Origin of the sequence: Mesorhizobium sp. M7A.F.Ca.US.008.03.1.1, from assembly GCF_003997495.1 — a bacterium.
GTDB lineage: Bacteria > Pseudomonadota > Alphaproteobacteria > Rhizobiales > Rhizobiaceae > Mesorhizobium.
In genome coordinates this window covers 1-54,163 of the sequence record NZ_RZRU01000011.1, presented here as the reverse complement: position 1 = coordinate 54,163, position 54,163 = coordinate 1, and the positions used below count along the sequence as shown (strand labels likewise).

General features: G+C 61.3%; 64 protein-coding genes (1 of these 64 cut by a window edge). 23 read left to right on the top strand and 41 right to left on the bottom strand.

The annotated features are described in order from the left end of the window. Nucleotides 1–102 carry the start of a DUF2934 domain-containing protein gene (locus EOA16_RS33220; protein WP_245455952.1) on the bottom strand. The gene continues 297 nt to the left of window position 1, outside the view, so the window shows 102 of its 399 coding nt (coding positions 1–102); its start codon is at nt 100–102; its stop codon lies off the left edge, out of view. 95 nt (nt 103–197) lie between these two features. Between EOA16_RS33220 and EOA16_RS16800 the strand changes: the two genes are divergently transcribed. Continuing rightward, nucleotides 198–455 carry a hypothetical protein gene (locus tag EOA16_RS16800; protein ID WP_013531550.1) on the top strand — a complete coding sequence of 86 codons (258 nt, stop codon included), beginning with the start codon at nt 198–200 and terminating at the stop codon, nt 453–455. 10 nt (nt 456–465) lie between these two features. Here EOA16_RS16800 and EOA16_RS16795 read toward each other — a convergent pair whose 3' ends face one another. After that, complete coding sequence (locus tag EOA16_RS16795; RefSeq protein WP_127259266.1) at nt 466–702, bottom strand: hypothetical protein; 237 nt, start codon at nt 700–702, stop codon at nt 466–468. Nucleotides 703–798: 96 nt separating this feature from the next. Beyond that, nucleotides 799–1,230: a hypothetical protein gene (locus EOA16_RS16790; protein ID WP_245455951.1), complete on the bottom strand. Its 432-nt coding sequence runs from the start codon at nt 1,228–1,230 to the stop codon at nt 799–801. A 215-nt stretch (nt 1,231–1,445) separates the two neighbouring features. Here EOA16_RS16790 and EOA16_RS16785 point away from each other — a divergent pair, with 215 nt between their 5' ends. Further along, the gene (locus EOA16_RS16785; protein WP_127259264.1) at nt 1,446–2,282 is read left to right on the top strand and encodes a DUF1236 domain-containing protein; all 837 of its coding nucleotides are present in this window, start codon (nt 1,446–1,448) and stop codon (nt 2,280–2,282) included. Nucleotides 2,283–2,409: 127 nt separating this feature from the next. On the opposite strand, the gene EOA16_RS16780 is transcribed toward EOA16_RS16785, so the two are convergent. Beyond that, nucleotides 2,410–2,574: a DUF3309 family protein gene (locus EOA16_RS16780; protein ID WP_013531546.1), complete on the bottom strand. Its 165-nt coding sequence runs from the start codon at nt 2,572–2,574 to the stop codon at nt 2,410–2,412. Between the two features lie 150 nt (nt 2,575–2,724). Next, nucleotides 2,725–3,342: an NAD(P)H-dependent oxidoreductase gene (locus EOA16_RS16775; RefSeq protein WP_127259425.1), complete on the bottom strand. Its 618-nt coding sequence runs from the start codon at nt 3,340–3,342 to the stop codon at nt 2,725–2,727. Nucleotides 3,343–3,649: 307 nt separating this feature from the next. Here EOA16_RS16775 and EOA16_RS16770 point away from each other — a divergent pair, with 307 nt between their 5' ends. Continuing rightward, on the top strand, nt 3,650–4,489 hold the full coding sequence (locus tag EOA16_RS16770; protein WP_127259263.1) for an alpha/beta hydrolase: 840 nt from the start codon (nt 3,650–3,652) through the stop codon (nt 4,487–4,489). 24 nt (nt 4,490–4,513) lie between these two features. Here EOA16_RS16770 and EOA16_RS16765 read toward each other — a convergent pair whose 3' ends face one another. The 3 genes from EOA16_RS16765 to EOA16_RS16755 all read right to left on the bottom strand — a co-directional run bounded on the left by EOA16_RS16765 (nt 4,514) and on the right by EOA16_RS16755 (nt 7,034). Continuing rightward, complete coding sequence (locus tag EOA16_RS16765) at nt 4,514–5,854, bottom strand: sorbosone dehydrogenase family protein (RefSeq protein WP_127259424.1); 1,341 nt, start codon at nt 5,852–5,854, stop codon at nt 4,514–4,516. Further along, nucleotides 5,851–6,291, bottom strand: a complete 441-nt coding sequence (locus EOA16_RS16760; protein ID WP_127259262.1) for a DUF2231 domain-containing protein — start codon at nt 6,289–6,291, stop codon at nt 5,851–5,853. The genes EOA16_RS16765 and EOA16_RS16760 overlap by 4 nt, the downstream gene beginning before the upstream one ends. A gap of 131 nt (nt 6,292–6,422) precedes the next feature. Continuing rightward, nucleotides 6,423–7,034 (bottom strand): alpha-ketoglutarate-dependent dioxygenase AlkB, encoded by a 612-nt coding sequence (locus EOA16_RS16755; RefSeq protein ID WP_127259261.1) that lies wholly within the window; start codon nt 7,032–7,034, stop codon nt 6,423–6,425. Between the two features lie 237 nt (nt 7,035–7,271). Between EOA16_RS16755 and EOA16_RS16750 the strand changes: the two genes are divergently transcribed. The 4 genes from EOA16_RS16750 (at nt 7,272) to EOA16_RS16735 (ending at nt 8,685) form a co-directional block, all read left to right on the top strand. After that, on the top strand, nt 7,272–7,571 hold the full coding sequence (locus tag EOA16_RS16750; RefSeq protein ID WP_013531539.1) for a PRC-barrel domain-containing protein: 300 nt from the start codon (nt 7,272–7,274) through the stop codon (nt 7,569–7,571). 80 nt (nt 7,572–7,651) lie between these two features. Beyond that, nucleotides 7,652–8,086, top strand: coding sequence for a GFA family protein (locus EOA16_RS16745; RefSeq protein ID WP_127259260.1), 435 nt, complete (start codon nt 7,652–7,654; stop codon nt 8,084–8,086). 80 nt (nt 8,087–8,166) lie between these two features. Beyond that, nucleotides 8,167–8,367, top strand: coding sequence for a KTSC domain-containing protein (locus EOA16_RS16740; protein ID WP_127259259.1), 201 nt, complete (start codon nt 8,167–8,169; stop codon nt 8,365–8,367). Between the two features lie 150 nt (nt 8,368–8,517). Then, nucleotides 8,518–8,685, top strand: coding sequence for a hypothetical protein (locus EOA16_RS16735; protein ID WP_127259258.1), 168 nt, complete (start codon nt 8,518–8,520; stop codon nt 8,683–8,685). Nucleotides 8,686–8,737: 52 nt separating this feature from the next. On the opposite strand, the gene EOA16_RS16730 is transcribed toward EOA16_RS16735, so the two are convergent. From EOA16_RS16730 to EOA16_RS16715, 4 genes are all read right to left on the bottom strand, one after another. Beyond that, nucleotides 8,738–8,992, bottom strand: a complete 255-nt coding sequence (locus tag EOA16_RS16730; protein ID WP_127259257.1) for a hypothetical protein — start codon at nt 8,990–8,992, stop codon at nt 8,738–8,740. A gap of 44 nt (nt 8,993–9,036) precedes the next feature. Further along, a complete protein-coding gene (locus tag EOA16_RS16725) occupies nt 9,037–9,273 on the bottom strand; it encodes a hypothetical protein (RefSeq protein WP_127259256.1) in 237 nt (78 codons plus the stop codon). Between the two features lie 210 nt (nt 9,274–9,483). Then, a complete protein-coding gene (locus EOA16_RS16720) occupies nt 9,484–10,662 on the bottom strand; it encodes an acetate/propionate family kinase (protein WP_127259255.1) in 1,179 nt (392 codons plus the stop codon). Then, nucleotides 10,659–13,070 carry a phosphoketolase family protein gene (locus EOA16_RS16715; RefSeq protein WP_127259254.1) on the bottom strand — a complete coding sequence of 804 codons (2,412 nt, stop codon included), beginning with the start codon at nt 13,068–13,070 and terminating at the stop codon, nt 10,659–10,661. The genes EOA16_RS16720 and EOA16_RS16715 overlap by 4 nt, the downstream gene beginning before the upstream one ends. Nucleotides 13,071–13,332: 262 nt before the next feature. Between EOA16_RS16715 and EOA16_RS16710 the strand changes: the two genes are divergently transcribed. From EOA16_RS16710 to EOA16_RS16695, 4 genes are all read left to right on the top strand, one after another. Then, the gene (locus EOA16_RS16710; RefSeq protein ID WP_127259253.1) at nt 13,333–15,324 is read left to right on the top strand and encodes a protein-L-isoaspartate(D-aspartate) O-methyltransferase; all 1,992 of its coding nucleotides are present in this window, start codon (nt 13,333–13,335) and stop codon (nt 15,322–15,324) included. Nucleotides 15,325–15,420: 96 nt separating this feature from the next. After that, on the top strand, nt 15,421–15,627 hold the full coding sequence (locus tag EOA16_RS16705) for a hypothetical protein (protein ID WP_013531530.1): 207 nt from the start codon (nt 15,421–15,423) through the stop codon (nt 15,625–15,627). A 48-nt stretch (nt 15,628–15,675) separates the two neighbouring features. Then, a complete protein-coding gene (locus EOA16_RS16700) occupies nt 15,676–16,146 on the top strand; it encodes a YbhB/YbcL family Raf kinase inhibitor-like protein (protein ID WP_127259252.1) in 471 nt (156 codons plus the stop codon). A gap of 83 nt (nt 16,147–16,229) precedes the next feature. Further along, nucleotides 16,230–16,388: a hypothetical protein gene (locus tag EOA16_RS16695; protein ID WP_127259251.1), complete on the top strand. Its 159-nt coding sequence runs from the start codon at nt 16,230–16,232 to the stop codon at nt 16,386–16,388. A gap of 109 nt (nt 16,389–16,497) precedes the next feature. Here EOA16_RS16695 and EOA16_RS16690 read toward each other — a convergent pair whose 3' ends face one another. The 3 genes from EOA16_RS16690 to EOA16_RS16680 form a co-directional block, all read right to left on the bottom strand. Further along, the gene (locus EOA16_RS16690) at nt 16,498–16,926 is read right to left on the bottom strand and encodes a hypothetical protein (RefSeq protein ID WP_127259250.1); all 429 of its coding nucleotides are present in this window, start codon (nt 16,924–16,926) and stop codon (nt 16,498–16,500) included. Nucleotides 16,927–17,350: 424 nt separating this feature from the next. Next, a complete protein-coding gene (locus tag EOA16_RS32700; RefSeq protein ID WP_164754285.1) occupies nt 17,351–17,623 on the bottom strand; it encodes a hypothetical protein in 273 nt (90 codons plus the stop codon). A gap of 17 nt (nt 17,624–17,640) precedes the next feature. After that, nucleotides 17,641–17,868, bottom strand: coding sequence for a hypothetical protein (locus tag EOA16_RS16680; RefSeq protein ID WP_127259249.1), 228 nt, complete (start codon nt 17,866–17,868; stop codon nt 17,641–17,643). A 250-nt stretch (nt 17,869–18,118) separates the two neighbouring features. Here EOA16_RS16680 and EOA16_RS16675 point away from each other — a divergent pair, with 250 nt between their 5' ends. Beyond that, complete coding sequence (locus EOA16_RS16675) at nt 18,119–18,514, top strand: hypothetical protein (RefSeq protein ID WP_127259248.1); 396 nt, start codon at nt 18,119–18,121, stop codon at nt 18,512–18,514. A 534-nt stretch (nt 18,515–19,048) separates the two neighbouring features. Next, entirely contained in the window at nt 19,049–19,234 is a 186-nt protein-coding gene (locus tag EOA16_RS16665) for a hypothetical protein (RefSeq protein WP_127259246.1), read from the top strand. 39 nt (nt 19,235–19,273) lie between these two features. Here the strand turns inward: EOA16_RS16665 and EOA16_RS16660 are convergent, their stop codons facing one another. After that, the gene (locus tag EOA16_RS16660; RefSeq protein ID WP_127259245.1) at nt 19,274–20,023 is read right to left on the bottom strand and encodes a metallophosphoesterase; all 750 of its coding nucleotides are present in this window, start codon (nt 20,021–20,023) and stop codon (nt 19,274–19,276) included. After that, nucleotides 20,016–20,825 (bottom strand): hypothetical protein, encoded by an 810-nt coding sequence (locus tag EOA16_RS16655; protein ID WP_127259244.1) that lies wholly within the window; start codon nt 20,823–20,825, stop codon nt 20,016–20,018. Before EOA16_RS16655 ends, EOA16_RS16660 begins: the two co-directional genes overlap by 8 nt. 376 nt (nt 20,826–21,201) lie before the next feature. On the opposite strand from EOA16_RS16655, the gene EOA16_RS16650 reads away from it, so the two are divergent. Continuing rightward, nucleotides 21,202–22,113, top strand: a complete 912-nt coding sequence (locus tag EOA16_RS16650) for an agmatinase (protein ID WP_127259243.1) — start codon at nt 21,202–21,204, stop codon at nt 22,111–22,113. Nucleotides 22,114–22,115: 2 nt separating this feature from the next. On the opposite strand, the gene EOA16_RS16645 is transcribed toward EOA16_RS16650, so the two are convergent. The 9 genes from EOA16_RS16645 to EOA16_RS16605 form a co-directional block, all read right to left on the bottom strand. Then, entirely contained in the window at nt 22,116–22,772 is a 657-nt protein-coding gene (locus EOA16_RS16645; RefSeq protein ID WP_127259242.1) for a DUF1629 domain-containing protein, read from the bottom strand. A 64-nt stretch (nt 22,773–22,836) separates the two neighbouring features. Continuing rightward, nucleotides 22,837–23,499, bottom strand: a complete 663-nt coding sequence (locus EOA16_RS16640; protein ID WP_127259241.1) for a glutathione S-transferase family protein — start codon at nt 23,497–23,499, stop codon at nt 22,837–22,839. A gap of 40 nt (nt 23,500–23,539) precedes the next feature. Then, complete coding sequence (locus tag EOA16_RS16635; RefSeq protein WP_127259240.1) at nt 23,540–24,412, bottom strand: aldose 1-epimerase family protein; 873 nt, start codon at nt 24,410–24,412, stop codon at nt 23,540–23,542. Between the two features lie 170 nt (nt 24,413–24,582). Continuing rightward, nucleotides 24,583–25,299, bottom strand: a complete 717-nt coding sequence (locus EOA16_RS16630) for a Bax inhibitor-1/YccA family protein (RefSeq protein ID WP_127259239.1) — start codon at nt 25,297–25,299, stop codon at nt 24,583–24,585. A 23-nt stretch (nt 25,300–25,322) separates the two neighbouring features. Continuing rightward, nucleotides 25,323–26,096, bottom strand: coding sequence for an anti-sigma factor (locus EOA16_RS16625; RefSeq protein ID WP_127259238.1), 774 nt, complete (start codon nt 26,094–26,096; stop codon nt 25,323–25,325). Then, the gene (locus tag EOA16_RS16620; protein ID WP_245455950.1) at nt 26,093–26,608 is read right to left on the bottom strand and encodes a sigma-70 family RNA polymerase sigma factor; all 516 of its coding nucleotides are present in this window, start codon (nt 26,606–26,608) and stop codon (nt 26,093–26,095) included. The genes EOA16_RS16625 and EOA16_RS16620 overlap by 4 nt, the downstream gene beginning before the upstream one ends. Before the next feature lie 157 nt (nt 26,609–26,765). Next, nucleotides 26,766–27,299 (bottom strand): response regulator transcription factor, encoded by a 534-nt coding sequence (locus EOA16_RS16615; RefSeq protein WP_127259236.1) that lies wholly within the window; start codon nt 27,297–27,299, stop codon nt 26,766–26,768. Continuing rightward, entirely contained in the window at nt 27,289–28,611 is a 1,323-nt protein-coding gene (locus EOA16_RS16610; RefSeq protein ID WP_127259235.1) for an ATP-binding protein, read from the bottom strand. The genes EOA16_RS16615 and EOA16_RS16610 overlap by 11 nt, the downstream gene beginning before the upstream one ends. Next, nucleotides 28,608–29,921: an MFS transporter gene (locus EOA16_RS16605; RefSeq protein ID WP_127259234.1), complete on the bottom strand. Its 1,314-nt coding sequence runs from the start codon at nt 29,919–29,921 to the stop codon at nt 28,608–28,610. Before EOA16_RS16605 ends, EOA16_RS16610 begins: the two co-directional genes overlap by 4 nt. Before the next feature lie 166 nt (nt 29,922–30,087). Here EOA16_RS16605 and cyoA point away from each other — a divergent pair, with 166 nt between their 5' ends. From cyoA to mazG, 7 genes are all read left to right on the top strand, one after another. Beyond that, the gene (gene cyoA, locus EOA16_RS16600; RefSeq protein WP_127259233.1) at nt 30,088–31,257 is read left to right on the top strand and encodes a ubiquinol oxidase subunit II; all 1,170 of its coding nucleotides are present in this window, start codon (nt 30,088–30,090) and stop codon (nt 31,255–31,257) included. Nucleotides 31,258–31,272: 15 nt separating this feature from the next. Then, nucleotides 31,273–33,285 (top strand): cytochrome o ubiquinol oxidase subunit I, encoded by a 2,013-nt coding sequence (gene cyoB, locus EOA16_RS16595; protein ID WP_127259232.1) that lies wholly within the window; start codon nt 31,273–31,275, stop codon nt 33,283–33,285. Between the two features lie 5 nt (nt 33,286–33,290). Next, nucleotides 33,291–33,917: a cytochrome o ubiquinol oxidase subunit III gene (gene cyoC, locus EOA16_RS16590; RefSeq protein ID WP_013531504.1), complete on the top strand. Its 627-nt coding sequence runs from the start codon at nt 33,291–33,293 to the stop codon at nt 33,915–33,917. Continuing rightward, a complete protein-coding gene (cyoD, locus tag EOA16_RS16585; protein WP_127259231.1) occupies nt 33,914–34,294 on the top strand; it encodes a cytochrome o ubiquinol oxidase subunit IV in 381 nt (126 codons plus the stop codon). The genes cyoC and cyoD overlap by 4 nt, the downstream gene beginning before the upstream one ends. Nucleotides 34,295–34,389: 95 nt before the next feature. Beyond that, nucleotides 34,390–35,091 carry an SURF1 family protein gene (locus EOA16_RS16580; protein WP_127259230.1) on the top strand — a complete coding sequence of 234 codons (702 nt, stop codon included), beginning with the start codon at nt 34,390–34,392 and terminating at the stop codon, nt 35,089–35,091. Nucleotides 35,092–35,348: 257 nt separating this feature from the next. Continuing rightward, nucleotides 35,349–36,533: an amino acid aminotransferase gene (locus EOA16_RS16575; protein WP_127259229.1), complete on the top strand. Its 1,185-nt coding sequence runs from the start codon at nt 35,349–35,351 to the stop codon at nt 36,531–36,533. A 139-nt stretch (nt 36,534–36,672) separates the two neighbouring features. Next, nucleotides 36,673–37,497 (top strand): nucleoside triphosphate pyrophosphohydrolase, encoded by an 825-nt coding sequence (gene mazG, locus EOA16_RS16570; RefSeq protein WP_127259228.1) that lies wholly within the window; start codon nt 36,673–36,675, stop codon nt 37,495–37,497. 6 nt (nt 37,498–37,503) lie between these two features. Here the strand turns inward: mazG and hflX are convergent, their stop codons facing one another. From hflX to dusB, 8 genes are all read right to left on the bottom strand, one after another. Next, complete coding sequence (gene hflX / locus EOA16_RS16565) at nt 37,504–38,895, bottom strand: GTPase HflX (RefSeq protein ID WP_127259227.1); 1,392 nt, start codon at nt 38,893–38,895, stop codon at nt 37,504–37,506. Beyond that, the gene (hfq, locus tag EOA16_RS16560; RefSeq protein ID WP_006202172.1) at nt 38,896–39,141 is read right to left on the bottom strand and encodes an RNA chaperone Hfq; all 246 of its coding nucleotides are present in this window, start codon (nt 39,139–39,141) and stop codon (nt 38,896–38,898) included. 145 nt (nt 39,142–39,286) lie between these two features. Further along, the gene (locus EOA16_RS16555; RefSeq protein WP_127259226.1) at nt 39,287–40,150 is read right to left on the bottom strand and encodes a D-amino-acid transaminase; all 864 of its coding nucleotides are present in this window, start codon (nt 40,148–40,150) and stop codon (nt 39,287–39,289) included. Between the two features lie 96 nt (nt 40,151–40,246). Next, nucleotides 40,247–41,608, bottom strand: coding sequence for a sigma-54 dependent transcriptional regulator (locus tag EOA16_RS16550; protein WP_127259225.1), 1,362 nt, complete (start codon nt 41,606–41,608; stop codon nt 40,247–40,249). Then, nucleotides 41,598–43,883 (bottom strand): PAS domain-containing sensor histidine kinase, encoded by a 2,286-nt coding sequence (locus EOA16_RS16545; RefSeq protein WP_164754287.1) that lies wholly within the window; start codon nt 43,881–43,883, stop codon nt 41,598–41,600. Before EOA16_RS16545 ends, EOA16_RS16550 begins: the two co-directional genes overlap by 11 nt. Nucleotides 43,884–44,011: 128 nt before the next feature. Next, nucleotides 44,012–45,472 carry a nitrogen regulation protein NR(I) gene (gene ntrC, locus EOA16_RS16540; protein WP_127259223.1) on the bottom strand — a complete coding sequence of 487 codons (1,461 nt, stop codon included), beginning with the start codon at nt 45,470–45,472 and terminating at the stop codon, nt 44,012–44,014. Next, complete coding sequence (locus tag EOA16_RS16535) at nt 45,469–46,611, bottom strand: nitrogen regulation protein NR(II) (RefSeq protein ID WP_127259222.1); 1,143 nt, start codon at nt 46,609–46,611, stop codon at nt 45,469–45,471. Before EOA16_RS16535 ends, ntrC begins: the two co-directional genes overlap by 4 nt. Next, complete coding sequence (gene dusB, locus EOA16_RS16530) at nt 46,608–47,636, bottom strand: tRNA dihydrouridine synthase DusB (RefSeq protein ID WP_127259221.1); 1,029 nt, start codon at nt 47,634–47,636, stop codon at nt 46,608–46,610. The genes EOA16_RS16535 and dusB overlap by 4 nt, the downstream gene beginning before the upstream one ends. Before the next feature lie 243 nt (nt 47,637–47,879). Here dusB and EOA16_RS16525 point away from each other — a divergent pair, with 243 nt between their 5' ends. Beyond that, complete coding sequence (locus tag EOA16_RS16525; RefSeq protein ID WP_127259220.1) at nt 47,880–49,109, top strand: bifunctional 2-C-methyl-D-erythritol 4-phosphate cytidylyltransferase/2-C-methyl-D-erythritol 2,4-cyclodiphosphate synthase; 1,230 nt, start codon at nt 47,880–47,882, stop codon at nt 49,107–49,109. Then, the gene (locus tag EOA16_RS16520; RefSeq protein ID WP_127259219.1) at nt 49,106–49,615 is read left to right on the top strand and encodes a CinA family protein; all 510 of its coding nucleotides are present in this window, start codon (nt 49,106–49,108) and stop codon (nt 49,613–49,615) included. The genes EOA16_RS16525 and EOA16_RS16520 overlap by 4 nt, the downstream gene beginning before the upstream one ends. Here EOA16_RS16520 and EOA16_RS16515 read toward each other — a convergent pair. The 7 genes from EOA16_RS16515 to EOA16_RS16485 form a co-directional block, all read right to left on the bottom strand. Then, entirely contained in the window at nt 49,591–50,049 is a 459-nt protein-coding gene (locus tag EOA16_RS16515) for a type II toxin-antitoxin system RatA family toxin (protein ID WP_127259218.1), read from the bottom strand. The genes EOA16_RS16520 and EOA16_RS16515 overlap by 25 nt on opposite strands. Nucleotides 50,050–50,061: 12 nt before the next feature. After that, a complete protein-coding gene (gene lipA / locus EOA16_RS16510) occupies nt 50,062–51,027 on the bottom strand; it encodes a lipoyl synthase (protein WP_127259217.1) in 966 nt (321 codons plus the stop codon). A 138-nt stretch (nt 51,028–51,165) separates the two neighbouring features. After that, nucleotides 51,166–51,423 carry a GlsB/YeaQ/YmgE family stress response membrane protein gene (locus EOA16_RS16505; RefSeq protein ID WP_023812036.1) on the bottom strand — a complete coding sequence of 86 codons (258 nt, stop codon included), beginning with the start codon at nt 51,421–51,423 and terminating at the stop codon, nt 51,166–51,168. A gap of 89 nt (nt 51,424–51,512) precedes the next feature. Continuing rightward, the gene (lpdA, locus tag EOA16_RS16500; RefSeq protein ID WP_127259216.1) at nt 51,513–52,958 is read right to left on the bottom strand and encodes a dihydrolipoyl dehydrogenase; all 1,446 of its coding nucleotides are present in this window, start codon (nt 52,956–52,958) and stop codon (nt 51,513–51,515) included. A gap of 16 nt (nt 52,959–52,974) precedes the next feature. Further along, complete coding sequence (locus EOA16_RS16495; protein ID WP_127259215.1) at nt 52,975–53,610, bottom strand: SGNH/GDSL hydrolase family protein; 636 nt, start codon at nt 53,608–53,610, stop codon at nt 52,975–52,977. Further along, on the bottom strand, nt 53,607–54,023 hold the full coding sequence (locus EOA16_RS16490; RefSeq protein WP_127259214.1) for a hypothetical protein: 417 nt from the start codon (nt 54,021–54,023) through the stop codon (nt 53,607–53,609). Before EOA16_RS16490 ends, EOA16_RS16495 begins: the two co-directional genes overlap by 4 nt. Nucleotides 54,024–54,037: 14 nt before the next feature. Then, a partial coding sequence (locus tag EOA16_RS16485; RefSeq protein WP_155765471.1) for a 2-oxo acid dehydrogenase subunit E2 occupies nt 54,038–54,163 on the bottom strand: 126 nt, incomplete at its 5' end.

The window sequence follows — 54,163 nt, the reverse complement described above, 5'->3', positions numbered from 1 at the left end:
GTGGATTGCGTGGATGAGCCGCTTGGTAATTTCCGTACCGATATTTTTTCGTGACACACCGATGCCCGCAGTTTTATGAATCAGGCCATCGGCCAGCGCCAAGCAGGTCCTTCTCCGATCCCATTGCCCGGCGCTCAATGCCTGATCGCCCGTCGCGCCGATATAGCGGGCTGTTGCTTCGATTGGAGGTAACGCCCATGCGGGAATTGCCGAAAGACATCGACGCCGATGTGGTCATCGAAATCAGCAAGCTGCTGGACGACAGCCCGCTTTTCGTCCCGGTGCGGGTTCATGAACTTGCGGCCAGGGTGAGGCAGAGGGTGAAGACCGGTCTGCCGGATCTTTCGATCGAAGAACTGATCGTGGAGATGGCCTCCGTACGCCAGTTGGCCATGGCCTTTGATCTGCCTGGATCGGAGAATGTCGTGCAAATCCCGGTGCGGTATCGCCGCTAGCACTGCGGCATCACACGCTCCATCCGGAGGTCAGGACAAGCGACGCCTCAAACATCTGCGCACCGATCTCATCGCGCACTTTGACGGTTACCTTGACGAAATCGCGATCTGGCATTTCGTCTTGGGCGACATCCTGCAAAATACGAATCGCTTCCGCTCTGGCTTGTTCCCGGGATTCGAACAGCTGCCCGTCATCGTCGGGTACGGTGCCGTCACCATTTTGAAGATCGAAATAGTACCGCTTCATTTTCGGGTCACGCTGGAAACATCTTGCGTATCAATGATTTCGCTTAATTGGTGGTTCCTGCTCGCTCGGCGGCCGTGCTGGTGAGGACGTGGTCGTTCAACGCACGGCAGCGCGAAGCGCCGATATGAAAAGAACCAGCAACGCCAAGGCATTGAGGCCCGCGGCGATGGCATGCGAATACTCCCATTGGCGCCGCAACAGCTCCCAGTTTTCAGGGAGGACAGTCCAGTTCCGGGTCGCCTGATTGATTGGATAGGTCAGCGTCCAGAAGGCAAATTGCGTGGCGCCGATGCTGAGAAAGGCGACAACAACCAAGCCGAAAGATGCACTCGCTCGGTAGAGCAGGATCGCCAGGGCGGCCGTAGAGAGCAATGCTCCCAGCACCACGATGCCGAACAGGCTCCATCCATCATAGGCGCGCTGCGCAGCCAGATAGTTCGGCCCGTCCAGCTTCATCTTGTTGAACATCGCGAAAAAATGCGCGGCGGCCGGAGCGAAAGCCAATGCAACGAAAATGAAGCTGACCATTCTCAGACTGTAAATTGCCATGTCCGGTCTCCTCTAAGGAGACAGCTAGGGCAATCGGCAAGGTTGAAAAGGTCGTTTTGACCACGGCTTCCGCCCGCCATCGTATGTCTCAAGTGAGGTCGTTTTTTTAGCCGTCACTCAACTATCTCGGAACATTTTTTTTGGGTGCTGGTTCTACGCACTGAAGGGACGAACCTTACTCAGGGAGATTTCCCATGAAACATGTTCTCATTACCAGCATGCTGGCGATCGGGCTCGGCTGTGGAACGGCAATGGCTCAGACACAACAGCCCGAAAGCCAATCTGGCGCAGACGCCAATTGCGCTTCCGGGCAGGCTGACTGCCAGAGCGGTTCCAAGATGGGCGAGCAGGCCCAGGGCAAAGCCAAGCTGAAGACCGACGAGCAGGCGCAGGGCAAAGCCGGCACCACCACCGACCAACAGGCCCAGGGCAAGGCCAAGCTGAAGACAGATGAGCAGGCTCAGGGCAAGGCGGGCACCTCTACCGCCCAACAAGCCCAGGGCAAGGCCAAGATGCAGACCGACGAGCAGGCTCAGGGCAAGGCCGGCACCTCCACCGACCAGCAGGCGCAGGGCAAGGCCAAGCTGAAGACCGACGAGCAGGCTCAGGGTAAGGCCGGCACCACCACCGACCAGCAGGCGCAGGGCAAGGCCAAGATGCAGACCGACGAGCAGGCTCAGGGTAAGGCCGGCACCTCCACCGACCAGCAGGCTCGGGACAAGCAGGCTCAGGGTAAGGCCTCGACACAGGATACGACGTCGACCGGTTCCATCAACAACGTGACGGTGGAACAGAAAACCCAAGTCACTCAGATCATCCGGGAGACGAAGGTCGAGCCTGTGTCCAATGTCGATTTTGACATCACCGTCGGCGTCGAAGTGCCACGCCAGAAGGTCAGGCTGCATCGTTTGCCGGCTCGTATCGTCAAGATCGTTCCCGCTTACGAAAGCTACGAGTATTTCGTGCTTGCGGACGGCCGAATCGTCATCGTTGATCCGGATACGTTCAAGATCGTCCTGATCTTGACCTAACATGTCTGACGATTGGTCCGCCCTCTAGAGGGCGGACCGTCATTGCTGGACTGCTATCGATTCAAAGCAACCCGGGAAGGACCGCAAGCGGCAGGTAATACATTCTGCCACCCGCATCGCGGGCTCGCTAGAGACGCCCGAGCACGACCAGGATAATGACTATCAGAAGCAGCAGACCGAGGCCGCCGCCGCCATAATAGCCGGTACCGTAGAATGGCCCGCCGCCAAGCCCACTAAAACCGCCAAGCAATGCAATAATCAGAATGATGATGAGAATTGTGCCGAGACCCATGACTTTCTCTCCTGTTTGCGGTTCGCGCCGTATAGACAACGGCGCTCGCCGCTGATGAATATGAACTCGCTACAAGCCTTCCTGTTCCCGACTAGACCTCATCGACGCTGCCAGGGTCTGGCCGCTCAAAGGTGTTTAGGCGGACACAGGTCACTTCGAAACGCCCGAGTAACCTCGGTCCTTCAACAATCCAGCGAGATGGGCAGCGTTTGAGGCTGCCATTTCGATCGCACCCGAGACTTTTTCCGGTGTTGCCGGCAGGTCGACATAGTTGACCTCCTCCATGGCTTCGCCAACCCAGTAGACCCCGCCATTGGCCGGGATGGTGAAGCCAACATCGTTCAATGCCTGAAAGCATTCCGCGTGGCAGTGATGCGCACCGTCCTCATTGCCGACGACAGCCACCAGCGCCACCTTTCCTGCTGCCGGCATTCGCCCTCTGTCATCGGTCTCCTCAAGAAACGCATCCATCCGCTCCAGGACGCGCTTGGCCACACTCGAGGGCTGGCCAAGCCAGATCGGGAGCCCGAGCACGAAGATGTCGGCCGCCAGTATTTTCTTCCTGAGTTTCGGCCAATCGTCGCCCGCGCCCATTTCGGAGAGCACGCCGGGTTTGATATCGTGGCTGAGCGCACGCACGATCTCGCCCTTCACTTCGTATTGCATCAGCGCCGCCAGGACATCCGCGAGCAACCGATCGGTGGAGGATTTTTCGCTGTCGTTCGAAGCTTTGAGCGAGCAATTGAGCGCGAAGGCCGTAAGCGGCATGTGAATCTCCCTGCATTGTCCTAATTGCAAATCGCCGCCGCGATGACATTGCGACAGCTCATTCGCCCGTTGCGGGTTCGCCCGCATTTCAACGCCAGCGTTGAATGCTTGTTCCGCAGGCGGACCAACAGGCCGGTGGCGAGATGGCCCCTCCTCCCACTTGGTGACGGTCCAGCCAGCTCACAGTGGGCTGGGTTCTTGAGCACTGACCACAACAGGCAGCGGTGAGCGATGCCGGCAAAACCTGGCCGAGCAACCTATTCGTTCGCTGGTCGTTTTCTCGTGAGTTCCTGAGAATGGATAGACGATGCTTGTCCGGACCCTCGAAGCAGGCAATATGCGGCTGGCGGTATCCACGGCCGGCGATCCGGGTCGACCGGCCTTGATCCTTCTGCACGGTTGGCCCCATTCCCGGAAAATCTATGATGGTGTGATCGATGAGCTCGGCACGCGGTACTTTACGTTGGCTTTCGATCTTCCGGAGATCGGGGAATCGCGTGGCACTCCGCCGTCGGCGGAAAAGAAGGTTCTTGCCGATATCGTGATTTCAGCCGCCGGGGCGCTTGGGGCCAAATCCATCGTCGTTGCCGGCTTTGATGTGGGCGGCATGATTGCCTTCGCCGCTGCTCGCCATCATGGCGATCGCATCGTTGGCGCGGTGCCGATGAATACGGTTATCCCCGGCCTTCATCCATGGACGAAGGTAGTCGCAAGCCCGGACATCTGGCATTTCGCTTTCCATACGGTGCCTGAGTTACCGGAGTTGCTGGTCACAGGCCACCAGCGCGCCTACTTCGATTTCTTCTTCGATCTGCTCGCCGGCCGTCCCGATGCTTTGACCAATGAGATGCGGGAGACGTTTACGCAGGCCTATGCGAGGCCGGAGGCACTTAAAGCCGGCTTTGATTGGTATCGCGCGTTCAAGGAGGATGCCAAGGTCAATGCAGTACCGGCGCGCATCGAAGTTCCGATCCTCTATATCCGCGGCGACGCGGATTTCGGATCGATCGACGATTACCTCGAAGGCTTGAGGCTGTCTGGCGCAAGGAACCTGCAAGGTCACAGGATCGCCAACTGCGGCGAATTCCTGCCGATCGAGGCACCGGCAGAATTCGTCAAGGCGCTGGTGGAATTCGCACCGAGATAGTGCGATCCGCGTTTGCGCAGGTGCCTACCGGCTCGCGGGAGTCACGCGCCAGACCGTGTTTCCAACATCATCAGCGATCAGCAACGCGCCCGATTTGTCGATGGCAACGCCGACGGGCCGCCCGTGTGCCTTGCTGTCGTTGTCCAGGAAACCGGTGACGACATCCTGCGGCTTGCCATCTGGATGGCCGTCCTTGAACGGCACGAACACGACCTTGTAGCCGTTGAAGCTCTTGCGGTTCCAGCTACCATGCTCGCCAACAAAGGCGCCATTGCGATATGGGTCCGGCAGGTTGGTTCCAGTGTAGAACGTCAAGCCCAGAGGTGCGACGTGGGAACTCAAGGCGTAGTCGGGAGGGATCGCCTTGGCGACGAGATCCGGCCGCTGCGGCATCACGCGCGGGTCGACATGCTGACCATAGTAGCTGTACGGCCAACCATAGAACGCGCCGTCCTTGACCGAGGTCATGTAGTCGGGAACCAGGTTAGGCCCGAGCTCGTCGCGCTCGTTGATCACAGCCCACAGCGCGCCGCTCTGCGGCTCCCAGCTCAGCCCGTTGGGATTGCGCAGGCCGCTCGCAAAAATGCGATAGCGGCCAGTGGCCCTGTCGACTTCCCATATCGCGGCCCGGTCCTTTTCTGCCTGGATGCCGTTCTCGGTGATGTTGCTGTTGGATCCGATGCCGACATAAAGCAGAGACCCGTCGGGGCTGGCCACGAGAGACTTTGTCCAGTGGTGATCGATGGGCCCGCCGGGCAACGGCGTCAGCACCGTGCCCGGGGCGGTGATCTTGATGTCACCCGACGTGTAGGGGTACCGCACGATGGCGTCGGTGTTGGCGACGTAGAGATCGCTGCCGACCAGAGCGACGCCAAAGGGCGAATTGAGATGATCGAGGAAGACTTCCTGGACATCGGGCACGCCATCGCCGTTCGTATCGCGCAGCAGGGTAATACGGTTGCTTCCTTCGGTGCCGCCGCCTGACGTCGCCATGGACTCGATCCAGCCCATGATCAGGTCTTTCGGCCGCTTGATCGCGGCACCGGGCGGCGCCACCGACTCGACCACCAGAACGTCACCATTCGGCAATGTGTAAAGCGAGCGCGGATGCCTCAAGCCCTTGGCGAAGGCCTGGATTTGCAACCCCTTGGCGACCATCGGCTTCTCGTCTTGTTTCCAACCGATGACCGACGCGACATGCATCGGCGGCACCAGATACTGAATAGGTTCAGGCAGCATCGGGTTCGCTCCGACCTGGTCGGTGGGCTTCGGTTCGTTGTCGCTGCATGCGGGCAGCGCCAAAATCGATCCGAACAGCAGACCGAGGCTCGCGATACGCCGGATATGTCTTGCGGAGACATTCATTCGACCACCTCCACTTGATTGCGGGCGGAACTCCATCCCAGCAGCCCCAGCAAGAGGATAACGATTACGGCGACGGCGGACAGGATGAGCCCCGTCGGCACGACCGAGGTCCAGGCATCCCGGCTGTGCACCAGTGCGTTGAAGAGCGATACGACGAGCACGACGAGGCTGCCGAGGAGATATGGCCATACACGCCCGGTTTCACCGGAAAGCCGGCCGGTAAACAAATCGACCAGTGCTGCAAGAACCGCGAGCACGCCCACAACCAGGCCGGCAAGGAGCAGCCAGGCGGAAAAATCGGCCCACATCATTTCAGCGCTTCGCCAATAGGCAACGTCGGTCAGCAATGTGCCGACGAAACATGCATTTGCGACTGCCATTGGCGTTTTATGGAACGGACGCCTGGCGGCCACCAACACGGATCGGGCACGGGCCATGGACATTCTCCTCCTTTGAAGCTGTACCTGTCCTCCAAACCAACTTGTGGTTGGGAGGTTCCCGGAACCGTTTGCGTTCAAGAACTCGTGATGGCGCTGGCGATGCCTCAGAACGGCTCGGCGCGCGATGCTCACGCGGAGTTGGCGCGCAATGTCCGCAAGGTGATCGAGTATCGATGCAGGTCAACTGGCGGAATGCTATGCTCCCATTCCGTGCGCGATGGTCCGGTCATGAGATACGCCGACCTTGGTTCGACGACGATGGTGCGGCGATCCCACTTGGCGCCAATCTTCCGCCGCAGCCGGAAGCTGCAAGGCGCCAGCAACGAAACACCCGCAACGTCTTCGAAATGAGGCTTGTCTCGATGCCAGCCGATACCGGCGCCGGGCCGGTATTCATTGATCAACACTTGCGCGAAGGCCTCGGCGGGCCTGCCTGCCAATGCCGCGATCTTATCGCGTAGGGCGAACAGGAAGTCAGGGATCGGCGGCGCCTCAACGACCCGACGCCTGTCATAGTCGTAACTCAGGCCGAAACGGACGACGCGCCGGTTTGCCAGATGGCCATGGAAATCGAACGCCTCGAAGGACAGGCCTTCGAGATGCCCGGCGAGTTCCGTTTCTTCTTGCGCCGCGATCAACTCGGGCTGGTAGAGGAAACCTTCCGGCAGGTTATCGGCAGCACCAAAGAGATCGTGCTGGAGCCTGGATGAGCCGAGTGTTTTCGATGTGGGTGTCGACATCCTGGCTAGATGGTGAAGGCCAGCCCGCCTGGCAATATCGGAACCTGGTCAGCAAATCTGCGCCCCACCCTGCGGACATCACCGCATCGACCGGACAAAGCTTTGCGAGTCAATTCGGGCCGAGGCTGATTTGAGGGTTCTTGCGTCCTTGCACCGTCCGGCCGTCGGCCCGAAATTGTTGGGAACGATTGCTCGGCTGAGAGGTTCAAATATTCCACGTAACAGGAGTCTCGAACGATGGATCACACCAATCACGTACGCCTCACAAGCACCGAACTGACGCCAGACATTCTCGAAGACGCCACGATTTACGACGCGGACGACAACAAGGTCGGCAGCGTTTCGCATGTCCATGGCTCTGGAGCCGCCAGTCAGGTCGTCATCGATGTCGGCGGCTTTCTCGGCATAGGCGCCAAGCCGGTGGCCGTTCCCGCGAGCCAGTTGGAATTCATGCGCGATGAAGACGGCGACGTTCACGCGGTGACGAACTGGACCAAGGATCAGCTCAAGAGCATGCCCGAGCATCACGATGCATGATTTCAAGGCCTCACCTTGAAGGGGAGCGGCCGTTCGGCCGCTCTCTGAACGTGTCTTAGGCGCAACAGGATGGACAGACGATGCGGCGCGAGACCGGAGCCTGCTTCTGCAGACGGATCGCGGCAGCCATGGACGGAGAGCCTTTCTGGATATGCTACGATCACGACGACGACTGCCGCCGGGCCATCGGAAGTCCGCTGACGATCTGGGTCGGTTACCGACCAAAGCAATTTCAGCTTCTTAGAGGAACACCAAAGGCCTTTTCCAAAACGCCAGGCGTCACCCGCACGTTCTGCCCAGACTGTGGAAGCTCGATAGGGTATAGTGACGCAGGGCTGCCGGACGAGTTCTATGTGACGGTCGGCTTCTTTGACAAACCTGAAGGTTTTCGGCCGCAAGCCCATGCCTACTGGGGGCTGAGGCTGCCGTGGATCGAGTTTGATGACAGCCTGCCGCGCATCGACCGATATTCGAGGAAGCGCGACCTGAAATTCGGCAACCCGCGCGACCGGTAGTCGCGGTGCGAGGCGCGAGGACATCGGCGGAACCTGACGATCGCTAACGGGTTATTCGGAGAGACCCGTCGGGTGCCACTATGCCATCGACCGTGATCCGAAACGCACAGTACGATCCTGCTACGAGAATCCTCTCGGTCTGGTTTGTGCCGAGCGGCAAATGTTACGACTATGAGGATGTTGCGCCGGCAACTTATGCCGCTTTCACCAAAGCCCCCTCAAAAGGTCGCTTCTTCAATGAATTCATCCGAGATCGCCATCGGTACCGCCGCGTGGCGTGACAAGTTCGGGCGTGAGCAACCGATCACGGAACCTGACCGGCATCGTCTCGTTGACGTCTCGTCGAGGCAAACCAGGCATTTGTCTGGAGATGCTCGGGTGTTCGCACCGGCAAGATCGATCGGAACACGCTTCAAGGGAGTTCAAGAGCCATGACGGCCAAGAAGCAGAAGACTGGAGAAAGCAAGGACAAGAAGGCGCTGCGCTTGGCAGAGACCACCGACGTCTCACCCAAGCAGGCCAAGGAACTCATGCGAAAGCATGGCAAGGACAGCCCCAAGGTCGAGAAAGAAGCCAGAAACTTCAAGGCGGAAGGATAGGATCCGCATTGACGCCCGGCCTGTATGATCCCTGCAAGCGATCGGCCGCCAGTTAAGGGGGTGCCCCGGCCCTTTCGGCCGCGAGCGCAAAGGGGAAGCGCAGCACCAGGTTGCGGTTCTCATCAAAAATCTCGAAGGCCAAACCGATACGCAACGGTTTGCCATGCAGCAGCTCTTCGGCGAGGATTTCCTTCGCCGACGCCATCGCGTTTTCCTCGGCGCTCGCGAGATCAGGAAATTCCTGGCCCTCGGGATCCTCCTGCAAGCTTCCGCTCTCATCTCGAAGGTCGAAAAAGTATCTGGACATGCCGACTGAACTCCTGCGCGATGGTGGCATCGGAAGCGCCAGCCTCAGATTTCAGTGCCTGTACCCGGATTGTCGAAGAGCACAGCGAGGCCATGCTCTATGGCGCAGGCCGCGATCAGATTATCGAAGGCCTTTCCCGAAAGCGGGCAACTTGGCATCACCTCTCGAATTGCGGTTCCGGCCTTGGCTGTAGAGATCACATCGTGGCGCTTCTTGCGTGTCTCGACATATTGCTCGACCAGGATTTTCAGGCGCCTCACCGCAACGTCGTCCTTAAACATGGATTCCTCAGCCAATGCCCAAAGTAAGGCTATCGGCCTGATCATCAGCCGACGATCTCGGGGTTAGCCGGGATTGCTCGCACAATATTCCCATGGGCAGTTGGTTCCCCCGACCGCTCGCTTGGTAATTTTCGTACAGGGAAAACCCCTGCCGTCGCACTTTTTATAGAGCCGAACCGACGCCGATTTTCCGATGCCTATGGCCAGCCCTTAGACTTGAATTACCTTGCGGCTGTGATGCGCAACGACACTTTCCTCATCGGTCGCAATCACGCGCACCTCCACCTTGCTCTCGGGCCGACTGATGATTTCGGCGTGGTTGTCGTTGGCGTGTTCTTCAATCACCACGCCAAGCCAGGTCAATTTTTCGCATATGGCCTTGCGGATGGACGCGGACCGTTCGCCGATGCCGGCGGTGAACACGAGGCATTCAAGACCACCCATCGTGTTTGCAAGCGCCGCGGCCTCTCTCGCGGCGCGAAAGGCGAAAAGCGCCATCGCCTCATGAGCGCGAGGATCATTGCTCGCTTCCAGCGTCCTCATGTCGCCCGAAATACCGGATACGCCGAGCAGTCCCGACTTCTCGTAAAGGATCGTCTGCAGTTCCTCAGCCGCGATGCCTCTTTCCAGCAGGAAGTACAACAGTACGCCGGGATCGATGGCGCCGCACCGCGTGCCCATGACGAGGCCATCCAGGGCCGAAAACCCCATCGTCGTATCGATGCTCTTGCCCTGCTGCAAAGCGCAAAGGCTGGCACCATTGCCGAGATGGGCGACGATGGTGCGTTTCGCCGCAAGAGTTGGCGATATCCCGCTGAGCCGCCCGCCGATGTATTCATAGGAGAGACCGTGAAACCCGTAGCGGCGCAAGCCTTGCCCTTCATACTGGCGCGGAAGGGCGAAGCGCCGCACGAGCGGATCGATCGTCTGGTGGAAAGCGGTGTCGAAACAGCCAACCTGTGGCAGGTCCGGTTGCAAGGCAGCTATCGCGCGGACCGGTGCGAGACTGCGAGGCTGATGTAGCGGAGCAAGCGGCGTCAACCTGTCGATGGCGTCGATGATGTCTGGGGTCAGACGGACAGGTTCGACGAATTCGCTCCCGCCATGCACGACCCGATGGCCGGCGCAGAGCAGGTTTCTGTCGCCAACTTCGCCCTGCACCCAATTCAGCATCTCGCCTATGGCCGCGTCACGCGGCTTGTCGGTGGCGAGCTGCCGCTCGCACTGCACCGTTCCGTCGGCCGCTTTTGCGCGGAGCGCGGGTGTGTCGCTCAGGTCCAACGTGCCGCGTGAAACGAGCTGCAGATCCTGCGACGAGGCAATATCGTAAAGCGCGAACTTTATGCTGGACGAACCGGCATTCAGCGCCAGGATCGACCGGCGGGTCATCGGCGCGCCTTTGCCGTGCTTTTGTCGGGCCAGCTCCATTTCTGGATTTCGGGCATGTCTTCGCCGTGCTCGCGGACATAGGCCGTGTGCTTCACCAACCGGTCGTGGAGTTCGCCGGCAAGCCCTTCGGCCCTTTCGGCCAATCCCGGCACGCGTTCGATGGCGGCGAGCGCGAGGTGGTAGCGATCGAGTTCATTGAGCACCACCATGTCGAACGGCGTCGTCGTGGTGCCCTCCTCGCGGAAGCCATGCACATGCAAGTTGTCGTGATTGGCGCGGCGGTAGGTCAGGCGATGAACGAGATATGGATAGCCGTGATAGGCGAAGATGACGGGCCGTGTTTTCGTGAACAACGCGTCGAAGTCTCCGTCGGCTAGGCCGTGCGGGTGCTCCGTGTTCGACTGCAGCGTCATCAGGTCGACAACATTGACGACGCGGATTTTCAGGTCGGGGATTGCAGAGCGCAGAATGTCGGTCGCAGCAAGCGTCTCTAGCGTCGGCACATCGCCGGCGCAGGCCATGACCACATCGGGCTCCTCGCGCTGAGCAACCGTACCGGCCCACTCCCAGATGCCCGCCCCCGCCTTGCAATGCGCTTCGGCTTCTTCAATGGACAGCCATTGCGGTGCCGGCTGCTTGCCGGCGGTAATGACATTGATGCGATTATAGGTTCTCAGGCAATGATCGGTGATCCACAGCAGAGTGTTGGCATCCGGCGGGAAATAGAGCCTTACCGTATCGGCCTTCTTGTTGGCGACCAGATCGGCAAAGCCCGGATCCTGATGGCTGAAACCATTGTGGTCCTGCCGCCAGACATGTGAGGTCAAAAGGTAGTTGAGCGAGGCGATCGGCTTGCGCCAGACAAGCTCGCCGGAGGTCTTCAGCCATTTGGCGTGCTGGTTGACCATCGAATCGACGATATGAATGAAGGCTTCATAGCAGGAGAACAGGCCGTGGCGGCCGGTGAGCAGATAGCCTTCAAGCCAACCTTGGCAGAGGTGCTCGCTGAGTACCTCCATGACACGTCCGTCACGGGAAAGATGGACGTCGTAGGGTTCGATGTGCTGCATCCAGATCCGATCGGTGACCTCGAACACCTCGTCAAGGCGATTGGATGACGTCTCGTCCGGCCCCATCAGGCGAAAGTTCCGCGCCTCCGTATTGAGGCGGAAGACCTCGCGAAGATAGCTTCCGCAAATCCGCGTCGCTTCAGCGATGACGCCACCTGGACGCGGCACTTCCAACCCCAGGCTTTTCCAGTCCGGAAGCACAAGATCGCGCTTCAGCAGTCCGCCATTTGCGTACGGGCTTGCGCCCATGCGCTTTGTCCCTGTTGGGGCAAGTGCCGCGAGCTCTGGCAACAGGTGTCCGCTTTCATCGAACAGCTCTTCCGGTTTGTAGCTTCGCATCCAGTTTTCGAGGATCTTGCGGTGTTGATCATTCCCTCGAGCGTTCGATACCGGCACTTGATGCGAGCGCCAGAAACCCTCGACCTTCTCGCCATCGACTTCCTTCGGCCCGGTCCAGCCTTTGGGACTGCGCAGCACGATCATCGGCCATAGCGGACGTTGACCATGCCATCCTGGAGCCCGGGCCTGCTCCTGAATGGACCGGATGCGATCGAGCACCGTGTCGAGCGTCGCGGCCATCGACTGGTGCATGGCAAGCGGCTCGTGGCCCTCGACGAAGAACGGTTCGTAGCCATAGCCGGCGAAAAGGTTTCGCAATTCCTGGTCTTCCATGCGGCCGAGGATCGTTGGGTTGGCGATCTTGTAGCCGTTGAGATGCAGGATCGGCAGGACGGCGCCGTCCGACATCGGGTTCAGGAACTTGTTGGAATGCCATGCCGCCGCGAGCGGACCGGTCTCGGCTTCGCCGTCACCAACGACGCAGGCAACCACCAGGTCCGGATTGTCGAAGGCCGCACCGAAGGCATGGACCAAGGCATATCCTAGTTCACCGCCCTCGTGGATGGAGCCGGGCGTCTCGGGCGCGGCATGGCTTGGCACGCCGCCGGGAAAGGAAAACTGCCGGAACAGTTTCCTGAGGCCGTCTTCGCCCTGCACGATATCGGGATAGATCTCGCTATAGGTGCCCTCGAGCCAGGTGTTGGCAACCATTGCGGGCCCGCCGTGGCCTGGGCCGCAGATAAACAGAACATCGAGGTCGCTTTCGCGGATAACGCGGTTCAGATGCAGGTAGAGAAAATTCAGCCCCGGCGTCGTGCCCCAATGGCCAAGCAGCCGCGGCTTGACATGTTCGGCTTTCAACGGTTCGCGCAACAGCGGATTGTCGAGCAGATAGATCTGGCCGACCGAGATGTAATTCGCGGCGCGCCAGTAACGGTCCATGAGGTCGATCCGTTCGTGGCCGATAGCCTGCGGCGTCGCGGCTGCCTTGTCGTTCATCGACATCTCCAGCTTCGGTTCGCTGGTGATAACTGGGGCATCTTTGCGTTTGAGCAACCCCTGACTGCCGCCGTCCGGGACGGCGTCGCGACCCACGCGGCCAAGAGACCGGACGCTATCCCGGCGGGCCCGCGGCTCTGTCCGCAAATAGTCGGGAACCTTGAAGTCCCCCGGCGGTTAGAAACTGGAATCGCGAAGGCAGGCTCAAGGCAGGTACCGCGAAGGATAGCCTCGAAGCGTTGCACCAAAGGGGAGCTAAAAGATGCTCGATCTTCCTCGTGCCCGTGATCGAATGGTCAATATCCATGTCGGCCGGCGCGGCATCCATGACCGTGAGATTCTGCAGGCCATGCGCGAAGTTCCACGCGAGGCCTTCGTCGAACCCGGCTTCGAGGAATTTGCCTATGAAGACACGCCGCTGCCGATCGCCGACGGCCAGACCATATCGCAACCCTACATCGTCGCGTTCATGATCGAGATGGCGGATGTCAAACCGGGTGACCATGTGCTCGAAATTGGCACCGGCTCGGGGTACGCGGCCGCGGTGATGAGCCGGATCGTCGAACAGGTCTACACCATAGAGCGTCATCCCGGTTTGGCCGAAACGGCGAAGCGGCGGTTTGAAAAACTCGGCTACCAAAACATCGAGGTTCGGACAGGCGATGGCACCAAGGGGTGGCCGCAGGCGGCGCCGTTCGATGCCATCGTGGTGACAGCCAGTGGTCCTGGCGCACCGCTCGCCCTTCAGGAGCAACTCGATGTCGGCGGCAGGCTCGTTATTCCGGTCGGCGACGACCCCGATTTGCAACGTCTGCTCAAAGTCACCCGGACAGGTGCTGCAACCTACAGCGAGGAGGATTTCGGCGGCGTGCGCTTCGTCCCTCTGATCGGCGAGCAGGGTTGGTCGGAAAACGGCACGGTCACCAAAGTCGGTCGTCCGCTTCGACATCCGCATCCGATCAGCCTGCCTGATCTGATCGCGGCCGCGGCTGAGCCGCTGCCCGATTTCGACGATCCGGCCTTCGGCGCATTGTTCGATCGGTTCGCCGACCGGCGCGTCATTCTGCTTGGCGAGGCAAGCCATGGCACGTCCGAATTCTACAGGGCGCGCGCGGCGATCACCCGCAGGCTCATCGAACGGCACGGCTTCACCATCGTCGCGGTCGAGGCGGACTGGCCCGATGCAGCGGCGATCGACCGCTATGTTCGCCATCGTCGCCCGCGGTCCGGGACTGATGCGCCATTCCAGCGATTTCCGACGTGGATGTGGCGTAACACCGATGTCGCGGCTTTCACCGACTGGATGCGCCGCCACAACGAGAAGCTTGAGCCATCGGAGCAAGCAGGGTTCTACGGTCTCGACATCTACAATATGAGCGGGTCCATCGCCGCGGTTCTGGATTATCTCGACCGCGTCGATCCCCAGGCAGCCAAAATCGCGCGCGAACGGTATGGCTGCCTGACGCCCTGGCAACACGAACCGTCTACCTACGGCCGCGCGGTGCTCACCGCCGGCTATCAAAAATGCGAGAAAGCCGTGCTGGAACAATGCCGGGACTTGCTCGCCAAACAACTCGATTATGCAAAACAGGACGGAACCGACTTTCTCGACGCCAGTCAGAATGCCCGGCTGATCGCGGCCGCCGAACACTACTACCGGATCATGTACTATGGCGGCGCGGAGTCCTGGAACCTGCGAGACACGCATATGTTCGAGACCTTGGAACATCTGCTGCATGCAGGCGGCCCCAACGCCAAGGCGGTAGTGTGGGCGCACAATTCCCATATCGGCGATGCCCGCTTTACCGAGATGGGTGTCGTCAGGGACGAACTGAACATCGGCCAGCTCTGCCGGCAGCGTTTCGGGGATGAGGCAGCGCTGATCGGTATGGGCACGCATTCCGGCACTGTAGCGGCCGCCAGCGACTGGGATGGCGAAATGGAGGTGAAGCAAGTTCGCGCGTCGCACGCCGACAGCTACGAACGGCTTTGCCACGATTCCCTTGTGTCGCGGTTTCTGCTCGACCTCGGGCACGACACGACGCTGCATGACCGGCTGCTGGAACGCAGGCTGGAGCGGTTTATCGGGGTGATCTACCGGCCGGAAACCGAGCTGCGCAGTCACTATGCGGACGCTTCCCTGCCCCGGCAATTCGATGCGTTCCTATGGTTCGACGAAACCGCGGCAGTGACGCCGCTTGGCCCGGAGCATGCAAGAACCGGCGTTCCCGACACCTACCCATTCGGGCTTTAGCCGACGCACACGCCAATGAGAGAAGAGAGCTGGAGCCGGAGCGAGTCATCCGCCTTGCGATTTTAAAACTGAAATCCCCGTCGAAGGAGTTTTCTCATGACCGGAACCAAACATCCAAAATGGAAAAAACCGAGCGATGCCGACTTGGCGAACAATCCTGGTATCGGGACTTCCAAGGGAACGATCAAGGAAGGCGAAGAGTTCGAGCTTGAAGGCGAGAACACGGTCGAGGGTGACGTCGAAAACGACACGACCGCCGCTGGCGGGATCGATCCAAGACAAAAGATGCGGACCAACAAATAGCGTGCCGGTTCGCGTCGCTGCGATCAATTTTCCCGGAAGGAATGAACCATGCCACTTGCCCTGAGCAGTGCCGCTTTTGCCGAAGGCGGACCAATTCCCGAAAGATATACACGAGATGGCAAAAACGTATCGCCGCCGCTGAAATGGTCTGGAGTGCCGGATGAGGCAAAGAGCCTCGTTCTCGTCGTCCAGGATCCTGATGCGCCGAGCGGAACGTTTGGTCATTGGGCGGTGTTCAACATCTCCGCGGACACAAGGGAACTTCCCGAGGCCGAAAGCGGCAAGCCGGATCCGGGCGCCCTCCGGCAAGCAACGAATGATTTTGGCAACGCCTATTACGACGGCCCTGAACCGCCCGTCGGACATGGCGTTCACCGCTACCATTTCCGGTTGGCAGCGCTCGACACGCCGAGCCTTGCCATTCCGGCCAGCGCGGGCGTCGAGCGCATCTGGCGGGAGGCGCAGAAGCATTCGCTCGAGCAGGCTGAACTCATCGGAACCTACGAACGCAGTCCGTAAGTTGATGACCGAGGTGGCATTGCCCTGCTGCTGCGCGGAACGGTTCTCCTCCTCGCCGGTTGTCTCGGAAAGGAGATGCCGCCATGTTTGGAGATATCATGTGGTTGGTCGTCGTTGCCGGCGGCCCATTGTTGTTGATCGTGCTGTTGGCCTATGCTGTGATCGCACGCCGCCGGCGTGGACCCGCCGAACAAAGGGAAAGCGACCGAGCGACCGACCGGCTATACCAGGACAAGCATTGATCCGCATCGGCAAGACATCCGATCGGCAAAATATCCAATCGGCAAGACATCCATCGGCAAGACAGGGGATCGTATGCCGCACCGAAGCGACGACGATCCCCAATTACGGTCAGCGCATTATCCTCTGCCGCAACCATGCAAAGAACCTGCCGCTGATGGCTGAGCGGACCCGCGTCGCAGCCCAGCGCGCTTTCATGGTTGAGCCGACGTGGCAATCGCAGACGATGTCGTGCAACTGCCAGTCGTTCAACTCGAAAAAGCGCCTTGCCTCACCATATGTGTCGTCTTTCAAGCCCGATGCGCGCAGCACTGGATCCTCGAAGGCAACCGAAATTGCCGTACCCTCGCCCCGCATCATTGAACGTGCTTCAGGGTTCAGATGTTCGGTGCCTGCAAACGCCCCAAGGCATCGCTCGGGATTACGCTCCAGCAGTTCAGCCCAGCGCTCTATGCGCTGATTTCGTGTCATTGCGGAATATGCAGCCGACGATTCAATCTTGGCGACGGCATGCAGTTGGTCGAGTGTTTGATGTTTCATGGCCAGCTCCTGTTGAGGCAGCGAAGCGCCCACGCCTTCAAGGGAATTACCGCGCCGTAATGCTTCGACAAGAGCGCTAGACTGGAGAATTCGACGCGACCGGATTGGGCCGGGATCATAAACACGCGTGCTGCGTTCATCCACGAGGGCTGCTTATGACAAGCCGCTGATCCGCGACGGGATGCATCCATGTTCATCCAGCCGATCGACTATTTCTTTGCCGTCTGGTTCCTCTTGCCGCCGCCTCGACGCTCTATGTCGGCTTCGATCAATACCGCAACAATCCCGAACCGGTGGTGCATCACACGACGAACAACAATGTCGAGGAAAAGGGCGGCGGCGGGCTGATGGTCGTCATCGACGTCGGCTAGATCTGCCAACCCCTTGTGGATTTGCCGGTCATCCGGGGGCGCGTTGTTGCGCGCTACTTCTTGATAATGGTTCCGTTGCGCAAGTCGAATGCTTCGGTACCGCGAGCCTGGCGGTAGAAATCATCCTGCAATTCGCCCCATTCGCCGAGAAAGGCGCCGCAATTGCTGCAATGAATTGGCGTCGATTCCTTGGCGTTGTCGGGAATGTCCATTTGGATAGTCCCACAAGCCTTGCAATCGAGTTTGTCGTCCAGCCGTCGTCCCATTTCCCAATGATTGCGCATTTTCAGCCATGAGCCAATTGTCGATTTCGTACCAAGTCGCATCGACCATGGCTCATCGGTCAATCGCGAGAGTCAAAAAGGACGGCCAGCCCCAGTTCCCGTGCCAGCTCGACGATCGTCTCCATCAACTCATCATCTGTATCCTGCAAATAAGGCGCATCCCTACGAGCGGCCTCTATCGCAGCTTTGACCGAAACGATGTCGCCGTATCGCGCACTTCGAAGCTCCTCTGCCAGAAACGCCTTGGCGGTACCGACAGGTCTTGTTGCCCATCTGGCGATGCTCATGCGGCTCCCTCCCATGGTCACCTCTGCTTCATTTTGATCCTGTCCAAGGTGCAGATCAATCGATGGTACGATTCCGTACGGAACCGCCCACCCGGCTGGGGCGACAGCCGTGTGACGAACGCCCTGGCCAGGGTTTTCGGCGTCTCTCCGGTGAGTTGGAACGAAATCGCCCGGTGGGACCAGGCCCTGCGGAACCATCGCTCAACATGGGGGTTTCTTCAAAATCTCTCGAAGGATGCAAGGAGCGACCATGCGCATGTGGACGATAGCTGTCGCACTTTCCGGGGCGGTCATCATTCAGCCCGTCTATGCTCAAACTATGGGACCGCAGCTTCCCCAGGTGGCGCCACCGCAGGGCGAAGCGCAGCCGGAACTGGCGCTGCCCGATCCAGGCTCTGCCGATTTGAATTTCACCGGCGTCGCTATTGTCGCCGTCGAGGATTTGCCTGACGAAATCAAGGCGCAGGCAGATGCGGTGATCAATCAGACCAGCGCTGAAGATTTGCTTCGCCTGCAAAACTCCGTCGATGCTTCACCTCAGGCGACATCCGCTTTGAGGGCGAATGGGCTCAATTCCTCGCAGGTTGTCGCTGCAAACATAGATGGCGATGGCACCCTGACGCTGATCATTCAGACGACGACTTGAGCCGCCGAAGCACCCATCCATTCTTTGCCGATCTGCAGGCGACGAATTTTCTGTCTCGACGGCACATGGCCACCGACATCGCCGCGATCATCTGGTCGATCGACTCGTGTTGGAGAGATCGATCGCTAGCCCTCCAGAGGTTGCACGCTTGCCCCGCGATGCAGAAACTTCACTTCGTCCTATGCGTGGACGGGAGGCTCGTCATTCTCGTCGGGGTTGGGGAGCGGAGTCTCGTCCGGAAGCCTTTCCGGTTCGGGTTCCTCGATCGGTTCGGGCTTCCATGTCGGAGCCGGCATGGGGACATCACGATTTGGGTCTGGCTGTCTTGGCTGTGGCATCTAGCTATCTCCGTTCAGTCGGAACAACTCGTCCGCCGTGGCATGGTTCCTGGCAGAATCCAGCCGTCGTGATCGTTACGCCCTCAAGGCAGGCGCATGTTGGTTCGCACACGGATGCCGGCGCAAAAGTGCAGATCGTTCGGAACCGGTCTGATTTTCGAGCCGTTGTCGTCGAAAGCGATGAAGGAGAAGCGTGATGAAGGACAAGACAGGAAATATCGATCATACATTGCCGCAGGTCGCCATCGACGATCAGCAGGTGCGACAGCTGGCCGCCACGACGGATTTGCCGTCCAGGCAGGCTCGTGAACTGGTGCGCCGTCACGGCAACGATCCCCGCAAGCTGGAAGAGTTGGCGAAGTCGATCAACGCCACCAATTGAGGCCAGGCCGATGGACATCGACGGCGCATGCTGTTGGCATCAGATTTCGAGCAAGGCGTAGGGGCGGCCGCCAGGCTTGGCCACATGCATGGCGACGTTGTAGACCTTGGCTCCGCCAGGCGTTTGACCTTTGTAAGAACCGCGATGTGCATGACCGTGCACGACAGCACTAACCTGGAATCGATCGATCGTTTCGGCCAGACGTGAAGAACCCAGAAATGGAAATATCTCCGGCGGTTCTCCCGCAACGGTGTCGGCAATCGGCGCGTAGTGGAGGATCACCAGCGTGCGCTTGGCCCGCACTTGGCGCATCGCATTTTCAAGTCGCATTGCCTCGTTCACGCTTTCCGCGACCATCGTCTTGATCGCCGGTTCACCGAATGAGCCGAGCATGCGTGACCCGAAGCCGCCTATGAATCCTTTCACGCCGACAAAACCGACGCCCTCGATTTCGACTGCCTGCCCGTCGAGGAGGTGAACATGCGCCTGGCGCAGGATCTTCGTGACGTCTTCCACCGCTCCAGACTCGTAGTCATGATTGCCGAGCACCGCCACAACCGGGATCGAGCAGTTGCGCAGATCCTCGGCCAGCATCTCCGCTTCACGAGGCTTGCCGAGATTGGTCAGATCTCCCGTGAGAACGAGAATGTCCGCTTCGCTCGATATCTCGCCGAAGAGGTCTCGATACGAGGTTTGCGCATCTTCCCTCACATGGAGATCCCCGACCGCGGCAACTTTGAGCGCGCGTGCGCCGTCCTTGGGCGCGCTGCTCTTGACGGGATCAGCCATCACGGAATTCTCCCACACCCCCGACGCCGGCGAAGCCCCATTCCTTGACGTCGATTTCGTAATCGGTTTGCGAAAGCAGCCGCCCACGGCAGATCTTCATCCTTGGAGACGGCAACTGCCGTTGCTTGGCGAGGCGGTCGAGCAATTCATCGAGCAGCCACGCCGGGATATGATCGCGCTCGCTCGGATAGATCCATCTGAAATTGACAAGCTGCATCAACAGAACCTCCCAGTGAACCTCCAGATAAGAAAGCAGCCGGTGCCAATCGATCTGATCGCCCGCCTTGAGAATGGTGTGTGCGATATCGGCGCCATCGTGTCGCCCTCTGTCCTGGATAAAGCATTTGGACCAGATGAGTTCGGTCGGGCCGATGATCCGCACCCTGCTGCCCAACAGCTCGGTTTGGCGGGCGTGTTCCAGCCACAGGTCGCCAACAGGCATCATGCCGTTGGCCGAGCCGAATATGACGTCGAAGAAATGCGTGCCCTTGAACACCTTGCCGAGCCACCGGTCGTCCTCGATTTCGATGGCATATCCAAGCTGCTTGAAATGGGCGAGGATCCGCGCGTAGTCCCCTGCCTTGCAGAAGATATCGAGGTCCTTGGTCTGGCGGGTTACACCCGTATAAGCGCTTACCGCGTAGGTCCCGGCGACCAGAAAGGGTATGTCGGTGACGGTAAGCTCGCGGATTGCTTCCGTGTAAAACACCTCCGCCTCGGCATTTTTGAGCGTCGGCGCCGCCTTTGCGTCGATCATGGGAAGCGAGACCAGGACGTTTTCAGGCAATGGACCATTGGTCATGAAACGATGACTCCGAATCCGGCAACCGGCAGTCGCCCGCTGTGGTAACAACGTGAACCTCGCCTGGTTCCGCTATCAGGCGACCAGCCAAGGTTCATTCTCGCCACGTACTGGAAATTTCGGGATCGCGCCTGCCGATCCAAGCCCGCCCCAACGTCCTCACCTGCAGCGCAAGTCTCTATGTCGCCTCGAAATCGGCCCCGTGCCATCGTCAATGCCCCATTGGCCCAAATTTGAACACCACGTGGGTGATCGATCTCGATCGTTTTAGAGTTTATTTGGGTTACCCAATCGGGCACACAAAGCTGAAGCCGAGGCGCTTGATTTAACCGCACCCGATCGGCGTGCGCTAAGCCATCACCAGGACCACCAAGGCATGACCCCCTCGCCTCCCTTTCTCGGCTTGCCCGACCGCCTCGCGGACAGCCGCGTCCCCCGTGCGGTGATCTTCGGGGCCGGTCACGGCAGCACCTATCCCGGCAAGGACAGCAGCGGCCACGCCTTGGCGGCGGATGCCATCGGCGCTGCGAGCCAGGACGATGCCGCGCTCGTCGAGCACTGGGATTTCGATCTCGGCGGTCCGCTGTTCGACGGCAAGCCGGTCTCTTGCATCGACGCCGGCGATATCTCGACCACCATGCATGACAATGCCGGCAACCGGGTCAGGATCGAGGCGAAAATGCGCGAGATCCTGGCATTGCCGGCTGTGCCGATCCTGATCGGCGGCGACTGTTCCATGACCATTCCCTTCCTCGCCGGCTTTGCGGAGCACGGGCCGGTCTGGGTTCTGCAGATCGACGCCCATATCGATTGGCGCGACGAGGTTCATGGCGAGCACCACGGCTATTCGAGCCCGATGCGCAGGGCGAGCGAGATGGCGCATGTCGCCGGCATCGTGCAGGTCGGTCTGCGTAGCGTCGGCAGCGCGCGCTTCACCGACATCGAAGCGGCACGGCGCTATGGCAGCCGCTTCGTCACCGCCCGCGAGGTTCATGCCCAGGGCGTCGAAGCCGCGCTCCGGCATATTCCGGAAGGCGCGCGGGTCGTCGTCACCCTCGACTGCGACAGCCTTGATCCGAGCATCATGCCGGGCGTGGCGGCGCGTACACCCGGCGGTCTCACCTACACGCAGGTGATCGACCTGATCGCCGGCCTCGGCAGACGGGCCCGGATCGCAGGGTTCGACCTTGTCGAGTTCTATCCTCCGGCCGATATTGACGGCCTGTCAGCGCTGACCGCCGCGCGCCTTCTCGTCAATGTGGTCGGCACCGTCGTCCGGCAGGTCTGACGTCAGAATCCTGCTCTCCGCCGCAGAGCGGCCCAAAAGCGCGTGAGCGAGCTTGCGGTTGAAATGCCCTTTTCCGCACCTGGGTATTCGATCCTGCCTTTGCCGGCCGGCTCGTCGCTCCAGGCCATGTTGAAAGCAATGCCCTTGAGCCCAAGCGCCCCGATCCGGCGCACGATCGTCTCCTGCAGATAGATATCGGATACTCGCACCCCATCGGCACGCTCGGGCAGCTTGAATATCTCGGTACCGCCGATCGCGTCCGCTCGAAGGACGAGGCTTTCGATCACCATTATGCCGCCATCGTCAAAGCGAACGATCTTTGAACGTTCCTCGTCCAGCGCGTCGATCACGGTGGTGACATTGAAGAGCGATATTGGCTCGTCAGCACGAAGCGGCAGGAATTCACCGTACGGTTCGAGGGTTGGTCGAAGCACCTTCAACGCCCTCGCCCGCAGCATGAGCACATGCTCGCCAAGCCATGGAAAATCTGAATGTTGCCGGAGCGTACCGTCGTCGTGTTCGCGCAGTATTTCCATCTCGGGCGGATGCCATTGTGTCTGCTTCCGTCCGAAGAGCGTCGAAAACAGCTGGTAGTCGTCCGCCTGTCGAGGAAGGACCCATTCCTGTCCTTCGACCACACTCAGGACATAGATCTTCATCCGATCCCCCCGCACATCATTGCTTGGCAGACTCGGCCTGCTGCGCGGTTCTTCGCGCGCGTTCTCACCGCTGGTCCGCGACAGCCGTTTGCGGCACCGGCGGCAATTCGGGTGCATCCATCCCCTTGAAAGGGTTACGCCAAGCGTCGATGTCGTTAAGCCGACGGTACCAGCGGCTGACAGAGGAATAATCATCGAGCGGCAATCTGGCGGCATCGTTGAAGGGCAGGAAGGTCGCCATTCGAAAATCGGCATAGGAAATCGAACTCCCGACCAGCCACTGCCGCTCGGCAAGCACGGCGTCGAGTATTGCCGCGGCCGTATGGAATTGTTTTAGGCCCTCCTCCACCCGCTTCTGATCGATCGGTCCGATGCCATACCGCTGTTTGGTGCCACGTTCGAAATGCACCGTGTCGCAAGCGAGTGCGAAGTGCTCCTTGCCCCAGCTGAGCCACCGGATCATCTCGGGTTCGTCGTCGCCGGCGCGCCAGAAATCCGAATGCGCATTGCGCGAGAGCCTGCAGGCTATGGCGTCTGCCTCCCAGAGGCTCTTTCCCTCATCATCCACAAGAATGGGCAGTGAGAGATTGGGATTTAACGGGCGAAATTTCTCTATTTGCCCGGCAGCGAATGGCGAGGCGAATGCAAAGTCCACTTTCGTTTCGAGATAGCGTGCGACCGTGACCGCCAATCGAGGATTGGGATTGCGGCTGAAGTACAGCTTCATTGGGCACTCCCGGTGTGGCTGGATCTGCCGATCAGGAACGTCACAGCAGCCGTATCTGATAGCTCATCCCGCGCCTAGCGCCCGGCTCGATCAACATCACGCCAGGCTTGTCGATGAACTCACCATCGAAGTCCACCGGGCTTGCAATGCCGTGCCAGGGTTCGATGCACAAGAACGGCGCGCCGCCCGGCTTTGACCAGACGCCCAACTCCCGAACCCCTTGCCACGACATCTCCAGAGCCGGGCCACGCTCGGCGGCATAACGTACGCTGGTACTGGCGGGCTGGTCCATGATCACGGCGTCCTCGTCGAACAACCGCTCGGAGAGCGGGAGGATGTTGCCTTCGACGGGCGTCGGCTGTGGCGTTTTCAGCAGCAGTCCGTCCTTGAGGCGGCGGATCGGCGCCGGCTCATCGTCGGTGAAAATCAGCCGGTAGTCCGTCTTGGCCAGATCCGGCAGCAAGGGCCAATTGAATCCCGGGTGCGCCCCGATCGATGCCGGCAGCGGCTCATCGCCGGTGTTGGTGATGTCGAAAGTCACATCAAGCTGCTGGCGGACCAGCGTGTAGGTCACTTCAAGCCGAAAGGCGAACGGATAGCGCGCCCGGGTGTCGGCATCGTCGGTGAGCACCAGCGTGCAGGATCGCGGCCCCTTCTGCGCCCAGGCAAACGGCTTGTCGCGCGCAAACCCGTGCTGCGTCATTGGATAGGTCCGGCCGCGATGGCGCAGATGATCGCCCGCCAGCCGCCCTACGATCGGGAACAGCACCGGCGAGTGACGCCGCCATTCTGGCCCCGCCTGCCACAGGAATTCAAATCCGTGCGCGTCTCGCAGCGAAATCAGTTCGGCGCCCTGCGCGACGATGGTCGCCGAGATACCGTCGCCTTGAAGCGTTTGGCTGTCCTGTGCCACATTTCCTCGCGGGTCGTTGTTGAAGGCCGGCGCGGGGCAGACTAGCAAAAGCTCTTGGGGACTCAAGGTGCAGCCTTCTGCAGGAACGAATTGTGGCCGGAGGATCTCCCTCCGGCCACCTCTCCGCATCAAGAGCAATAACCCTCGCTCTTGCCCACAGCGGATAGTCGTTATTCGCGTTCGCCGGTGAAATTCAGCAGCAGCTGGAAGATGTTGATGAAGTTCAGATAGAGCGAGAAGGCGCCGAATACGGCAAGCTTCTGGCGCGATTCCGCGTCGAAATTCTCGGCGTACTGTTCCTTGATCGTCTGCGTATCCCAGGCGGTCAGGCCGATGAACACGGCAATGCCGATCACCGAGATGGCGAACTGCAGCGCGGTCGAGCCGAGGAAGATGTTGACGATGCTGGCGATCACCACGCCGATCAGGCCCATGATCAGGAACGACGAGAACTGCGTCAGGTCGCGCTTTGTCGTGTATCCGTAAAGGCTGGTGGCGCCGAACATGGTGGCGGCGATGAAGAAGGTGCGTGCGATGCTGGTTCCGGTGAAGACCAGGAACACGGAGGCGAGCGACAGGCCCATGACCGCGCAGAAGGCCCAGAACATCGCCTGGGCACTCGCCGCGGACATGGTCTGCATCTTGAACGAGAACAGCATGACGAAAGCGAGCGGCGCCAGCATCACCACCCATTTCAGCGGGCTGGAGAAAATCGGCACGTAGAGCGCCGGCGTCGATGAGATCATGAAGGCGACGAGGCCGGTGACCACCAGGCCAATACCCATATAGTTGTATACGCGCAGCATGTGCTGACGCAGGCCCTCATCGAAGATGGCTCCGGTTTGGGCGCCGGCGCCGACGCGATATCCCAGATTGGGGGTGTTCATTTGAGTTCTCCTTTGTGGATCGATCAGTAAAGCGTCTTGGCGAGCGTCTCGGCGGCGCGGTCGAGGTCACGGACCTCGCTTCGTCCGACCACCGCATAGGCGACCTCGCCGATCTGGAAATAGGCCGAGGAAATATCACCCGAGGGCGCGATCGTCGGCTTGACGACGTCGAAGGTTCCAGGCCGGATCGCAAACAGCGACACCAGCCCCATGTCTTTCGTCTCGACCGCCATCTCGACGCTCGGCCCAAAGCGCGACGGATAGATCTGCACGTCGCGAACCTTCCAGTCCGCCGGCAGCGATGGCATGACGATGGCGGTCGCGGCGCGTATCTCGCCGGCGTTGTAATTGGGCGCTTCGGGCTGCGACGGCATGCTCTCGCGCACCAGCGTCGTCCGGTGGGCCCGCACCGCCTCGTCGACATAGGCGGGCGGCTGCGGCGAGGCGACGACCTTGGTCACCGACATCGGCCCGATGATGCCGTTCGCCAGCCAGCCGGCGGCGACGAACGCAGCAACCACCGCGGCGCGCTGCAGCACACCGAAGATGCGGCCGCGGGCAAGCCCCCTCTCCAGCCGCCGCGCGGCATCGGCGGTCGCGGGCCGTGCCATGCCCTTGGAGCCGGCAAGCGCCACGCGCAGTTCATCGCGGGTCCTGAGATCCGACATCACGCGCGCTGCCGCCTCCGGGCGAGCGGACAAGAATGCCTCGACCTCGATGCGGCGGGCGACGTCGATTTGGTCGTCGACATAGGCGTCGAGGTCGATATCCGTCACGGGATCGACAGTTGCGGTCATGACGGGCCTCCAACGATCCTGAGGTGGTTTTTTGCCTTCGCGGGCTCCTCCATCTCGCGCAGGGCGGCGCGCGCCCTGCCGATGCGTGACATCAGCGTGCCCAGCGGCACGCCGCTGGCTTCAGCGGCTTGGCTGTAGGAGAGGCCTTCGATGGCGACGAGGTGCAGCGCTGAACGCTGTTCTTCCGGCAGGCTGAAAAAGGCCTCGCGCACTTGCGCAAGGCGCACCGAATGCTCCTGCGGCGCCGGCGTGCTGCCCTCGGCCAGGTATCCCGCCTGTTCGACGCGCGCCGCTTCGGACCTGCGGGACCGCATTTTGTCTATGAAGGTGTTGTGGACGATCGACAGCAGCCAGGCACGCAGGTTTCCGCCGGAGCGGAACGTGCTGCGCCGCTCATAGGCGCGCACCAGCGCGTCATGGACAAGATCCTCGGCGTCGGTGCTGTCGCGCGTCAGCGAGCGCGCATAGCGGCGTAGCGAACCGAGCTGTCCTATGATGTCAAAGCGTGGCATCGACGGTTTCATGTCCTGTTTACGGAGCATGTGGGGATTTTAATCCCTGCCCTGCCAATTTTTTCCCTTTGAGGACATCGTTCGAATGCAACGATTGTTGCCGGCATCGATTCCATCATTGGTATCGCCACGATGCGCGATGCCCAGTAGATCGTGCCTACTTCACACGCCTCTTCTCAAGCTTTCGCGCCAGAGTCCGGCGGTGCATGCCCAGCCGTCGTGCCGTCTCGGAAATATTGAAGTCGGCCTCCACCAGCGTCTCGTGGATGCGCTCCCATTCGAGGTTCTTTATCGAGGTTGGCCGCTCGGCCAGCGGCACCGAAGCATTGCCCTCGACCTGGCCGAAAGCCGCTTCAATGTCGTCTGTATTGGCAGGCTTGGCGAGATACTGGCAGGCGCCGAGCTTGATCGCCTCGACAGCGGTGGCGATGCTTGCAAAGCCGGTCAACACGACGATCCGCATTTCAGGATCGTGTTCGTGCAGCGCCCTGACGCATTCCAGGCCCGAGCCGCTGGCGAGCTTGAGATCGACGACGGCATATTGGAAGGCAACGGTGCCGATCAGCGCATGCACGCCGTCGACGCTCCGGCAGCTATGCGTTTCGTAATCACGCCGTTCGAAAGACCGGCGCAGTGCGTTGGCAAAGGCGATGTCGTCCTCGATGATCAACAGCGTGCGTTTAGTCGGCATTGTGCCCTCGCGGAGACAGAGCAGCCAGCGGCAGATTCAACGTGACCGAAGCTCCCCCCTCGGTTCTGTTTCTTACGGTGACGCTACCCCCCAGCTTGCGGATGACATTGACGACCAGAAACAGGCCGAGACCGCTTCCTGGCCGGTTTTTGGTCGACGTGTAGGGCTTGCCGAATTCAGCAAGCATGGCTTCTTCAAATCCCGGTCCCGCGTCGACAACTTCGACGATGAGATTGTCCGCGTGGCGGCTGACGATCAACCCGACCCATAGAGGCGACGCTTCAAGTGCGTTGTCCAGTACATTGAACATCACCTGTTTGAGCGCGGGGTCGGAGACGATCTCCTGGTTGGCGCCGAAACGCCTGGTGTATTCGAAACCTTGCGGCAGCCTTGTCGATTTCCATTCGGCCACCAGCTCCGCCAAGAAGGCGTCGACGGAGGTGCGAACAGTGCCTTCGCCGCGCAATTCGCCCGACGACATCAGGATTCCCGAAACGATCTTCTTGCAACGGTCCAACTGGCCCTGCATCTCCCGGATTTCCTGCGCCAGATCCGGATCGGCCTCAAGGGCCGGCATGCGCTGCCAGTCGTTGAGGATGACGGAAAGCGTGGCTAGCGGCGTGCCGAGTTCATGCGCGGCGCCAGAGGCGAGCAGGCCCATCCTGACGATGTGAGCCTCCTCCGCCGATTGCTGGCGCAAATCCGCAAGATGGGCGTCGCGGGTGCGAATGTTGTTCTGGACCCTGGTGATGAACAGCACCAGAAGCGTTGCCGCCAGGACGAAACAGATGAACATGCCCTGGATGTGCAGGCTGAACAGCCCGGCACCGTGTGCGGCGGGCAGGCTGATCTCACGGTAGAAGGTGGTCAGCGCGATGAAGCACGTACTTGCAATGAAGACAAGCGCCCAGACCGACCATGTCTCCAGCAGTACCGCGCCCAGGATGACCTGGAGCAGGTAAAGCGAAATGAAGGGATTGGACGCGCCGCCGCTCAGGTAAAGCTGGACCGTCAACGCGGTGACGTCGAGCAGCAGTCCAAGAAACAGCTCGGTGTTGGTGATCGCGTCCTGGCTGCTGTGCCGGCGCAGGCTGGCGACGTTGAGAGCGATCAGCAGCAGGATCACCACCGCCATCGGCACCAGCGGCAGCCCGATGCCAAGCGCGTAGCGGACGAACAGGATCGTCACGATCTGACCACCGACCGCGATCCAGCGCAGTTGAATCAGAAGCAGGAAATTCTGTTTGTTGGTCTTGTCGTGCAGAGTCATCGGGCCGGGAGGTCCCCAGCCCTGGCCAAGCAGGTCGCTCAAGCGGGCGTCCGATCCAGGCGCTGGTTGAGCCTCAGCGCCAGCAGCGTGCATAGCGCTCCCGACAACAGATAGGCGCCTGACGAGATCAGGCCGAAATGGGCGGACAGGAACAGGGCGACAATGGGGGCGAAGCCGGCGCCGAACAGCCAGGCGAGGTCCGATGTCAGCGCCGCGCCGGTATAGCGGTAGGTCTTTGAAAAATTCGAGGCGAGTGCTCCTGAAGACTGGCCGAACGACAGGCCGAGCAGGACGAAGCCCAAGACCATGAAGACGGACTCTCCGGCGAAGCCGCCATCGAGCAGCTGTGGCGCGAAACCGCTGAACACGGCGATGGCCACCGCCGAGCCTCCGAGCAAGGGCCAGCGTCCGACCCGGTCGGCGACGAAGCCCGAGATCGCGATTGCCGCCAGGCCGAAGAAAGCTCCGATCGTCTCGATGACCAGGAACCGTGCTGGTCCCTCGCGCGTGAACAGGAAGATCCAGGACAGAGGAAACACCGTCACCATGTGGAACAGGGCGAAGCTCGCCAGCGGCGCGAAGGCGCCGAGCACGACAGTGCGCCCTTCGGCGCGCAACGTCTCGCGGACGGAAGTCGGCTCCAGTTCCTGGCCTTCGAACAGTTTGGTGTATTCCGGCGTCACCACTATGCGCAGCCGCGCAAACAGGGCGACAACGTTGATGGCGAAGGCGACGAAGAACGGGTAGCGCCAGCCCCAGCTGAAGAAGTCTTCGGCCGACAGGTTGCCGACGAAATATGCAAACAGGGCGCTGGCAACGATGAGCCCGAGTGGCGCGCCCAGCTGCGGGATCATCGCATACCAACCGCGACGCTTTTCGGGGGCATTCAACGCCAGCAGCGAGGCAAGTCCGTCCCATGTCCCGCCCAGCGCCAGTCCCTGACCGATCCGGAACATGGCCAGCAGCCAGGCCGAAGCCGCGCCGATCTGGTCGTAACCGGGCACGAAGGCGATCGACACGGTCGAGGTCCCCAGCAGGAACAGCGCGATGGTGAGTTTGGCGCTGCGTCCGTAGGCGCGGTCGAGCGCGGTGAAGATCGCCGTCCCGATCGGCCGCGCGATGAAGGCAAGCGCGAAGATGGCGAAGGAGTAGAGCGTGCCGGTCAACGGATCGGCATAAGGAAATACGAGCTTGGGAAAAACGATGACGGAAGCGATCGCGTAGACGAAGAAGTCGAAGAATTCCGACGTCCTGCCGATGATGACGCCAACGGCAATTTCGCCGGGCTTCACCTGATGATGGCGCGCGGCGATCCGTCTTGCGTCGGCTTCGATCTTCGAAGTTGGGCTCACAGCATTCTCCGTCGCCCCGCCGCGGTCTCATACGATCGCTTGCCATGTGCGCGGGCCAGATGCTTTGATGACGCCTGCCGCGTCATTGCGGCATTGGACAAATTGTCCAATGCCTTCATTGCCGCGGTACGGCTAGCACTGGGGGGAACAACCGACAGGTCATACATTGAGCCGTCTCCGTACCCTTTTCCTGCTGCCTCTGCTGGCATCGCTCGGCTCCTGCAGCATGGTCGTCATGAACCCTGCCGGCGACGTCGCCGCGCAACAGCGCGACCTGCTGGTGGTGTCCACGGCACTGATGCTGATCGTCATCATACCGGTGATGGCTCTCACCATATTCTTTGCCTGGCGATACCGCCAGTCCAACCGCGAGGCGCGCTACGAGCCGGATTGGGACCACTCGACACATCTCGAGCTCGTCATTTGGGCTGTGCCGCTTTTGATCATCATCTGCCTGGGCGCAGTGACCTGGATGGGCACCCATCTGCTCGACCCATATCGTCCGATCGGACGTGTAGCGGCCGGCAAGCCGCTGCCGCCGGACGTGCGCCCGCTTGAGGTCGAAGTCGTCGCGCTCGACTGGAAATGGCTGTTCATCTATCCCGAGTACGGCGTCGCCGTGGTCAACGAACTGGCTGCGCCGGTCGACCGGCCGATCAGCTTTCGCATCACCTCCGCATCGGTGATGAACTCCTTCTACATTCCAGCACTGGCCGGCCAGATCTATGCGATGCCAGGTATGGAAACCAGGCTGCACGCCGTCATAAACAAGTCCGGCGACTATGAAGGGTTCTCCGCCAATTACAGCGGCGCCGGCTTCTCCGGGATGCGCTTCGCATTCCACGGCCTCGACGATGCCGGTTTCCAGGCATGGATCGCGAAGGCAAAGGACGGCGGCGGCAAGCTCGACCGAAACGGCTATCTGGAGCTCGAACAGCCCAGTGAGAAGCAACCCGTGCGCCACTATGCGGCGGTGGATACCGATCTCTACAAGGCGATCCTCAACATGTGCGTCGAGCTCGGCAAGATGTGCATGAGCGAGATGTCGCAGATCGATGCCAAGGGCGGTCTGGGAATGGCTGGTATCCGCAACACCCTTCCGCTGCTGTACGACAAGTTCGCCCGGCGCGGCACGATATTCGGCCCTGCCCCGTCCTATGTCGCCAGCATATGCACGACCGAAGAAGCACTCGCGGCTTCGAAGGCTGATCAATCCGCCACGCCGATGACCTCGACGCCGATAGTCGGCGCTGGTCTGCAACGGCCACTGCCCCTGTCGATCCGACTGCCGTCACCTTCCGCAACCGGCACGCTTCGGTCGCCCTTCAACTCCTGAGGCGCCACGCAAGACATGTTCGACAATCCTGCTCTTCTCAAGGCGATCTTCGGCCGGCTTACGCTCGAGTCGCTGCCGCTGCACGAACCCATCGTGGTCGCGACCTTCATAGTCGTCGCGCTGGGCGGCATCGCCCTCGTCGGCGCGCTGACCTACTTCAAGCTCTGGGGCTATCTGTGGCGCGAATGGTTCACCAGCGTCGACCACAAGCGCATCGGTGTGATGTACATGGTGCTCGGCATCGTCATGCTGCTGCGCGGCTTCAGCGACGCCATCATGATGCGGCTCCAGCAGGCGATGGCCTTCGGCGGTTCGGAAGGCTATCTCAATTCGCATCACTACGACCAGATCTTCACCGCGCACGGCGTGATCATGATCTTCTTCGTGGCGATGCCGCTGGTGACGGGCCTGATGAATTTCGTCGTCCCGCTGCAGATCGGCGCGCGCGACGTGTCGTTTCCGTTCCTCAACAATTTCAGCTTCTGGATGACGGTCGGCGGCGCGGTCATCGTCATGATGTCGCTGTTCGTCGGCGAATTCGCCCGCACCGGCTGGCTTGCCTATCCGCCGCTGTCGGGTATCGGCTACAGTCCCGACGTCGGTGTCGATTATTATATCTGGGCACTGCAAGTGGCGGGCGTCGGCACGCTGCTGTCGGGCGTGAACCTGGTCTGCACCATCGTCAAGATGCGCGCGCCAGGCATGACCATGATGAGAATGCCGATCTTCACCTGGACCGCGCTCTGCACCAATGTGCTCATCGTCGCCGCCTTCCCGGTGCTGACGGCGGTGCTGGCTTTGCTGGCTCTCGACCGCTATATCGGCACCAACTTCTTCACGAACGACTTCGGCGGCAATCCGATGATGTACGTGAACCTGATCTGGATCTGGGGCCACCCCGAGGTCTACATCCTGATCCTGCCGGCCTTCGGCATATTCTCCGAAGTGACCTCGGCCTTCTGCGGCAAGCGGCTCTTCGGCTACACATCGATGGTCTACGCAACCATCGTCATCACCATCCTGTCCTATCTGGTCTGGCTGCATCACTTCTTCACCATGGGGTCGGGAGCGAGCGTCAACTCGTTCTTCGGCATCACGACGATGATCATTTCGATCCCGACAGGCGCCAAGATATTCAACTGGCTGTTCACCATGTACCGGGGCCGCATTCGCTTCGAACTGCCTATGATGTGGACAGTCGCCTTCATGCTGACCTTCGTGGTCGGCGGCATGACCGGCGTGCTGCTCGCGGTTCCGCCGGCCGACTTCGTGCTCCACAACAGCCTGTTCCTGGTCGCGCATTTCCACAACGTCATCATCGGCGGCGTGCTGTTCGGCCTGTTTGCCGGCATCAGCTACTGGTTTCCCAAGGCATTCGGCTTCCGGCTCGATCCGTTCTGGGGAAAGATGTCGTTCTGGTTCTGGGTGGTCGGCTTCTGGTTCGCCTTCATGCCGCTCTACATGCTTGGCCTGATGGGCGTAACGCGCCGGCTGCGCACCTTTGAGGATCCCTTGCTGCAGATCTGGTTCATCATCGCCGCCTTCGGGGCCTTCCTGATCCTGCTTGGCATCGTGTCCTTCCTCATCCAGATCTTCGTCAGCGTGCGGCGGCGCGAGCAACTTCGCGACGATACCGGCGATCCGTGGGACGGGCGTACCCTCGAATGGGCAACCTCGTCGCCGCCCCCGGTCTACAATTTCGCCTTCACCCCGGTCGTCCATGATCTCGACGCCTGGGCGGACATGAAGAAGCGCGGCTACCAGCGTCCTCTGACGGGCTTCCGCGACATTCACATGCCGCGCAACACCGGAGCCGGCGTTATCCTGGCGGGATTGAGCGTGGTGCTCGCGGTGGCACTCATCTGGTACATCTGGTGGCTGGCGATCGTCAGCTTCGTCGCCCTGATCGGCTACGCGATCGCGCACACCTTCAACTATAGCCGGGATTTCCACATTCCTTCCAGTGACGTGGCGCGCGTCGAGGATGAGCGGACGCGTCTGCTCGCGGCCGAGGGCCAGGCGGGGTGAACAACATGGCACACGCCGATACGGTGATCGACGACACGATCTTCCACCTGGAAGACGACCACGGCCATGCCGAGAGCGGCAGCAGCACCATGCTCGGCTTCTGGATCTATCTGATGAGCGACTGCCTCATCTTCGCGATGCTGTTCGCGGTCTACGGCGTGCTGGGTGGCAACTACGCGGCCGGCCCCGCGCCGAAGGACCTGTTCGATCTTCCGCTGGTCGCGCTCAACACCACCATGCTGCTTCTGTCCTCCATCACCTACGGCTTCGCGATGCTGGAGATGGCGAAAGGACGAGTGAGGCCCATGCAGGTGTGGTTGGTGATCACTGGCCTGTTCGGCCTCGCCTTTCTCGGCATCGAACTCTACGAATTCGCCCATTTCATCCACGAGGGGGCGACGCCGCAGCGCAGCGGCTTCCTGTCGTCATTCTTCACGTTGGTCGGAACGCACGGCCTGCACGTCACCTTCGGCCTGGTCTGGCTGGTGGTGTTGATGGTGCAGGTCTCCAGGCATGGGCTGATCGCCGCGAACCAGCGGCGCCTGATGTGCCTGAGCATGTTCTGGCACTTCCTCGACGTCATCTGGATCGGCGTCTTCACCTTCGTCTATCTGATGGGAATGTTGCGATGAGCGCCGGGCACCAAATAGACACCAGCGACCACAGCCACGCGCATCACGGCGTCGATCACGGCTCGCTGCGCGGCTATCTGTCAGGCTTCGGCCTGTCCGTCGTGCTGACCGCCATTCCCTTCTGGCTGGTCATGACCAACGCGCTCGGCAATCAGATGGCGTCGGCGATTGCCATCATGGCCTTCGCCGTCGTGCAAATCATCGTCCACATGGTGTTCTTTCTGCATATGAACACCAGGTCGGAGAGCGGCTGGACCATGATGGCCCTGATCTTCACCCTCATCCTGGTGGTGATCGCGCTGACGGGCTCACTCTGGGTCATGTACCATCTGAACGTCAATATGATGCCCGGCCATGAGATGAGTCAGATACCCTGAGACGGGATTCGGCTTTGGACGAGCGGGCGCGGACGCCGCCGCGTGCGGATACAGGCAGCGTCCGACGAGAGCCGCGTTCGAGATGGACGCTATTGATGCTTTGCCTTTGCGGAGCCATCGGCATCGCAGGGTTCTCGGCGCTCGGTATCTGGCAGCTGGAGCGCCGCGTCTGGAAACTCGACCTGATCGAGCGTGTCGACCAGCGTCTCAAGGCAGTACCTGTGGCCGCCCCGGCGCCTTCGGCCTGGCCAGCGATCAACGCCAGGGATGACGAGTATCGCCAGCTTGCCGTCACGGGCCGGTTTCTCGGTGGTCGCGAGACCCTGGTCCAGGCGGTCACCGATCTCGGCGGTGGCTTCTGGGTAATGGCGCCGTTCCGAGCGGATGATGGCTTCACGATTCTGGTGAACAGGGGCTTCGTGCCGACGGACAAGCGCGATCCGGCAACCCGCTTCGCAGGCAAGCCCTCGGGCGATCACACCGGAATTCACGGCCTGTTGCGCATCAGCGAACCGGAAGGCGGCTTCCTGCGTACCAACGATCCGGCCGCCAACCGCTGGTATTCGCGCGATGTGCAGGCGATCGCCACGACGCAAGGCCTCGGGCAGGTCGCTCCTTATTTCATCGATGCCGATGCCACGCCCAATCCGGGAGGGTGGCCGGTTGGTGGCCTGACGGTCATTTCGTTCCACAACAGCCATCTGGTCTATGCCCTGACATGGTTCGGGCTGGCCTTGATGGTGCTGGGCGCGGTCGCCTATCTGTTGCGGCAGGCTGGGAAACACGGCGGAGGCTGACCGCACGCCGTGGCAAAGCCGAAATTGCGCACGGAAGCGCTCATGCCGGCGCGGACGATGGCGTGATCTCGCTGTTGGTGCCGGCTTGTCATTTTCCCATGTGCATCAATGGGTTCCGCATCGAACCCCGTGCATATCACAGGAGCGTGCAGGGCAGGCTTCCCGGCACCCCCGTCTCGGGCTGGAGCACCTAGCTAAAACCGCTGGCGAAACGCGACCGATTTGCGTATCACTCCGCCGCCATTGGAGCTCTATCGATGTTTGAGACCCTGCAGCCCGCCCCCGCCGACAAGATTCTGGCCCTGATCGGCCTTTATCGTGCCGATCCGCGTCCAGACAAGGTCGACCTCGGTGTCGGAGTCTACAAGGATCGCGACGGCAAGACGCCGGTCATGCGCGCCGTGCGCGAAGCGGAAAAGCGCCTGCTGCAGGCCCAGGACACCAAGACCTATCTCGGCCTTGCCGGCGATACCGGCTTCAACACGGTGATGGCCAGGCTAGCCTTCGGTCCAGGCGCCGACATGACGCGCATCCGCGCCGCACAAGCACCCGGCGGCTCAGGCGCACTGCGGCTGGTGGCGGAACTGCTGAAGCGGACACGCTCGGATGCAACCATCTGGCTGTCGGACCCGACCTGGCCGAACCACATGCCGGTGATGCGCGCCGCCGGCCTGCAGATCCGTGAATATCCCTATTTCGACGCCGCGTCGGGCGCCGTTCGTTTCGACGACATGCTGGCGGCCCTGCGGACCGCAGAGAGCGGCGACGTCGTGCTGCTGCATGGCTGCTGCCACAACCCGACCGGCGCCAATCTGGATGCCGCCCAGTGGGCGGCCGTTGCCGATCTGTTCGTCGAGCGCGAGCTGCTGCCATTTGTCGACATCGCCTATCAGGGCTTTGGCGATGGCCTTGAGGCCGACGCTCTCGGCTTGCGCCTGCTGGCCGCAAAAGTTCCGGAGATGGTCGTCGCGTCGAGCTGCTCGAAGAATTTCGCCGTCTACCGCGACCGTGTCGGCGCGGCGATGATCCTGGCCAGGGACGGCGCACAGGCAGATGTGGCGATGAGCCAGATGCTCTCAGCGGCGCGCGCCATGTATTCGATGCCGCCGGACCACGGTGCGGCAGCCGTGCGCATCGTGCTCGAAGACGCCGCCTTGCGCGCCGACTGGGAAGCCGAGCTCGAAGAGATGCGCCTGCGCATGCTCAGGCTTCGGGTCCAGTTCGCCGAGGCGCTGCGCCGGCAGTCCAATTCCGACCGTTTCGATTTCGTCGCCAGCCATCGCGGCATGTTCTCCCGCCTTGGCCTCACGGAAGCGCAGGTCGAGCGGCTGCGAGCCGAGCACGGCATCTATATGGTCGGCGACAGCCGTATCAACGTCGCCGGCCTGCCCGAGGACGGCATGGACGAACTCGCCAAGGCGATCGTGTCTGTCCTCGACTGACGGGCTCACCTGTGGACAAGGCGCCCTCGCCGGCTGACAACGTTGGCCGCGCGACCGGCGGCGCGATAGCATCCGATAGACTGTTTTGACGCAATTCCGGACAGAAAACCGTTTCACACTTTTCCTGGAATAGCTCTAGATGACGCCATCGAAAGACATTTCGCGCCTGATCGAGATCATGGCGGCGCTGCGGGCGCCGAAGACCGGCTGTCCCTGGGATATCGAACAGGATTTCTCGACCATCGCGCCCTATACGATCGAAGAGGCCTATGAGGTTGCGGATGCCATCGCGCGCGGCGACCTCGACGATCTGCGCGACGAACTCGGCGATCTGCTGCTGCAGGTCGTCTACCACGCGCAAATGGCCGAGGAGGCCGGCGAGTTTGCCTTCCCCGACGTGGTGCAAGCCATCACGACGAAGATGATCCGTCGCCACCCACATGTCTTCGGCGACGAAAAAGCCCGTAGCGCCGGCATGGCCAAGGGCATGTGGGAAAAGATCAAGGCCGAAGAGAAGGCGGAGAAGCGAAGCGCCCGTCTCGCCCGCGGTCTCGATCCCGAAGACAACGGCAAGGGGTTTCTGGACAGCGTTCCGGTCGCCCTGCCCGCGCTGACCCGGGCGCTGAAACTTCAGGAGAAGGCCGCTCGCGTCGGCTTCGACTGGAGCGAGGCAGCGCCCATTCTCGACAAGATCGAGGAAGAGATCGGCGAATTGCGCGAGGCACTGGCCAAGGGTGACACCGCCTCGATCAAGGACGAGTTCGGCGACATGCTGTTTGCCGTCGTCAATCTCGGCCGTCATCTCAAGCTCGATTCGGAAGCAGCGCTGAGCGGCACCAACGAAAAATTCCGCTCACGTTTCCATTATGTCGAGCAGACTTTGGAGAAAGCCGGCAACACGCTGGACAAGGCTGATCTGGCCGAGATGGAAGCACTATGGCAGGAAGCAAAGACCGCGAAGTAAGTTACATTAGCCGTTGTTTTTACGACGCAATCTGCTTTCGATCTCTTCGCGGGCGCTTTGCGTGGCCTTGAGCGAGATGGTGGCGCTGCCGTCATCATTGTCGCTTCGCGAAACGACATCGCCATTGCGGTAAAGCCAGTCGACAAGGCCGAACTGTGCCGGTTCTATCGTCACCGTCAGGTCTTCGAGTTCGCCCGCCATTCGCGTTTCGATGATGGCTTTCAGCGCATCGATACCCTCGCCGGTCACCGCCGACACCGCAATCGGCGGCGCCTTGCTGGCGTCGGCGCCGTCTGCAAGCAGCCGGGCCCGGTTGCCCTCGTCGAGCCGGTCGATCTTGTTCCACACTTCAATCACACGCTTGGCGTCACCGGCGTCAACGCCAAGATCGGCCAGGATGCGCTCGACATCTTCCGCTTGTGCCGCAGTGTCCGGATCGGAAATGTCGCGCAGATGAAGCACGAGATCGGCCTCGACCACCTCTTCCAGGGTGGCGCGGAAAGCGGCGATCAGATGCGTCGGCAGGTCCGAGATGAAACCGACCGTGTCCGAAAGGATGATCGGCGTGCCATGCGGCAGGCGCACGCGGCGCAGCGTCGGATCGAGCGTGGCGAACAGCATGTCCTGCGCCAGCACATCCGCGCCGGTCAGCCGGTTGAACAGCGTCGACTTGCCGGCGTTGGTATAGCCGACGATCGCCACCACCGGGAACGGCACCTTCCTGCGCTTGGCGCGGTGCAGGTCGCGCGTGCGCCGCACGGTTTCCAGCTCCTGCTTCAGCTTGATGATCTTTTCCTGCAGCTGCCGCCGGTCGGATTCGATCTGCGTTTCGCCGGGGCCGCCGAGGAAGCCGGCGCCGCCGCGCTGACGCTCAAGGTGGGTCCAGCTGCGCACGAGGCGGCCCTTCTGGTAGTTGAGATGGGCGAGCTCGACCTGCAGCGTGCCTTCCTTGGTACGCGCGCGCTCGCCGAAGATCTCGAGGATCAGCCCGGTGCGGTCCAGCACCTTGGCGTTCAGCTCCTTCTCGAGATTGCGCTGCTGCACCGGGGTCAGCGGATGGTCGACGACGACCACTTCCGCATGTCCCTCTTTGACGATTTCGGCGAACTCGGCGACCTTGCCGCTGCCGAGCAATGTCGCCGGGCGCGGATCGTTGACGGTCACCACCGCTGTGTGGACCAGGTCCAGGTTGATGGCGCGGGCAAGTCCAACGGCCTCGTCGTGACGAGCATCAGCCGAACGCATCAGCCGCGGGCGGTTGGTCTCGTCGTCGTTGCGCTGGTGGCGGGTAAGGACGGGCACAATGACAACGGCCCGGGTCGGGCCCTTGGCCTCGGTCCCGGGGTGATGCGCTGGTTTCCCGCGAACGGTGGCGTCCGCGTCTTTCTCACGTGCCAATCAGGCGCCCTGGCTTTCCTCACCATCGAACATCTGAACCGGCTGGCTCGGCATGATCGTGGAAATGGCGTGCTTGTAGACGAGCTGGGAGTGACCGTCGCGGCGCAGCAGGACACAGAAATTGTCGAACGAAGTGACCACGCCGGTCAGCTTCACGCCGTTGATGAGGAAGATGGTGAGCGGGTTCTTGCTCTTGCGAACTGAATTCAGGAACAGGTCCTGAAGGTTTTGCGATCGTTCCGCCATTGTTCTTGTCTTTCGCCGATCCCCTTCGGTTTGCAAGCCAATGCGCCAAATTAACGGGCGCATGTCAAGCTCGCAAACACCGTCTTGTCGTCAGTAACGACAAGCAGAACGAGATATATTGATGTTCATTCCACCTGTGCGGTTATCAGGCTGGACTTTTTTCCGCAATGTCAAAAAAGGCCTGCCGCAACGAAAGTGTTATTGAGCCGGGGTGCCCATTGGCGACCGTATCGCCGTCGATGGCCACCACCGGCATGGCGATCGTCGTTGCGGAGCTGATGAACGCCTCGCGTGCTGCCTTGGCCTCGGCGACGGAAAAGCCGCGCTCCTCGATCTTCAGGCCAAGCTTGGCCGCCACTTCGAACATGGTCGTGCGGGTGATGCCGCGCAAGATGCCGTGCTCGGCCGGCCTGGTGACCAGGACGCCGTCCCGGGTGACGATCCAGGCATTGGACGAGCCGCCTTCCTTGACGTTGCCTTCACCGTCGACGAACCAGGCTTCCTGCGCGCCGGCTTCCTTGGCCTTCTGCTTGGCCAATACATTGGGCAGCAGCCCCACGGTCTTGATGTCGACGCGGTCCCAGCGGTTCTCGGGCACGGTGATGACCGCGATGCCGGTCTCGGCTCGCCTTGCACCAGCGGCGGGATCGGCCTTTCTGGCGGTCACCACCAGGGCCGGCTTCGTGTCGGCGGAAGGGAAGGCGAAGTCGCGGCTGGCCACGCCGCGCGTCACCTGCACGTAGACCAGGCCATTGGCGACGTGGTTGCGATTGACCACCTCGCGCAGAATGAGCGGCAGCACGCGAGAGGTGACCGGCCAGGCGATCGACAATTCGCTCAGCGAGCGGTTCAGCCGGGCCAGGTGGCGCGGCATATCGACGATGAAACCACGCGCCACCTCGCAGACCTCATAGACGCCGTCGGCGAACTGATAGCCACGGTCCTCGATATGCACGGCAGCATCGGCGTGCGTGACATAGCGCCCGTTGACATAGGCAATGCGCGGCATGGGCAACCTCTTGGGAATTCTCGGGCTTTCTTATGCGATTCCACTGCGGCCGTAACCGGCAAATGCTTGGCCCAGGTGCGGCTGGATATGACGCGCTCAGACGCCCAGCGACTTCAGCTTGCGATGCAGAGCGGAGCGTTCCATGCCGATGAACTCGGCGGTCTTCGAGATGTTGCCGCCGAACCGGTTGATCTGAGCGATCAGATAGTCCTTCTCGAACTGCTCACGCGCTTCACGCAACGGCAGCGCCATGATGTGCTGGTCGGATTGATTGGGCGTGCGCGGCATGACATCGCCGATCTCGGCCGGCAACAGGTCCGCGGTGATCGGCGAATCGACGTCGTCGCCGCGCGCAAGGATCATCAGGCGCTCGACATTGTTGCGCAGCTGGCGAACGTTGCCCGGCCAGTTGTGAGCCTGCAGAACGGCCAGCGCGTCGTCGCCGATGCGGCGCGGCTTGATGCCGGCCTGGCGGGCAATCTGCTTCATGAAATTGTCGACGAGGTAGGGAATATCCTCACGCCGCTCGGCCAATCCCGGCACGATGACCGGAACAACCGCCAGGCGATGGTAAAGATCCTCGCGAAAACGCCCGTCGGCAATCATCGCTTCGAGGTTCTGCGACGTGGAGGAGATGATGCGGACGTCGACCTTGACCCGCTTGGTTCCCCCTACCCGCTCGAACTGCTGCTCGACCAGCACGCGCAAGATCTTGTTCTGCGTCTCGCGCGGCATGTCGGCCACCTCGTCGATGTAGAGGATGCCGCGATGGGCTTCCTCCAGCGCGCCGACCTTGCGCTCGACGCCATTCGATTCGGTGCCGAACAGCTCGATCTCCATGCGCTCGGGCGTGATGTTGGCGGCGCTCAGCGTCACGAAAGGTGCGCCCTTGCGCGCCGACAGCGTGTGGATGGCGCGCGCGGCCAGCTCCTTGCCCGAGCCCGACGGTCCGATGATCATCACGCGGCTGTTGGTCGGGGCGACACGTTCGATGGTCTGGCGCAACTGGCTCATCGCCGACGACATACCGATCAGGTCGAAGGTTTCGCCGCTGCGCAGCTTGAGGTCGGAAACCTCGCGCCGCAATTTCGAGGTCTCGAGCGCACGCTCGGCAATAAGGATCAGCCTGTCGGCTTTGAACGGTTTTTCGATGAAGTCATAGGCACCGCGACGGATGGCGGAAACCGCCGTTTCGATGTTGCCGTGGCCGGAGATCATCACCACCGGCAGGGTCGGGTGCATGGTCTTGATCTCGTCGAGCAGCGCCAGCCCGTCCAGACGCGAGCCCTGCAGCCAGATGTCGAGGAAAATCAGCCGCGGCGCGCGATCAGCTATAGCAGCGAGCGCGCTGTCTGCGTCGAACGCCGTACGGGTTTCGTGACCTTCGTCGCTCAGAATGCCCGCGACGAGTTCACGGATGTCTTCCTCGTCATCGACGATGAGAATATCAGACGCCATTACCGACCTTTTCAGTTTCTCTTTCGTTTTCCGTCCTGCTTTCGCCGCGTGGAGACGCAGCAGCCGCAGGCGGCAGGATGATGCTGATCATCGCGCCGCGCCCGTTGTGGAAGTCCGCAGGGGCATCATGAAGTTCCAGCCTGCCACCATGGTCCTCCACGATCTTCTTGACGATAGCGAGGCCAAGTCCGGTGCCCTTCTCGCGTGTGGTCATGTAGGGCTCGAGCAGCCGTTGGCGATTCTCGCGCGGCAGGCCTTTGCCATTGTCGATGACGTCGATTCGAATCGCGCCATTCTGGCGCCCGGCTTGAATCCGGATTATGCCGTGCGAACCGTCCTTCTGTTCCAATCCATCGATCGCCTCGGCGGCGTTCTTGATCACATTGCCGAAAGCCTGCGCCATCAGCCGGCTGTCAAACGTACCCTTGAGCGGCTCGTTGCCGAACACGCGCTCGAAAGCAATGTCGGCGCGGCTGACCTCGACCAGGAACGAGGCCTCGCGCAACGATTCGCGCAGGTCGATGGCTTTCATCTCGGGCTTGGGCATGCGCGCGAAAGCCGAGAATTCGTCGACCATGCGGCCGATATCCTCGACCTGCCGGATGATGGTGTCGGTGCATTGATCGAAAATCTCGCGGTCCTCGGTGATGACCTTGCCGAAGCGTCGCTTGATACGTTCGGCCGACAGCTGGATCGGCGTCAGCGGGTTCTTGATCTCGTGGGCGATGCGCCGCGCCACGTCGGCCCAGGCGGAGGAGCGCTGGGCCTGAACCAGATCGGTGATGTCGTCGACCGTCACGACATAGGATTTTTCCTCCGAGCCGTCGTCGCCGGCCTCGATGGTGATCTGCACGTTGAAGGTCCGTTCGGCGCCGGCGCGGTAGAAGGTCACCTGCTCGCGATAGACAGGCTTGCCGGACTTGCGGCCAATCTCGAAGACGCGGCCGACATGCGGCAGCACGGCGGAAAGGTTCTGCCCAAGGGATACGCTGGCGGAAATCGCCAGCATCGCCTCGGCCGAGCGGTTGACGATGGTAACGATGCCGTAGGGATCGACGCCAATGACGCCGGCGGTGACGCCGGCAAGCACGGCTTCGGAGAAGCGGCGCCGTTCATCGATCAGGTCCTTGGCCGACAGGATCTCGTTGCGCTGCGATTTCAGTTCGAGAAGCATCTTGTTGAACGTATCGCCGAGCGAAGCGACATCGCCGTCTGAAGGCCTGACGGGAACCGCGACGTCGAGATTTCCGGTTGCCACTTCGTCGGCGGCGCCGATGAGCTGGCGAATGGGCCGCACCAGGCGGTCGGCGACCGCAATGCCGGTCCAGATCGCGGATAGGATGATGATCAGCGTCAGCGACAGATAGGGCAGCGCGAAGGCCACCTGCGAGGTACGGCGATTATCTTCCAGCCCCCGATATTCGTCGGTATTGGATCTGACGATCTGCCGTGCCTTGATCACTTCGGGATCGACGAGCCTAATGGTGTAGAGATAGAGCCCTTCGATCTCCCGCAGCTTGACGATGGCGCCCATGATGTTGCGCGTTTTCGGTTCGATCAGCACCGGTTTGCCATCGGCAGCGCTGGCCACGGCGCCTTCCGGCGGCTCGGGCATGGCGAAATCCGTGTCGGTCTTGGCGCTCATGACGAACGAGCCATCGGGCTTGATCAGCGCCGCATGGGCCAGCGATCGGCCAACGGCCTCCTTGTTCATGAGGTCGAGAAAGCCGGTACGATCAAGGCCGTATAGTGTGCGCGACGCATCGAGGTCATAGGCCATCGACAGCGTCGTGCCCTGGAGGTTGCGGGCATTTTCCTGGACGTAGGCGTCGGCGATCGACAGCGACGAATTGACGATCGTCTTGGTGCGGATCTCGAACCAGCGATCGAGACCGATGTCGAGCGTGATCGAGGCGATGATTGCCACCATGATGGCGGGAATGGCGGCGACGAGAGCAAACATGGCGACGATGCGCACGTGCAGCCGCGAGGCGGCCTTGCCATGCCGGCGCGCCATCAGGATGCGGTGCACTTCCCGTCCGACCAGCGCGATAAGAAACAGGACGAAAGCCGCGTTGAGTGCAATCAGCGCCAGCGTCGTCGACTCGTTCGGTGTGATCGGCGTGGCGCCGACGAGGATGGTGAACGAGATCGCCGCTGTCATCAGCGCGCCGACGACCGCGATCACGCCTGGCAGCGCAAGCAGCCGGCGCCCGTCACGAACGCCGGGTTCGCTGAAAAGCGGTTGGTTTGTTGTCGGTGCCTGCGGAGCCATGTCGCCGTCTAGAGCCATTATTGCGTCGGATGTATGCAACGCATTGTGGCGATTATGCAACAAGTGTGACCGAGACGGAAATCTTTCGCGAGCCGATCCCCTGAAAAGAGCGCGGCTCAGATCAAAGCTCAGCCCTGCCGCGATGATTTGTAGACGTTGACGCCGAGTTCGCGAATCTTCTTGCGCAGCGTGTTGCGGTTCAGGCCCAGCAGTTCGGCGGCCTTGATCTGGTTGCCACGCGTTGCCGTCATCGAGGCCAGGACGAGCGGAAACTCGACCTCGGACAGGATGCGCTGATAAAGCCCGGCAGGTGGCAAATCGCCGGCAAAGGAGGCGAAATAGCGCTGCAGGAAGTGCTCGACCGCCTGGCCGATCGACAGATCGTCGGGAATGAGATTGCCGCCGCCCGGCACCACCGGACGTTCGCCGGTCTTGAGCTCCGCCTCGATGATCTCGGCGGAAATCTCGTCCTGCGAATAGAGCGCAGCGAGCCTGCGAACCAGGTTTTCCAGTTCACGCACATTGCCCGGCCATGGGTAGCGCTTCATCAACTCGATGCCGCCGGAAGAAATGCGCTTGGTCTGCAGGCCTTCCATCTCGCCGAGCTTGAAGAAGTGGCGGACGAGGTCCGGCACGTCCTCGGAGCGCTCACGCAACGCCGGCAGCCTGAGCGGCACGACGTTGAGGCGATAGAAGAGATCCTCGCGGAAAAGCCCCTGGTTGATCAGCGTGCGCAGATCCTTGTTGGTGGCGGCGACGATGCGCACGTCGGTCTTGATCGGCGTGCGTCCGCCAACCGTCGTGTATTCGCCCTGCTGGAGCACGCGCAGCAGGCGTGTCTGCGCCTCCATCGGCATGTCGCCGATCTCGTCGAGGAACAGCGTGCCGCCTTCGGCCTGCTCGAAGCGCCCGGTCGAGCGGTTCTGCGCGCCGGTGAAGGCGCCCTTTTCGTGGCCGAACAGTTCCGATTCGATCAGATCGCGCGGGATCGCCGCCATGTTGATGGCAACGAACGGGCCGCCGCGGCGGCGGCCATATTCATGCAGCGCGCGCGCCACCAGCTCCTTCCCGGTACCGGATTCGCCCGAGATCATCACCGTCAGATCGGTCTGCATCATGCGCGCCAGCATGCGGTAGATGTCCTGCATGGCGGCCGAGCGGCCGACCAGCGGCATTGCGTCGGGCTGTTCTTCCGGCCGCGGATCGATCTTCGGCCGCCGCGGCTCAGAAAGCGCCCGGTTGACGATGTTGAGCAACTCGGTCAGGTCGAACGGCTTGGGCAGATATTCGTAGGCGCCGGTTTCGGACGCACGGATGGCCGTCATGAAGGTGTTCTGGGCGCTCATGACGATGACCGGCAGTTCCGGCCGCGCCTTCTTGATGCGCGGCAGCATGTCGAAGGCGTTCTCGTCCGGCATGACCACATCGGTGATGACCAGATCGCCCTCGCCCGCCGCCACCCAGCGCCACAGCGTGGAAGCGTTGGAAGTGACGCGCACCTCATGACCGACGCGCGAAAGCGCCTGGTTGAGGACCGTGCGGATCGCCGCATCGTCATCGGCGACGAGAATATTACCGCGAACGGTCATTTACGTTCTCCTTCGCCTTCATCATCGGCGCCGTGTGGTGCTTCTTTCCAGGCCGGCATCAGGATGCGGAATGTGGTCCCGCGCGGCGTCGATTCGCATTCGATGATGCCGCCATGCTCGCCGACGATCTTGGCGACCAGCGCAAGACCCAACCCTGAGCCGTTCGGCTTGGTGGTGATGAACGGGTCGAACAGGATCGGCAAAATATCTTCCGAGACGCCGGAGCCATTGTCGCGCACGCAGAACTCCAGCGGCAGCGATACGCGATCCTGTGTGCCGGGGACGGAAACGCGAATGCCGGGCCGGAAGGCGGTCGACAGCACAATCTCGCCCTGCGGGTCGCTGCCGATCGCCTCGGCGGCGTTCTTGACCAGGTTGAGGAACACCTGAATCAACTGATCGCGGTTGGCAAACACTGGAGGCAATGAAGGATCATAATCCTCCATTATCTTGATTCGCTTGGCAAAACCGTTCTTGGCAATGGCCTTCACATGGTCGAGCACGACATGGATGTTGACGGGATAGCGATCGATCGGCCGCTCGTCGGAAAACACCTCCATGCGATCGACCAGCGATACGATGCGGTCCGTCTCGTCGGTGATCAGCCGCGTCAGTGCGCGGTCCTCGTCGGAAGCAGATAGTTCGAGCAACTGGGCAGCACCGCGGATGCCGGAGAGCGGGTTTTTGATCTCATGGGCAAGCATCGCCGCCAGGCCGGTGACCGAGCGAGCTGCGCCGCGATGCGTCATCTGCCGGTCGATCTTGTCGGCCATCGACCGTTCCTGGAACATCACCACCACCGAGCCCGGAAATTCCGGTACCGGCGCGACATAGAGATCGACGACCTTCTCGATGCCGAGGCGCGGCGACGACACGTCGACCCGATACTCGTTGACCGGGGCTCGGCGCTCGCGCACCTGGTCCACCAGCGTCAGCAGCGGACTGCCGAAGGGAATGAGTTTTGACAGCGTGTTGCGGGCGAGCATGGTCGCGCTCGAACGAAAGAAGTCCTCCGCATCGGCGTTGGCGAAGGTGATGAACCCCTGCTCGCTGATCATGATCACCGGGCGGCGGATGGTGTTGAGCACGATCTGGGCGGCATCCGCCATTTCAGCGCCTTGGCCGGCGGTGGCGTTCATGCGGCGCTCCGCAGGTTCAAGGGTTGCGGATCGCGCGAAAACACATCGCGCAGCAAGGCGATGACGCGCGCGGGCTCGAATGCGGTCAGTATAACCTTTCGGCTGTCGTCGGCGACGCCGCCGGCATGCCGATCAAGATACCAGCCGAGATGCTTGCGCGCCTGGCGCAGGCCGCTTTCGGCGCCGTAGAGCACCAGCATGTCCTCGTAGTGGGCCACGATGTAATCGGCGAACGCCGTCGGGTTCTGTGGAATATTTGGCGTCGCCTTGCCTGTTGCTGAGGCCGCAATGCCGCCTGCGATCCAGGGCGCGCCATAATGGGCACGGCCGATCATCACGGCGTCGGCACCCGATTGATGGAGAATGTCGGCCGCTTCCGTCGGCGAAGAGACGTCACCATTGGCGACGACCGGGATGGACACGGCTTCCTTGACGCGGGCAATGGCGCGCCAGTCGGCTTTGCCCTGATAGAACTGGCAGCGCGTTCGGCCGTGCACCGTCACCATGCTGACGCCGGCCTGCTCGGCGCGGCGCGCCAGCATCGGCGCGTTGAGCGCGCCTTCGTCCCAGCCAAGCCGCATCTTGACCGTCACCGGCACCTCGACCGCGCCGACAACGGCGTCGATCAGCGACAGTGCGTGGTCGAGATCCAGCATCAATGCCGAACCGGCATAACCGCCTGTGACCTTTTTGGCCGGGCAGCCCATGTTGATGTCGATAATGTCGGCCCCCTCACCGGCTGCGATTCTGGCACCTTCGGCCATGTGCAGCGTCTCACGGCCTGCAAGCTGAACCATATGGACGGGCAGGCCGGAGTGGCGTATGCGCAGGTTGAAACCGGCCCTGCCCTTGGCGAGTTCGCCGCTGGCAACCATTTCGGACACGACCAGGCCCGCTCCATGCGCGTGGGCACGCTGCCGGAACGGCTCGTCCGTAATTCCCGACATCGGTGCGAGGAACACGCGATTGCGGAGTCTCACACCGCCGACATCGAGCGGCGAGGCCAATTTGGTCAAGTTAACCATGCACAAAAACCAAGCATCTTCATTCGCTGCACATTCTCTAGCCATATCGGCCGCGATGTGCAACGCGGAATGACGCCACATTGAGGCGCAATTGGGAAAATGCTGGCCTTCGGCTTTGGCCCCGCCCAAAGCGCCGCGCGTCCCCCGGACGCGCAAAGGATGCTTTGGAATTTCATAGTTAGCGCACGATCTTTCCGAAAACCGATTACACTTTTCGGGATCGTGCGCTAGGACCAAACGGGCATGACTGACGCAAGTGAAAATCACGTTTCGGGTGAGGATGGCAAGGTCGCGGTGGTGATCGTTGCGGCCGGCCGTGGCGCACGCGCCGGACAGGCCAACGGACCGAAGCAATATCAACACATTGGCGGCTTTGCCGTCATCGCACACACGCTGGACATTTTTCTGGCCCACCCGCGGACCAGCGAGATCGTCGTCGCCATTCATGCCGACGACCATGAACTGTTCCGGCAGGCGGCGGGCGCCAACGCCGAGCGTGTCACCGCCGTTATCGGTGGGGCAACCAGGCAGGAATCTGTCCGGCTCGGCCTGCTTGCCCTTAGAGGCCACGCGCCGGGGCAGGTTCTGATCCATGATGCCGTCCGCCCGTTTGTCGATGCGGACCTGATAGATCGTACCATCGCCGCCATCGGCGAGCGCGAGGGCGCGTTGCCCGCTTTGCCCGTCGCCGACACGCTGAAGCGCGAAGCGGCCTCTGGCGTGGTTGGCGAAACCGTTTCGCGCAGCGGGCTTCACGCGGCGCAAACGCCACAGGGCTTTCCGTTCTGGCCCATCCTTGCCGCGCACGAGAAAGCCCATCATCTGGGAAAAATGGATTTTACCGATGACGCCGCGATCGCCGAATGGGCGCATATTCCGGTCAAGATCGTTCCGGGCTCGCCCAACAATGTCAAACTCACCTGGGCACGGGATATTGCGATGGCGGACCAGCGGCTTTCCGGCGAACGCGTGCGCTTTCCCGACATCCGTACCGGCAATGGCTACGACGTCCACGCCTTCGAGCCCGGCGACCATGTCACCCTGTGTGGCGTCGCCATTGCGTACGACAAGAAACTGTCGGGCCATTCAGACGCCGATGTCGGTCTGCACGCCTTGACCGATGCGCTGCTGGCGACTTGCGGCGCCGGCGACATCGGCACGCATTTTCCGCCGTCCGACCCGCAATGGAAAGGCGCCGCGTCGCGGATCTTCGTCGAGCATGCGGCAGGGCTGGTGCGCGAGCGCGGCGGCCGCATCGCCAATGCCGACATCACGCTGATCTGCGAAGCGCCGCGCGTCGGCCCGCATCGCGAGGCGATGACGGCAGCCCTGTCGCAGATGCTGGCAATTTCCGCGGACCGCATCTCGATCAAGGCGACAACCAACGAAAAGCTTGGCTTTGTCGGGCGCGAGGAAGGCATTGCGGCGATCGCCACCGCCAGCGTGGTGTTTCCCGGCGAGGTGCCGGAATGAACAATAACGAGCTGGCAAATGCCCTGCTGCAAGCCTGCCGAGAGCGCGGCATCATGCTGGCAACGGCGGAAAGCTGCACCGGCGGCATGATCATCGCCGCGCTGACCGACATTGCCGGCTCGTCCGCCGTGGTCGATCGCGGCTTCATCACCTATTCCAATGAAGCCAAGATGGACATGCTCGGTGTTTCCACCGCCACGCTCGAGGCGCATGGCGCGGTTTCGCGCGAGACTGCGATCGAAATGGCGACAGGCGCGCTTGCCCGTTCGCGAGCCGGGCTGACCCTGGCGGTCACCGGCATCGCCGGGCCTGGCGGCGGTTCCACGGAAAAACCGGTCGGCCTGGTCTGGTTCGGGGTCGGCCTGGACGGCCAAGCCGTGACAGCCGAACACAGGCTGTTTGCCGACAAGGGTCGCGACTTCATCCGCAGGGAAACCGTACGGCACGCATTGGAACTGGGGTTGCGTGCGCTTGGCCGGCCTCAGGCCGAGGGTGCCGCACCGTAGATGACGTCGGCACGCTTCTCGAAAGCCTCCGCGAACATGCGGAAGGCGCGATCGAACATGGTCCCCATGACCGCGCCCAGAATACGGCTCTTGAACTCGTAGTCGATGAAGAAGCGGACGGCGCAACCGGCGCCGTCGGGTTCGAAACGCCAGACATTGCTCAAATATTTGAACGGGCCGTCGATGTATTTCACGTCGATGGTGTTCTCGTCGGGCTTCAGCAGCACCTGCGTCGTGAAGGTTTCGCGGATCGCCTTGTAGCCGATGCTCATGTCGGCAAGGAGAACGGTACGCCCGTCACGCTCCTTGCGCGAGCGAACCGTCAGCGCTTCGCAAAGCGGCAGGAATTGCGGATAGGATTTAACATCGGCGACCAAAGCAAACATCTGCTCGGGTGTATGGGATACGCGTCGGGTGGCTTCGAATTTTGGCATGAAACCAGCTGATTAAGCTGACTTGTTGAGAATCGCTTCCCGTGCCGCGCGCAGCTTGGCGAAATCGTCGCCCGCATGATGCGACGAGCGCGTCAGCGGGCTCGACGCCACCAGCAGGAAACCCTTGGTCCGGCCGATAGTCTCGAAGGACTTGAATTCGTCCGGCGTGACGAAGCGGATCACCGGATGGTGCTTCTTCGACGGCTGCAGATACTGGCCGATGGTCATGAAGTCGACATTGGCCGACCGTAGATCGTCCATCAACTGCAGGATTTCATTCCGTTCTTCGCCCAGCCCCACCATGATGCCGGACTTGGTGAAGATCGACGGATCAAGCTCCTTGACCCGCTGCAACAGCCGGATCGAATGGAAATAGCGGGCGCCCGGACGAACCGACAGATAGTTCGAAGGCACGGTTTCGAGATTATGGTTGAAGACGTCGGGTTTGGCCGCCACGACGATCTCCAGCGCGCCTTCCTTGCGCAGGAAGTCGGGCGTCAGGATTTCGATCGTCGTCGACGGCGTTGCCGCTCGGATGGCGCGGATGACCTCGGCGAAATGCTGCGCACCGCCGTCGGCAAGATCGTCGCGGTCGACCGAGGTGATGACGACATGGGTCAGGCCCATCTGCTTGACGGCATGCGCGACGCGGGCCGGCTCATCGGCATCAAGTGCTGTCGGAATGCCGGTGGCGACGTTGCAGAACGCGCAGGCGCGCGTGCAAATCTCGCCCATGATCATGAAGGTGGCGTGCTTCTTTTCCCAGCACTCGCCGATGTTGGGGCAGCCGGCCTCTTCGCAGACCGTCACCAGCTTGTGCGACTTCACGATTTCGCGCGTTTCGGCATAGCCCTTCGACATCGGCGCTTTGACGCGGATCCAGTCGGGCTTGCGCAGCACGTCCTGATCAGGCTTGTGCGCCTTTTCCGGATGCCGCAAGCGCGGGGCGTTGGCGATCGTATCGAGGACAGTGACCATCGGGAAACCTGGTTCATTCGCGACCGCCAGTCAGGCGTTCGCTGTCATAAGTTCATCTAAGACTTTTCAAGGCAAAGAAAAAGGCCGCGGCGGCGCATGCCGCAACAGCCTTTTTCGCATAGCAGTTTTTCAGCGGTATTAACGACGCACCAGGCGTCCGGCCCAGATCAGCAGGCAGGCGCCGATAAAGCCGGTGATCAGATAGGCAATCCAGCCGACGCCGAACGGGCCGAAATTGAGAGCCTGCAGAATGGCGTTCAGCACGACCGCGCCAACGATACCCATAACAATGTTCATGAAGATGCCGGTGTTGCTCTTCATGAACATTTCGGCGAACCAGCCTGCCAGACCGCCGATAATGATGGCTGCTATCCAGCCGACGCCATTCAGGTGCATATGCCGTCTCCTTGTGTGATGGAAGAAAGTGCATCCGCAAACGAAGTACCTTGCCGCCGGGTTCCATCTGTAGCAGCGCTTTCAATCTATCACGCGTTGAGCGCGCGGCCATAGGCGTCGAGCACGCTTTCCTTCATCATCTCCGACAGCGTCGGGTGCGGGAAGATAGTGTGCATCAGCTCTTCCTCGGTTGTTTCGAGGTTCATCGCCACGACAAAGCCTTGGATCAGTTCGGTCACTTCGGCGCCGACCATGTGAGCGCCGAGCAATTGACCGGTCTTCTTGTCGAAGATGGTCTTGATGAAACCCTGATCCTCGCCGAGCGCAATAGCCTTGCCATTGGCGGCGAACTGGAAGCGCCCGACCCGGATATCCTTGCCCTCGGCCTTGGCCTTGGCTTCGGTCAGGCCAACCGAGGCGACCTGCGGATTGCAATAGGTGCAGCCCGGAATCTTGAGCTTGTCGGTGGCATGCACACCGGGAAAATTAGCAATCTTCTCGATGCACACCACGCCCTCATGCTCCGCCTTGTGCGCCAGCATCGGCGGGCCGGCAACATCGCCGATGGCGTAGATGCCCGGCACATTGGTCTTGCCGTAGCCATCGATGACGACACAGCCACGCTCCGTCTTCACGCCAAGCGCCTCAAGCCCGAGGCCCTCGATATTGCCCTGCACGCCGACGGCCGAGATCATCCGATCGGCGGTGATCTTCTCGACCTTGCCGTCCTTCATCTCGACATGCGCGGTGACCGAGTTCGTGCCCTTCTCGACCTTGGTCACCTTGGCTTCGAGGATGATCTTCATGCCTTGCTTCTCGAACTGCTTTTGCGCGAATTTCGAGACTTCAGCATCCTCGACCGGCATCACTGCCGGCAACAACTCGACCACCGTCACGTCGGCGCCCATGGTGCGGTAGAAGGAGGCGAATTCGATGCCGATGGCGCCTGATCCCATGACCAGCAGCGATTTCGGCATCTCCTTCGGTACCATGGCCTCAAAATAGGTCCAGATCAGCTTGCCGTCCGGTTCGATGCCGGGCAGCGCGCGCGGCCGGGCGCCGGTCGCCAGGATGATGTGCTTGGCGGTGTAGGTGCCCTCGCCCTTGACGCCTTTCGGCACAGGCGGCTGCGGCTCCATCGGCTTCTTGGCCGTCTTCGACACGACGATCTCACCTGGCTTCGAAAGCTTGGCTTCGCCCCAGATGACGTCGACCTTGTTCTTCTTCATCAGGAAGGCAACGCCACCGTTGAGGCGCAACGAGACTTTTCGCGAGCGGTCGACCACGGCAGCCGTGTCGACGCTGACCTTGCCATCCAGCTTCAGCCCATAGTCCTTCAGGTGATCCGAATAGTGCATGATCTCGGCCGAGCGCAGCAACGCCTTGGTCGGGATGCAGCCCCAGTTGAGGCAGATGCCGCCGAGATGTTCGCGCTCGACGATCGCCGTCTTGAAGCCAAGCTGGGCGGAACGCACCGCCGTGACATAGCCGCCGGGGCCGGAGCCGATGATGATGACGTCGTAGTTCTCAGCCACGATTTTTCTCCTTGATTCACAATTCGAGCATGACGCGCACGACGGGCGCCAGCGCCTTGCCGATGTTTCGTGTGTTTTCGGCATCGAGATGGACACCGTCGAGAGGGGTGGTCGCCGCCACGCTGCCGGCATCGAAGAAGCCACAGCCGGCTTCGTCGGCGAGAGCGGCATAGAGCGGCGCCAACCGGGCCGATGCCTCGTCGCCGCCTGCAAACATTTCCTTGAATTCAGCATCGTCGGTACGGCTGACGGCGGGCGGCGCGACGATCAGGATCTGCGGCGCCGGCCAGTCGAACGGATAGTCGTGGCCGCGCACGATGTTGATCAGACGCTGGATGCCTTGCTTGGCTGCTACCGGATTGCCGTGGATCCAGGGCTTCATGTCGTTGGCGCCAAGCATGATGACGATCAGGTCGATCGGCGCATGCGTCGTCAGGACCGTCGGCAGCACCCGTGCACCATTGCGATCGGCACCAGCCAGATGATCGTCGAAAGCCGTGGTGCGGCCATTGAGACCGTCGGCAATCACTTGCACGCCGCCACCGAGGCTAGCCTGCAGCACGCTCGGCCAGCGGTCTTCCCACGCATGGCGGCCGCCTTCGGCATTGTAGCCCCAGGTCAGCGAGTCGCCGTAGCAAAGAACCGTCTTCATGCGCCCACCTGTGCCTTGATCGAACCGCGTCCCACCCGCCAGCGCACGAACAGCCAGTGAATGACAATCGTCACCAGACCCGGCAGACCGAGGCCGGCAACAATAGGAATATCCTTCTTCACCACTGCGGAACTGCTATCGGCGTAGAGGATCAAGGCAACCAGCAGGGCAAGCAGCACCACAAGCATGATCAGCAACCACTTGCCGGCCCTGGCCACAGCCGCCACCGGATCGGCCATGAATTGCGCCACGAAGAAGACGAAGGTGACGATCAACGTCACCAGCACCGAGACCATGAAAACGAGGATGTATTCTTCCTCGGCGCCGGTGGCGATGGCCAACCATTGCGCGGCCAGTCCGCCGGCAAGCCCGGAAATGACGAAGGCGAAAAGGCTGGTGAAGAATTTCCGCACCGCCCTCTCCCTTCCTAGACCAGCATGCCCATCGGGTTTTCGATCAGCCGCTTGAAGGCGACCAGCAGTTCTGCACCCAGCGCACCGTCGACAGCGCGATGGTCGGTCGACAGCGTCACCGACATCACGGTGGCTATTTT

What these genes read in the sequence shown, in the direction of transcription:
- EOA16_RS16660 (WP_127259245.1), bottom strand. Translation starts at nt 20,023, where the DNA reads ATGGCTGATCCCGTCAAGAGCAGCGCGCCCAAGGACGGCGCACGCGCG.
- EOA16_RS16785 (WP_127259264.1), top strand. Translation starts at nt 1,446, where the DNA reads ATGAAACATGTTCTCATTACCAGCATGCTGGCGATCGGGCTCGGCTGT.
- EOA16_RS16745 (WP_127259260.1), top strand. Translation starts at nt 7,652, where the DNA reads ATGCGGCGCGAGACCGGAGCCTGCTTCTGCAGACGGATCGCGGCAGCC.
- cyoC (WP_013531504.1), top strand. Translation starts at nt 33,291, where the DNA reads ATGGCACACGCCGATACGGTGATCGACGACACGATCTTCCACCTGGAA.
- lipA (WP_127259217.1), bottom strand. Translation starts at nt 51,027, where the DNA reads ATGGTCACTGTCCTCGATACGATCGCCAACGCCCCGCGCTTGCGGCAT.
- EOA16_RS16775 (WP_127259425.1), bottom strand. Translation starts at nt 3,342, where the DNA reads ATGCCGCTTACGGCCTTCGCGCTCAATTGCTCGCTCAAAGCTTCGAAC.
- EOA16_RS16690 (WP_127259250.1), bottom strand. Translation starts at nt 16,926, where the DNA reads ATGAAACATCAAACACTCGACCAACTGCATGCCGTCGCCAAGATTGAA.
- EOA16_RS16520 (WP_127259219.1), top strand. Translation starts at nt 49,106, where the DNA reads ATGAACAATAACGAGCTGGCAAATGCCCTGCTGCAAGCCTGCCGAGAG.
- EOA16_RS16580 (WP_127259230.1), top strand. Translation starts at nt 34,390, where the DNA reads ATGCTTTGCCTTTGCGGAGCCATCGGCATCGCAGGGTTCTCGGCGCTC.
- EOA16_RS16535 (WP_127259222.1), bottom strand. Translation starts at nt 46,611, where the DNA reads ATGAACGCCACCGCCGGCCAAGGCGCTGAAATGGCGGATGCCGCCCAG.
- EOA16_RS16525 (WP_127259220.1), top strand. Translation starts at nt 47,880, where the DNA reads ATGACTGACGCAAGTGAAAATCACGTTTCGGGTGAGGATGGCAAGGTC.
- hfq (WP_006202172.1), bottom strand. Translation starts at nt 39,141, where the DNA reads ATGGCGGAACGATCGCAAAACCTTCAGGACCTGTTCCTGAATTCAGTT.
- EOA16_RS16675 (WP_127259248.1), top strand. Translation starts at nt 18,119, where the DNA reads ATGCGCATGTGGACGATAGCTGTCGCACTTTCCGGGGCGGTCATCATT.
- EOA16_RS16545 (WP_164754287.1), bottom strand. Translation starts at nt 43,883, where the DNA reads ATGGCTCCGCAGGCACCGACAACAAACCAACCGCTTTTCAGCGAACCC.
- EOA16_RS32700 (WP_164754285.1), bottom strand. Translation starts at nt 17,623, where the DNA reads ATGCGACTTGGTACGAAATCGACAATTGGCTCATGGCTGAAAATGCGC.
- EOA16_RS16625 (WP_127259238.1), bottom strand. Translation starts at nt 26,096, where the DNA reads ATGACCGCAACTGTCGATCCCGTGACGGATATCGACCTCGACGCCTAT.
- EOA16_RS16665 (WP_127259246.1), top strand. Translation starts at nt 19,049, where the DNA reads ATGAAGGACAAGACAGGAAATATCGATCATACATTGCCGCAGGTCGCC.
- EOA16_RS16555 (WP_127259226.1), bottom strand. Translation starts at nt 40,150, where the DNA reads ATGCCGCGCATTGCCTATGTCAACGGGCGCTATGTCACGCACGCCGAT.
- EOA16_RS16550 (WP_127259225.1), bottom strand. Translation starts at nt 41,608, where the DNA reads ATGGCGTCTGATATTCTCATCGTCGATGACGAGGAAGACATCCGTGAA.
- EOA16_RS16730 (WP_127259257.1), bottom strand. Translation starts at nt 8,992, where the DNA reads ATGTCCAGATACTTTTTCGACCTTCGAGATGAGAGCGGAAGCTTGCAG.
- EOA16_RS16770 (WP_127259263.1), top strand. Translation starts at nt 3,650, where the DNA reads ATGCTTGTCCGGACCCTCGAAGCAGGCAATATGCGGCTGGCGGTATCC.
- EOA16_RS16790 (WP_245455951.1), bottom strand. Translation starts at nt 1,230, where the DNA reads ATGGTCAGCTTCATTTTCGTTGCATTGGCTTTCGCTCCGGCCGCCGCG.
- EOA16_RS16620 (WP_245455950.1), bottom strand. Translation starts at nt 26,608, where the DNA reads ATGCCACGCTTTGACATCATAGGACAGCTCGGTTCGCTACGCCGCTAT.
- EOA16_RS16615 (WP_127259236.1), bottom strand. Translation starts at nt 27,299, where the DNA reads ATGCCGACTAAACGCACGCTGTTGATCATCGAGGACGACATCGCCTTT.
- EOA16_RS16725 (WP_127259256.1), bottom strand. Translation starts at nt 9,273, where the DNA reads ATGTTTAAGGACGACGTTGCGGTGAGGCGCCTGAAAATCCTGGTCGAG.
- EOA16_RS16645 (WP_127259242.1), bottom strand. Translation starts at nt 22,772, where the DNA reads ATGAAGATCTATGTCCTGAGTGTGGTCGAAGGACAGGAATGGGTCCTT.
- EOA16_RS16800 (WP_013531550.1), top strand. Translation starts at nt 198, where the DNA reads ATGCGGGAATTGCCGAAAGACATCGACGCCGATGTGGTCATCGAAATC.
- EOA16_RS16710 (WP_127259253.1), top strand. Translation starts at nt 13,333, where the DNA reads ATGCTCGATCTTCCTCGTGCCCGTGATCGAATGGTCAATATCCATGTC.
- dusB (WP_127259221.1), bottom strand. Translation starts at nt 47,636, where the DNA reads ATGGTTAACTTGACCAAATTGGCCTCGCCGCTCGATGTCGGCGGTGTG.
- EOA16_RS16650 (WP_127259243.1), top strand. Translation starts at nt 21,202, where the DNA reads ATGACCCCCTCGCCTCCCTTTCTCGGCTTGCCCGACCGCCTCGCGGAC.
- EOA16_RS16780 (WP_013531546.1), bottom strand. Translation starts at nt 2,574, where the DNA reads ATGGGTCTCGGCACAATTCTCATCATCATTCTGATTATTGCATTGCTT.
- EOA16_RS16760 (WP_127259262.1), bottom strand. Translation starts at nt 6,291, where the DNA reads ATGGCCCGTGCCCGATCCGTGTTGGTGGCCGCCAGGCGTCCGTTCCAT.
- EOA16_RS16495 (WP_127259215.1), bottom strand. Translation starts at nt 53,610, where the DNA reads ATGAAGACGGTTCTTTGCTACGGCGACTCGCTGACCTGGGGCTACAAT.
- EOA16_RS16750 (WP_013531539.1), top strand. Translation starts at nt 7,272, where the DNA reads ATGGATCACACCAATCACGTACGCCTCACAAGCACCGAACTGACGCCA.
- EOA16_RS16515 (WP_127259218.1), bottom strand. Translation starts at nt 50,049, where the DNA reads ATGCCAAAATTCGAAGCCACCCGACGCGTATCCCATACACCCGAGCAG.
- cyoD (WP_127259231.1), top strand. Translation starts at nt 33,914, where the DNA reads ATGAGCGCCGGGCACCAAATAGACACCAGCGACCACAGCCACGCGCAT.
- cyoB (WP_127259232.1), top strand. Translation starts at nt 31,273, where the DNA reads ATGTTCGACAATCCTGCTCTTCTCAAGGCGATCTTCGGCCGGCTTACG.
- ntrC (WP_127259223.1), bottom strand. Translation starts at nt 45,472, where the DNA reads ATGACCGTTCGCGGTAATATTCTCGTCGCCGATGACGATGCGGCGATC.
- EOA16_RS16630 (WP_127259239.1), bottom strand. Translation starts at nt 25,299, where the DNA reads ATGAACACCCCCAATCTGGGATATCGCGTCGGCGCCGGCGCCCAAACC.
- EOA16_RS16795 (WP_127259266.1), bottom strand. Translation starts at nt 702, where the DNA reads ATGAAGCGGTACTATTTCGATCTTCAAAATGGTGACGGCACCGTACCC.
- EOA16_RS16505 (WP_023812036.1), bottom strand. Translation starts at nt 51,423, where the DNA reads ATGCACCTGAATGGCGTCGGCTGGATAGCAGCCATCATTATCGGCGGT.
- EOA16_RS16755 (WP_127259261.1), bottom strand. Translation starts at nt 7,034, where the DNA reads ATGTCGACACCCACATCGAAAACACTCGGCTCATCCAGGCTCCAGCAC.
- EOA16_RS16640 (WP_127259241.1), bottom strand. Translation starts at nt 23,499, where the DNA reads ATGAAGCTGTACTTCAGCCGCAATCCCAATCCTCGATTGGCGGTCACG.
- EOA16_RS16735 (WP_127259258.1), top strand. Translation starts at nt 8,518, where the DNA reads ATGACGGCCAAGAAGCAGAAGACTGGAGAAAGCAAGGACAAGAAGGCG.
- mazG (WP_127259228.1), top strand. Translation starts at nt 36,673, where the DNA reads ATGACGCCATCGAAAGACATTTCGCGCCTGATCGAGATCATGGCGGCG.
- EOA16_RS16655 (WP_127259244.1), bottom strand. Translation starts at nt 20,825, where the DNA reads ATGACCAATGGTCCATTGCCTGAAAACGTCCTGGTCTCGCTTCCCATG.
- EOA16_RS16740 (WP_127259259.1), top strand. Translation starts at nt 8,167, where the DNA reads ATGCCATCGACCGTGATCCGAAACGCACAGTACGATCCTGCTACGAGA.
- EOA16_RS16765 (WP_127259424.1), bottom strand. Translation starts at nt 5,854, where the DNA reads ATGAATGTCTCCGCAAGACATATCCGGCGTATCGCGAGCCTCGGTCTG.
- EOA16_RS16715 (WP_127259254.1), bottom strand. Translation starts at nt 13,070, where the DNA reads ATGAACGACAAGGCAGCCGCGACGCCGCAGGCTATCGGCCACGAACGG.
- EOA16_RS16720 (WP_127259255.1), bottom strand. Translation starts at nt 10,662, where the DNA reads ATGACCCGCCGGTCGATCCTGGCGCTGAATGCCGGTTCGTCCAGCATA.
- EOA16_RS16695 (WP_127259251.1), top strand. Translation starts at nt 16,230, where the DNA reads ATGTTTGGAGATATCATGTGGTTGGTCGTCGTTGCCGGCGGCCCATTG.
- EOA16_RS16575 (WP_127259229.1), top strand. Translation starts at nt 35,349, where the DNA reads ATGTTTGAGACCCTGCAGCCCGCCCCCGCCGACAAGATTCTGGCCCTG.
- EOA16_RS16680 (WP_127259249.1), bottom strand. Translation starts at nt 17,868, where the DNA reads ATGAGCATCGCCAGATGGGCAACAAGACCTGTCGGTACCGCCAAGGCG.
- EOA16_RS16700 (WP_127259252.1), top strand. Translation starts at nt 15,676, where the DNA reads ATGCCACTTGCCCTGAGCAGTGCCGCTTTTGCCGAAGGCGGACCAATT.
- EOA16_RS16705 (WP_013531530.1), top strand. Translation starts at nt 15,421, where the DNA reads ATGACCGGAACCAAACATCCAAAATGGAAAAAACCGAGCGATGCCGAC.